General features: G+C 44.7%; 52 protein-coding genes and 1 other RNA gene. 44 read left to right on the forward strand and 9 right to left on the reverse strand.

Annotated elements, in window-relative coordinates; translation table 11 throughout:
* The 3 genes from ACYQ2L_RS12185 to ACYQ2L_RS12195 all read left to right on the forward strand — a co-directional run.
* A partial coding sequence (locus ACYQ2L_RS12185; RefSeq protein WP_460056037.1) for a hypothetical protein occupies positions 1–236 on the forward strand: 236 nt, incomplete at its 5' end.
* A gap of 32 nt (positions 237–268) precedes the next feature.
* Complete coding sequence (locus tag ACYQ2L_RS12190; RefSeq protein WP_460056040.1) at positions 269–589, forward strand: response regulator; 321 nt, start codon at positions 269–271, stop codon at positions 587–589.
* Positions 579–1,601, forward strand: a complete 1,023-nt coding sequence (locus tag ACYQ2L_RS12195) for a helix-turn-helix domain-containing protein (protein WP_460056041.1) — start codon at positions 579–581, stop codon at positions 1,599–1,601. The genes ACYQ2L_RS12190 and ACYQ2L_RS12195 overlap by 11 nt, the downstream gene beginning before the upstream one ends.
* A 117-nt stretch (positions 1,602–1,718) precedes the next feature.
* Here ACYQ2L_RS12195 and ssrA read toward each other — a convergent pair.
* The 4 genes from ssrA to ACYQ2L_RS12215 form a co-directional block, all read right to left on the reverse strand.
* Positions 1,719–2,104, reverse strand: a transfer-messenger RNA (tmRNA) gene (gene ssrA, locus ACYQ2L_RS12200).
* Between the two features lie 36 nt (positions 2,105–2,140).
* The gene (locus ACYQ2L_RS12205; RefSeq protein WP_460056043.1) at positions 2,141–2,920 is read right to left on the reverse strand and encodes an inositol monophosphatase family protein; all 780 of its coding nucleotides are present in this window, start codon (positions 2,918–2,920) and stop codon (positions 2,141–2,143) included.
* Positions 2,920–3,372: an SsrA-binding protein SmpB gene (gene smpB / locus ACYQ2L_RS12210; protein WP_460056046.1), complete on the reverse strand. Its 453-nt coding sequence runs from the start codon at positions 3,370–3,372 to the stop codon at positions 2,920–2,922. The genes ACYQ2L_RS12205 and smpB overlap by 1 nt, the downstream gene beginning before the upstream one ends.
* 2 nt (positions 3,373–3,374) lie before the next feature.
* Positions 3,375–4,928 (reverse strand): SUMF1/EgtB/PvdO family nonheme iron enzyme, encoded by a 1,554-nt coding sequence (locus ACYQ2L_RS12215; protein WP_460056049.1) that lies wholly within the window; start codon positions 4,926–4,928, stop codon positions 3,375–3,377.
* A 67-nt stretch (positions 4,929–4,995) separates the two neighbouring features.
* Between ACYQ2L_RS12215 and lepB the strand changes: the two genes are divergently transcribed.
* From lepB to queA, 7 genes are read left to right on the forward strand one after another with little or no spacing between them, the layout of a single operon-like run.
* Positions 4,996–5,964, forward strand: a complete 969-nt coding sequence (lepB, locus tag ACYQ2L_RS12220) for a signal peptidase I (RefSeq protein ID WP_460056051.1) — start codon at positions 4,996–4,998, stop codon at positions 5,962–5,964.
* Position 5,965: 1 nt separating this feature from the next.
* Entirely contained in the window at positions 5,966–6,577 is a 612-nt protein-coding gene (locus tag ACYQ2L_RS12225; RefSeq protein ID WP_460056053.1) for a S26 family signal peptidase, read from the forward strand.
* Positions 6,578–6,612: 35 nt separating this feature from the next.
* The gene (locus tag ACYQ2L_RS12230; RefSeq protein WP_460056056.1) at positions 6,613–7,356 is read left to right on the forward strand and encodes a YebC/PmpR family DNA-binding transcriptional regulator; all 744 of its coding nucleotides are present in this window, start codon (positions 6,613–6,615) and stop codon (positions 7,354–7,356) included.
* Positions 7,357–7,380: 24 nt separating this feature from the next.
* Positions 7,381–7,890, forward strand: a complete 510-nt coding sequence (gene ruvC / locus ACYQ2L_RS12235) for a crossover junction endodeoxyribonuclease RuvC (protein WP_460056059.1) — start codon at positions 7,381–7,383, stop codon at positions 7,888–7,890.
* A complete protein-coding gene (gene ruvA, locus ACYQ2L_RS12240) occupies positions 7,883–8,494 on the forward strand; it encodes a Holliday junction branch migration protein RuvA (protein WP_460056062.1) in 612 nt (203 codons plus the stop codon). The genes ruvC and ruvA overlap by 8 nt, the downstream gene beginning before the upstream one ends.
* A 1-nt stretch (position 8,495) precedes the next feature.
* A complete protein-coding gene (ruvB, locus tag ACYQ2L_RS12245) occupies positions 8,496–9,512 on the forward strand; it encodes a Holliday junction branch migration DNA helicase RuvB (protein ID WP_460056065.1) in 1,017 nt (338 codons plus the stop codon).
* Positions 9,487–10,533, forward strand: coding sequence for a tRNA preQ1(34) S-adenosylmethionine ribosyltransferase-isomerase QueA (queA, locus tag ACYQ2L_RS12250; RefSeq protein ID WP_460056067.1), 1,047 nt, complete (start codon positions 9,487–9,489; stop codon positions 10,531–10,533). The genes ruvB and queA overlap by 26 nt, the downstream gene beginning before the upstream one ends.
* Here the strand turns inward: queA and ACYQ2L_RS12255 are convergent.
* Both ACYQ2L_RS12255 and tmk read right to left on the reverse strand, forming a co-directional pair.
* Positions 10,511–11,137: a hypothetical protein gene (locus ACYQ2L_RS12255; protein WP_460056069.1), complete on the reverse strand. Its 627-nt coding sequence runs from the start codon at positions 11,135–11,137 to the stop codon at positions 10,511–10,513. The genes queA and ACYQ2L_RS12255 overlap by 23 nt on opposite strands.
* Entirely contained in the window at positions 11,134–11,784 is a 651-nt protein-coding gene (tmk, locus tag ACYQ2L_RS12260) for a dTMP kinase (RefSeq protein WP_460056072.1), read from the reverse strand. The genes ACYQ2L_RS12255 and tmk overlap by 4 nt, the downstream gene beginning before the upstream one ends.
* 61 nt (positions 11,785–11,845) lie before the next feature.
* Between tmk and ACYQ2L_RS12265 the strand changes: the two genes are divergently transcribed.
* The 18 genes from ACYQ2L_RS12265 (at position 11,846) to ACYQ2L_RS12350 (ending at position 37,530) form a co-directional block, all read left to right on the forward strand.
* Positions 11,846–16,201 carry a translocation/assembly module TamB domain-containing protein gene (locus ACYQ2L_RS12265; RefSeq protein ID WP_460056074.1) on the forward strand — a complete coding sequence of 1,452 codons (4,356 nt, stop codon included), beginning with the start codon at positions 11,846–11,848 and terminating at the stop codon, positions 16,199–16,201.
* A gap of 14 nt (positions 16,202–16,215) precedes the next feature.
* Positions 16,216–18,705: an outer membrane protein assembly factor BamA gene (bamA, locus tag ACYQ2L_RS12270; RefSeq protein WP_460056077.1), complete on the forward strand. Its 2,490-nt coding sequence runs from the start codon at positions 16,216–16,218 to the stop codon at positions 18,703–18,705.
* Positions 18,706–18,719: 14 nt separating this feature from the next.
* Positions 18,720–19,250, forward strand: a complete 531-nt coding sequence (locus ACYQ2L_RS12275; RefSeq protein WP_460056080.1) for an OmpH family outer membrane protein — start codon at positions 18,720–18,722, stop codon at positions 19,248–19,250.
* Between the two features lie 2 nt (positions 19,251–19,252).
* Positions 19,253–21,823 carry a DNA mismatch repair protein MutS gene (gene mutS / locus ACYQ2L_RS12280; protein WP_460056083.1) on the forward strand — a complete coding sequence of 857 codons (2,571 nt, stop codon included), beginning with the start codon at positions 19,253–19,255 and terminating at the stop codon, positions 21,821–21,823.
* 273 nt (positions 21,824–22,096) lie between these two features.
* The gene (locus tag ACYQ2L_RS12285; protein ID WP_460056085.1) at positions 22,097–22,492 is read left to right on the forward strand and encodes a ComF family protein; all 396 of its coding nucleotides are present in this window, start codon (positions 22,097–22,099) and stop codon (positions 22,490–22,492) included.
* A gap of 115 nt (positions 22,493–22,607) precedes the next feature.
* Positions 22,608–23,066 (forward strand): LSm family protein, encoded by a 459-nt coding sequence (locus ACYQ2L_RS12290; RefSeq protein ID WP_460056088.1) that lies wholly within the window; start codon positions 22,608–22,610, stop codon positions 23,064–23,066.
* Positions 23,067–23,068: 2 nt separating this feature from the next.
* Positions 23,069–24,721, forward strand: coding sequence for a transcription termination factor NusA (gene nusA, locus ACYQ2L_RS12295; protein WP_460056090.1), 1,653 nt, complete (start codon positions 23,069–23,071; stop codon positions 24,719–24,721).
* Positions 24,722–24,884: 163 nt separating this feature from the next.
* Positions 24,885–27,596: a translation initiation factor IF-2 gene (infB, locus tag ACYQ2L_RS12300; protein ID WP_460056093.1), complete on the forward strand. Its 2,712-nt coding sequence runs from the start codon at positions 24,885–24,887 to the stop codon at positions 27,594–27,596.
* A gap of 3 nt (positions 27,597–27,599) precedes the next feature.
* Positions 27,600–27,935, forward strand: coding sequence for a 30S ribosome-binding factor RbfA (gene rbfA, locus ACYQ2L_RS12305; protein ID WP_460056095.1), 336 nt, complete (start codon positions 27,600–27,602; stop codon positions 27,933–27,935).
* A 7-nt stretch (positions 27,936–27,942) separates the two neighbouring features.
* Complete coding sequence (gene truB / locus ACYQ2L_RS12310; protein ID WP_460056098.1) at positions 27,943–28,875, forward strand: tRNA pseudouridine(55) synthase TruB; 933 nt, start codon at positions 27,943–27,945, stop codon at positions 28,873–28,875.
* Positions 28,875–29,648 carry a hypothetical protein gene (locus ACYQ2L_RS12315; protein WP_460056100.1) on the forward strand — a complete coding sequence of 258 codons (774 nt, stop codon included), beginning with the start codon at positions 28,875–28,877 and terminating at the stop codon, positions 29,646–29,648. Before truB ends, ACYQ2L_RS12315 begins: the two co-directional genes overlap by 1 nt.
* Positions 29,649–29,665: 17 nt before the next feature.
* Positions 29,666–29,935, forward strand: coding sequence for a 30S ribosomal protein S15 (gene rpsO / locus ACYQ2L_RS12320; RefSeq protein WP_460056102.1), 270 nt, complete (start codon positions 29,666–29,668; stop codon positions 29,933–29,935).
* A 73-nt stretch (positions 29,936–30,008) separates the two neighbouring features.
* Positions 30,009–32,144, forward strand: a complete 2,136-nt coding sequence (gene pnp / locus ACYQ2L_RS12325; protein ID WP_460056105.1) for a polyribonucleotide nucleotidyltransferase — start codon at positions 30,009–30,011, stop codon at positions 32,142–32,144.
* 4 nt (positions 32,145–32,148) lie between these two features.
* Entirely contained in the window at positions 32,149–32,598 is a 450-nt protein-coding gene (gene dut / locus ACYQ2L_RS12330) for a dUTP diphosphatase (RefSeq protein WP_460056107.1), read from the forward strand.
* Positions 32,576–33,883, forward strand: a complete 1,308-nt coding sequence (locus ACYQ2L_RS12335; RefSeq protein ID WP_460056110.1) for an LptF/LptG family permease — start codon at positions 32,576–32,578, stop codon at positions 33,881–33,883. The genes dut and ACYQ2L_RS12335 overlap by 23 nt, the downstream gene beginning before the upstream one ends.
* A 2-nt stretch (positions 33,884–33,885) precedes the next feature.
* Entirely contained in the window at positions 33,886–34,962 is a 1,077-nt protein-coding gene (locus ACYQ2L_RS12340) for an LptF/LptG family permease (protein WP_460056114.1), read from the forward strand.
* A gap of 31 nt (positions 34,963–34,993) precedes the next feature.
* Positions 34,994–36,124 carry a tRNA guanosine(34) transglycosylase Tgt gene (gene tgt, locus ACYQ2L_RS12345; RefSeq protein ID WP_460056117.1) on the forward strand — a complete coding sequence of 377 codons (1,131 nt, stop codon included), beginning with the start codon at positions 34,994–34,996 and terminating at the stop codon, positions 36,122–36,124.
* Positions 36,121–37,530, forward strand: a complete 1,410-nt coding sequence (locus ACYQ2L_RS12350) for a HEAT repeat domain-containing protein (RefSeq protein WP_460056119.1) — start codon at positions 36,121–36,123, stop codon at positions 37,528–37,530. The genes tgt and ACYQ2L_RS12350 overlap by 4 nt, the downstream gene beginning before the upstream one ends.
* 67 nt (positions 37,531–37,597) lie before the next feature.
* Here ACYQ2L_RS12350 and greA read toward each other — a convergent pair whose 3' ends face one another.
* Together greA and ACYQ2L_RS12360 are read right to left on the reverse strand one after the other, a co-directional pair.
* On the reverse strand, positions 37,598–40,303 hold the full coding sequence (gene greA, locus ACYQ2L_RS12355; RefSeq protein ID WP_460056121.1) for a transcription elongation factor GreA: 2,706 nt from the start codon (positions 40,301–40,303) through the stop codon (positions 37,598–37,600).
* Between the two features lie 27 nt (positions 40,304–40,330).
* Positions 40,331–41,308, reverse strand: coding sequence for a tetratricopeptide repeat protein (locus tag ACYQ2L_RS12360; RefSeq protein ID WP_460056124.1), 978 nt, complete (start codon positions 41,306–41,308; stop codon positions 40,331–40,333).
* 123 nt (positions 41,309–41,431) lie between these two features.
* Here ACYQ2L_RS12360 and rpe point away from each other — a divergent pair, with 123 nt between their 5' ends.
* The 4 genes from rpe to dtd are packed head-to-tail and all read left to right on the forward strand — an operon-like array spanning position 41,432 to position 44,460.
* The gene (gene rpe, locus ACYQ2L_RS12365) at positions 41,432–42,139 is read left to right on the forward strand and encodes a ribulose-phosphate 3-epimerase (protein ID WP_460056127.1); all 708 of its coding nucleotides are present in this window, start codon (positions 41,432–41,434) and stop codon (positions 42,137–42,139) included.
* Between the two features lie 28 nt (positions 42,140–42,167).
* Positions 42,168–42,887 carry a tetratricopeptide repeat protein gene (locus ACYQ2L_RS12370; RefSeq protein WP_460056130.1) on the forward strand — a complete coding sequence of 240 codons (720 nt, stop codon included), beginning with the start codon at positions 42,168–42,170 and terminating at the stop codon, positions 42,885–42,887.
* The gene (locus ACYQ2L_RS12375; RefSeq protein WP_460056132.1) at positions 42,884–43,987 is read left to right on the forward strand and encodes a tetratricopeptide repeat protein; all 1,104 of its coding nucleotides are present in this window, start codon (positions 42,884–42,886) and stop codon (positions 43,985–43,987) included. Before ACYQ2L_RS12370 ends, ACYQ2L_RS12375 begins: the two co-directional genes overlap by 4 nt.
* A 23-nt stretch (positions 43,988–44,010) precedes the next feature.
* Entirely contained in the window at positions 44,011–44,460 is a 450-nt protein-coding gene (gene dtd / locus ACYQ2L_RS12380) for a D-aminoacyl-tRNA deacylase (RefSeq protein ID WP_460056135.1), read from the forward strand.
* A gap of 47 nt (positions 44,461–44,507) precedes the next feature.
* Here the strand turns inward: dtd and ACYQ2L_RS12385 are convergent, their stop codons facing one another.
* Positions 44,508–45,611 (reverse strand): ribose-phosphate diphosphokinase, encoded by a 1,104-nt coding sequence (locus ACYQ2L_RS12385; protein ID WP_460056138.1) that lies wholly within the window; start codon positions 45,609–45,611, stop codon positions 44,508–44,510.
* Between the two features lie 179 nt (positions 45,612–45,790).
* On the opposite strand from ACYQ2L_RS12385, the gene recA reads away from it, so the two are divergent.
* The 12 genes from recA to ACYQ2L_RS12445 are packed head-to-tail and all read left to right on the forward strand — an operon-like array spanning position 45,791 to position 57,509.
* A complete protein-coding gene (recA, locus tag ACYQ2L_RS12390) occupies positions 45,791–46,936 on the forward strand; it encodes a recombinase RecA (RefSeq protein WP_460056140.1) in 1,146 nt (381 codons plus the stop codon).
* Positions 46,923–47,492, forward strand: coding sequence for a 2-amino-4-hydroxy-6-hydroxymethyldihydropteridine diphosphokinase (gene folK / locus ACYQ2L_RS12395; RefSeq protein ID WP_460056143.1), 570 nt, complete (start codon positions 46,923–46,925; stop codon positions 47,490–47,492). Before recA ends, folK begins: the two co-directional genes overlap by 14 nt.
* The gene (locus ACYQ2L_RS12400) at positions 47,440–48,225 is read left to right on the forward strand and encodes a segregation and condensation protein A (RefSeq protein ID WP_460056145.1); all 786 of its coding nucleotides are present in this window, start codon (positions 47,440–47,442) and stop codon (positions 48,223–48,225) included. Before folK ends, ACYQ2L_RS12400 begins: the two co-directional genes overlap by 53 nt.
* Entirely contained in the window at positions 48,222–48,761 is a 540-nt protein-coding gene (gene scpB / locus ACYQ2L_RS12405; RefSeq protein ID WP_460056148.1) for an SMC-Scp complex subunit ScpB, read from the forward strand. Before ACYQ2L_RS12400 ends, scpB begins: the two co-directional genes overlap by 4 nt.
* Positions 48,754–49,485 carry a pseudouridine synthase gene (locus ACYQ2L_RS12410; protein WP_460056151.1) on the forward strand — a complete coding sequence of 244 codons (732 nt, stop codon included), beginning with the start codon at positions 48,754–48,756 and terminating at the stop codon, positions 49,483–49,485. The genes scpB and ACYQ2L_RS12410 overlap by 8 nt, the downstream gene beginning before the upstream one ends.
* A complete protein-coding gene (gene cmk, locus ACYQ2L_RS12415) occupies positions 49,479–50,120 on the forward strand; it encodes a (d)CMP kinase (RefSeq protein ID WP_460056154.1) in 642 nt (213 codons plus the stop codon). Before ACYQ2L_RS12410 ends, cmk begins: the two co-directional genes overlap by 7 nt.
* 22 nt (positions 50,121–50,142) lie before the next feature.
* Positions 50,143–51,852 carry a 30S ribosomal protein S1 gene (gene rpsA / locus ACYQ2L_RS12420; RefSeq protein ID WP_460056157.1) on the forward strand — a complete coding sequence of 570 codons (1,710 nt, stop codon included), beginning with the start codon at positions 50,143–50,145 and terminating at the stop codon, positions 51,850–51,852.
* A gap of 21 nt (positions 51,853–51,873) precedes the next feature.
* Entirely contained in the window at positions 51,874–53,376 is a 1,503-nt protein-coding gene (locus tag ACYQ2L_RS12425) for a sigma-54-dependent Fis family transcriptional regulator (protein ID WP_460056160.1), read from the forward strand.
* A gap of 13 nt (positions 53,377–53,389) precedes the next feature.
* A complete protein-coding gene (locus tag ACYQ2L_RS12430) occupies positions 53,390–54,100 on the forward strand; it encodes a tetratricopeptide repeat protein (RefSeq protein WP_460056163.1) in 711 nt (236 codons plus the stop codon).
* A 34-nt stretch (positions 54,101–54,134) separates the two neighbouring features.
* Positions 54,135–56,495: a CHASE2 domain-containing protein gene (locus tag ACYQ2L_RS12435; protein ID WP_460056166.1), complete on the forward strand. Its 2,361-nt coding sequence runs from the start codon at positions 54,135–54,137 to the stop codon at positions 56,493–56,495.
* Entirely contained in the window at positions 56,482–57,207 is a 726-nt protein-coding gene (locus ACYQ2L_RS12440) for a hypothetical protein (protein ID WP_460056168.1), read from the forward strand. The genes ACYQ2L_RS12435 and ACYQ2L_RS12440 overlap by 14 nt, the downstream gene beginning before the upstream one ends.
* A gap of 17 nt (positions 57,208–57,224) precedes the next feature.
* Positions 57,225–57,509, forward strand: a complete 285-nt coding sequence (locus tag ACYQ2L_RS12445) for a hypothetical protein (protein WP_460056171.1) — start codon at positions 57,225–57,227, stop codon at positions 57,507–57,509.
* Positions 57,510–57,671 lie beyond the last annotated feature (162 nt).

Genomic DNA, 57,671 nt, shown 5'->3' on the forward strand with positions numbered 1-57,671 from the left:
CGGAACAGGTGTCCGGTTTCCAGCGGAATCACTGTCCGGTTTCCAGCGGAATCACTGTCCGGTTTCCAGCGGAATCACTGTCCGCTTTCCTCCGGAATGGGTGTCCGTTTTGGACCGGTGTACACAAGTACAAGTGTCGGAATCAGATACTTCAGATAGATGTGTTCAACAAAAAGCACAGCATTACCAAAAAAAAGAACCAGGATCTACCCTTATTGCAGATGATGACCGGATAGGCAGAAAAGTACACCGAAAAATGATTGAACATATGTTCCCTTCATGCAGTATTTTTGAGGCTACAGATGGAATAGATGCTGTGTCTTTGTGGCATCAGCATCATCCTGATATAATATTTATGGACTTATCGATGAAAATCATGGGTGGCCTGGAAGCTGCACAGATGATTCGCAGAATAGAAAGCAGTAATATTGATTACGAATCTCGAATGAACTGCCTACTGATTGCATTGACCGGGAAGGAATCTACCAACCTATTACAAGAGTGCAGGAATTCCGGCTTTAATCATGTATTCCAGAAACCAGTGAAATTAACCGATATCACGGGCTATCTAAGTATATATGGCAGGTAATGAAGATTTCCCAGGTTTTACGCTTAAGCCAGAAGAATACAAACTGATTCTGCTTGGTGACCTGCGTACTTTCAGCAGAGCTTTCATAAGGAATTTGTATCTGCTTGAACTCACACTATATTTCGTGGACTCCTTTGAAGAGGCTTCAGGTTTATGCATGGATGATCAAAACATTTGTGTTTTTATAGTGCCTATGCCAATGATTAATTTAATTAATACCATCCATGAAAAGCCAATCATACTGTATTCAGAACAAGAACATTCAGCCTTACACCAGTTTTCATCCAGCAGAAAAGATATCCATGGAGTTTTTTATCATGATTTTGAATTCGGCTCTATTAAGCTGGTTTTTTTGCTTGCATTGAAACTGTGGCACTCAGAATCAAGATTGCGACACATGGAAATCCAGGCCAATAATAATAAATCAAGATGTACATATCAGAATCTTGTACTTGATTCCCTCGATTCGATAGTGATTGTACTGAAGCCTGATTTAAAAGTGATTTCCATGAACAGAGCTGGATATGAGCTCTTAGGTTCCCAGGAAACAACACATGGAAAACCTATATATACCTTATTAAATATGGATATGTATCCAAAGGATCATCCTACCTACATTGCAAAAAATTATCTGTACCGTAACAGCAAAGTGACGACTGTTAATTCTCAGCAATGGTATATTACTTCTATTCCGGTTATGAACATAAGCAATGAAGATCTCCATTTTCTGATCGAGATCTGGGAATTGTATACCGATAGAGCACATTTAATGCAAAAATCTGCTACTGAAACTCATAAAATAAAAAAGAAAAAACCTATTTTTGATTCGCTGACTGACCGTGAATACCAGATTTTACCATATATCGCTCAAGGTATGAAATATTCAGATATTGCAGATGAAGTCAATGTATCAGTAAATACTGTAAAAACTCATATGAGGAATATTTTCCGGAAGCTGGAATGCCAGAACAGGAATCAGCTTCTTAGGTTATTACATAACAGCTCGATATAGCATGAGTATGATCAATTCTTATTATTTTATAAACAACGCGAAGAGGGAACTGCGATCAATACTGCTTTTTTCTCTGATAGCAGCAATATTCCAGAAGCTTATTTAGCAAGGAATAAAAAATGGAGGTGGCGGGAGTCGAACCCGCGTCCTGCAACGGCCGCTAACGACGTCTACAAGCTTAGTTACGCCTTGTTATTCCAGAATCCTTGGCTGCATAACCCGCCAGGTGTTCTGTAGACTGAATAAAAGTCCCATGCACCGATCAGCCACGGCACACAGCAAGCCTTGATTTATTACAAGTATCCGCAGCCTCTAGGCGGCGTCTACGGTACCCGAGCTACTGAGCTTACGCTGCAGCGAGCATTGTGTCGTCATTGCTGAAAGCAACTTCGACGATGTTATCTTGTTTTTTGGCAGATAACTTTTAGTGCCGGTTTAAGGAGTCAGCTCTCCGCTTGCAGCCGATAACGTATACCTGTCACAGTCGAATCCGGTACACCCCCAATACGCATTGGGATATTCAACTTACCTCTGTATGTCTAAACTGTCAAGTCAAACAAGCGCTCATAAAGAGTGCGCGACATGGCAGCTGCATATGAGGGCAGTTTCTCTTCGAGTCCTGAGTGATTGCAGAGAACTGCACCAGCTTCATGTAAAATCGGGTAGAGTGGCGCGACATCCCAGACTTCCAGACCAAAGTCTATCATTATATCACCACGCCCGCTGACAAGCAGCAGATACCCGTACCCGTCTCCCCAGGTTCGGGCAATGACCTGTCCATGCTCAAATAGTTTCGGGTACCAGGGCGGAGCTTCGAATTGCAGCGATGTAAAATCTGAAACATAAATTCGAAGAGGGCTGCGAGGTTCTGCCACCCCAAGAGGACCACCTGTTTCATCACGAGCACCGATTCCTATACATCCTGAAACCAGCTCACCACTGGGGGGATTCACAACAACTCCGATGACTGGCTCACCTTTGTACATCAGGGAAACAAGGGTACAGTAGAGCGGAACTCCATTAATAAATGATTTGGTACCATCGATTGGATCAAGCACCCAGGTGAAATCCCTGTACTCATCGGAACCGAACTCTTCACCATGCACAGCATGATCAGGGTATTCCGACCGGATTAAATCACGCATAAGAAGTTCGGTCTCTCTGTCAGCCTGTGTTACCGGGCTTTCATCTTCCTTCCACTCGACACTGATCTCCTTGCCGAAATACTCAAGCGTTTTTTCAGCAGCAGCCAAAGCCAGCTCTTCAGCAAAACGCCAGAGCGTTTTCCTGTTCTGAATTTCGATATCATCCCATTTCATCAGTATTTCATCTCACGCATCGCATCGCGCTTCTGATCCCTGTCCTTGATCGTGTTACGCTTGTCATGGAGCTTCTTGCCTTTGCAAACCCCGATATCGACTTTGATCAATCCTCCGGAAAGGTAAAGCCCGACTGGTATCAGCGTATATCCTTTTTCTTCCACACGTTTACGCATTTTGTCAATTTCCTGCTTATGTGCAAGAAGTTTTCGAGGTCGATCCGGATCGTGGTTGTTGATATTTCCATGACTGTATTGGGTTACATGCAGGCCAAACAGCATGAGTTCACCCCTGACAACCCGGGCATGAGCATCGGAAAAAGAGAATTTATTGGCTTTAATCGATTTTACTTCAGTGCCTTGCAGCACTATACCGCACTCATAAGTATCCTCAACCAGATATTCATGGAGGGCTCTTTTGTTCTTGATCAACAATTTTCTGTCTGCAGGCATAATTATCTCATTTCCAGCACAATACGGAATCCCAGATAATCTGTTCTCCATTCGGGGGGCTGTATTCCAATCTGCTCGATGCTAACACCCGAACGTCGGTTTGTCCATGATGCGCCACGCACAATTCTTTCTGATTGATCATAATACTCATGCTGCTGATCTGTTCGATATCCAAAATCAATCTGATATCCCTCAGCACTGTAATACCAGGAAGAAGTCCATTCCCAGACATTTCCAACCAGATCGGAGAGCCCGATATTACCAACAGAGTTTCCGCTGACTTCCGGACCGCTACGTCCCTGTGTCCAGAACACAGCATCATCAAGAGGATCACCGTTCCAACGTGCAGCAGCTTCCCATTCTACAGAAGTCACCAGTCTGACAGACATTCTGTCCTGACCTTCGGATGCAAGTCGATTATTCAGGTGCTCAACATAGTCGACAATATCCTTATAGTTGACTCCAGTCCGGGGAACCCGGCCGGAAGCATCTAAACTGACATCCTGACTGTCAATTACTACAGCATACTGATCTCTGGTTATCGGTGTTTCCAGCAGATAAAACTGATCCACATGAACCTGAAATGGAAATCTGCTGGACTGCTCCTGTCCCGTACTTGCACCGTAGAGAAAGCTCGTTTCCGGTACTGCACGGAACACAAAAGGCACAGAATTCAGAATAAACTCAAGCTGCTGAGGATCGGTAAGCGGCTCGAATTCAAGTCCCTCCGGGCCAAAACCATGAGGGGCTGTTCCGGTTATCAAGGAAGTGGCTGCAGCTTCATTCTGATCAATAAAATATCCCCGTTGTCCGAGTTTATTCTGAATAGGGGAAGGGGCGACCATGTCCAACCATAACAAAGCGCTGGCTGAGCTTTCAGCCGCCGCGCTGATCCTCCTTATTCCTCCCAGTAATGAAGACGCAGACACCAATGGTCCTTCTGCCAGAAGCAGGGCATTCAGAAAATCACGTGCCTGCACCGGGTTCTGGATCTGGGCGAAACTGTTCTGTAAAACAGCCTCTGCGGCTGCATTCTCACCAGCCAGTACGAGGTGATGAACTGCCGGTGATAATACTTCCGGAATTCTGAAACGCGCCTGCTCAGGACCCGCCAGACTCCAGTCAGCAAATTCCTTGACGGCACTCCGGCTGTATGCCACGGGATCATCAAGATCAAGATCAGCATGCAGCACAGTTCTGAGCGGAAAGAGTACGGAAGCAAACCTTCGACCATCGATCACAGGGCTGAGGATAACATCAGTATGAAACGGCGCTTCAATTCGAATTTCCACCTCCCCAGCAGGTATAAACAGCTCTGCCGGTGTTTGCACTGCGTATGTACCATCGATATAGACGGCTGCACCATGAGGCGAACTGCTGATTGAGACCTTACTTCCGTATGAGGTAAAACCAGGAACTATAAGACCGGCAAGTAGCAATGTTGATACAAGTACCGCAAGTAATCCCGGTAGATATACATCCGGCCGGAATCCAATTATGACGGGAAGCGTCACCCGGTCAATAGAATCGGGCTCCGTCTGCTCTTTTTTGGACATGTATAGAGAATAGGAAAATTATGCTTTACTTGTCAATCAAATGATCTGTGTGCTACTGTCTCTAATTATGAGCAAGAGCAGTATTGTTGCAAAAACCGAAGATTTTCTCACCTGGCGAAAAAAACGTAAACTCACCCAGAAACAGAAGCATGCCCGTAAACATCCGGTCAGAGACTGGCTGGAGGCATTCCTGCAAGCTGCGCTCATCGTTCTGGTTATAAATCAGTATTTCATACAGGCATACCAGATTCCCTCAGCATCCATGAGAAATACACTGCTTGAAGGCGACCGTATTTTTGTTAACAAGATGATCTTCGGTCCACAGCTGCTTCCAGGATTGGGGAAAATGCCCGGAATAGCTCAACCTCAGCGTGGAGAAGTGATTATTCTGGAAAATCCGGATCAGCATTCCCGTGGGCCAGCATTTACAATCCTGCACAGGATAATCTATATGTTCACACTCTCCATGATAGACATCGACCGAGATGAACGTGGAGAGCCTCGAGCCAGTCTGCTGATCAAACGTGCCATTGGAATGGGAGGAGACCGCATAAAATCTCTGGATGGAAATCTCTATATCAAACCAGCTGGTGCATCACAATGGATAGCGGATACGGAACTGATCTGGAATAATACTGATCATCCGGTTAAACGCCTGGTTCCCGATGATGCGTATGAGTTAATGCCCCAACTTGCTGCCATTATATCCAGATCTGAAGCCGGTTTAGCTATAAGCACAGAAGAGCGACAATTAGTTTCGGACTACTCACGTCTTTTCCCTCCTGATATCTATACCAGAGATCAACTTCGTATGGAGCATCGTTCAGCCATCAACCCAGCCGATTTCAGATATACGACAATGCGGAAAAGAAATGAACTCGGATGGTACCTTCCTCCGGATTCAATTCTTACAGTTGGTGACAATAGAGATAATTCGCTTGACGGCCGCAGTTACGGTTTTGTAAGCAAAAATGATATTCTCGGAAAGGCTCTTTTTATATACTGGCCCCCGCAACGCTGGGGAGGTATTGAATAATATGTTCAGACGCGGAGGCTTTCATGCCTACAGAGAATCATATGTGCGCAAGGCTGCCAGAAAATACAGCATCCCTGTAACTATCATATTGATCAGTACTGTCATATGTCATTTGTTCTTCCTGAGAAGCTTCATTGTACTTGATCAATCAATGAGTCCGGGTATACAGCCCGGAGATATTCTTCTTGTAAGCCTTCAGGTAAAAACCTACAATCATGGAGACCTCACCCTGTATTACCCGCCATACACCAGGCAGCACACAGTATTTACTCTGATCCGAAGAGCACTCAGCTATCTTCCCGGCAGCTTACTGCCCGAGTATCCGAACTATCTGCACCGCCCGGTTATCAGGGAAATTCTGCACAACGACCATTCTGAAACCGATATCTCACAAGTATTTTTCGAGAATGTTCCTGAAGGCTTCCCACTGCATGCATCCGATTTCTCATCAATGGAAGAAAACCAGGTGCTTCTTCTGGCACACAGCGGCTCCGGTCATATTGATTCCCGCCATACGGGAGCAGTCAATACCAATGATCTCACCGGCCGGGCTTTCTTCAGGATATGGCCTCTGCATCGATTTGGTCGATTGACACCGGGAAACGCGCTATGATACCTTTTCAGCACTCAAAAAGATAAGGAGAACGCATGTCCGGCCATAGTAAATGGGCAACAATACGGCACAAAAAAGGTGCCGCTGACGCGAAGCGTGGAAAGATATTCTCTAAATTGATCAAGGAAATTACTGTTGCAGCCCGCCTGGGAGGTGGGGATCAGGATGCAAACCCGAGGTTGCGAACTGCGGTTAACAAAGCCAGAGCAGAGAACATGCCCAAAGATAATGTTGAAAGGGCAATCAAGAAAGGTACTGGGGATCTGGACGGTGTCGACTATACAGAATTGATCTATGAGGGCTACGGTCCAGGCGGAGTTGCGGTTCTCGTGGAATGCCTGACCGATAACAAGAATCGAACCGCAGCTGATGTACGCAGTATCTTCAGCAAGAGCGGCGGGAACCTCGGGGAAAACGGCTGTGTTTCCTACCTCTTCAACAAGAAAGGCATTCTGAGCTACAGCTCTGAATCATACAGCGAGGACCAGATTCTTGAACCGGCACTGGAGGCGGGTGCATTGGATGTCTCGGTAGAAGTGGAAAGTATTGATGTAATCACTGCCCCTGAAGATTTTGACAACGTCCTTGAAACCATGGAGGCGGCAGGATTCGAACACCTCAATGCCGAAGTCAGCCTTGTCGCAGACACAACAATCAGCCTCGAACATGATTCAATACGAAAAGTACTGAAAATGATCGACACCCTGGACGATCATGACGATGTCCAGAATGTTTCAACGAACCTGGACATCCCTGATGATTTCCAGTTTGATGAGTAGCCGCATAAGGAGCCGCACAGCTGTATGAACCATATTCTGGGTATCGACCCTGGCCTGGCAGAGACCGGTATCGGAATAGTAGCTGTTTCCGGCAGCGGGTATTCACATATATATCATGGTGTTATACGTACAACATCGAAAATGAAAACCGGAGAGCGGCTTCACAGGATTTACAGTGAATTGTGTGAAGTCCTCACCAGATTCAAACCCAGAACTGCAGGTATTGAAGATCTTTTTTTTACCAGAAATACCAGCAGCGCTTTACCGGTAGCCCAGGCAAAAGGGGTTGTACTACTGGCCCTACATCAATACAACATAGAAGCTGCAGAATATTCACCACCTGCAGTCAAGCAGGCAATTGTTGGTTATGGAAAAGCAGACAAGCAGCAGGTTCAGAACATGATCAGAATCCTGCTCAAACTGGATGCTGTTCCAAAACCTGATCATGCTGCAGATGCACTGGCAGTTGCGATTTGTCATGCTAATATGAGCGCATTTTCTGAAGCCGTCAGCAGGGGAGGCAAAAATGATTGACTCACTTACCGGTACAGTGGTTTCTACCAATCCCGGAGGACTTCTACTGCGGACAGGCCCGGTCACATGGCAAATCAACGCCAGCAGTAAAACAATACGCGATCTTTCACGGAATCAGGGTTCAGAAATCATAATATTGATTCATATGATAATACGTGAAGATGATATCAAAATGTACGGTTTTGCCGAGCAGAGAGAGAGAACCATATTCCAGTCATTGCTTTCCGTCAGCGGTGTCGGAGCAAAGCAGGCTGTTAAAATTCTCAGTGCTGTCCCTCCCGGAGAACTCGCTGCCAACATTGAGAGCGCAGATGTAGATGCACTTTCACGTCTTCCCGGAATCGGAAAGAAAACTGCCCAGAAAATCATCCTCAGTCTGCAGGGAGAACTGGTTACCGAGACACCCTCAGGACCCGAAAAAGATGCATTAGAAGAACTTACAGAATCGCTGTGCAGCATGGGTTTTGATAAAACGGCAGTCAGAAAAGCCCTTCAGAAGGCTTCGGATAATGAAAACAGCAGTGACAAAACAATTCGCGAAAGAGAACAGGAAATATTCCGTACTGCATTGATGGAACTCTCAGCCATGGAAGCAGGTGGATGATATGGATTCAGAGCTAAGACCTGATTATTCAGAACAGGACGAACAGGAACTGCAACTGCGCCCATCAAGCCTTTCTGATTTCATGGGGCAGGAAAACGTCACCTCAAACCTTTCTGTTTTTATTCAGGCAGCCAGACAGCGTGAGGAAGCACTTGATCATGTATTCCTCAATGGGCCTCCAGGCCTCGGAAAAACCACTCTTGCAGCGATTATGGCCAATGAAATGAACACAGATTTCAAGGTCACCAGTGCACCGGCCCTGGAAAAGCCCAAGGATCTGGCTGGAATACTGACCACCCTTCAACCAAACAGTGTTTTTTTTATTGATGAAATTCATCGCCTCCGACCTGTACTCGAAGAAATGCTGTATACCGCAATGGAAGACTTCGAACTTGATTGGGTAATCGGACAGGGACCATCAGCGCGCTCAGTCAGGATTCCGGTTTCCAGATTCACTCTTGTCGGAGCTACTACAAAAGCAGGTTCGGTATCGGCCCCTATGCATAGCCGTTTTGGCATCTCCGTAAGACTGCAGCTTTATTCACAGGAGGATATCATACGTATCCTCCGCCGCTCGGCGGCTTTGCTGAATATTCAGGTTGACCCTGAGGCATTCCCTCTGCTTGCTCAATGTGCCAGGGGTACCCCTCGCGTAGCTAACAGAATTCTCAGAAGAATGCGTGACTTTGCCGAAATCATCGGGAATGGGACCATAAGCAGAGAAATTGTCTTTCAGGGTATGAAACGACTTGAGATAGATTCTCAGGGTCTCGAGAGTCATGATCGACTCATACTTAAAACAATTATCAAAAATTATAACGGAGGCCCGGTAGGAGCAGAAACCCTCGCCATATCAATCGGTGAATCGGTTGATACGCTTGAAGATTTCTACGAACCATACCTCATACAACGGGGGTTCATCCAGAGAACCCCGCGGGGAAGAACCGTTACAGACCTCGCATACACACATCTACACATAGAGAGAGATACTAATGCTGACCAGAGATTTTTATTTTGACCTGCCTGAAGAACTGATTGCTCAACACCCAAGTCCCGAACGGGGAAAAAGCCGCTTGCTTGTTATTGATGCACCTGATCAGACTGAAGCTCTCAAACTTGAGCATAGCAGGATAGATGATATCTGTAGATATATACCAAAGAATGCAGTTATGGTCGTTAATAACAGCAAGGTACGAAGGGCCAGAATCAAGGCCACGAGCAGGAATGGGGGTCTGGTTGAGGTGCTGCTGCTTCATAAAATCAGCGACCTGGAATGGGAATGCATGCTGAGTAAAAACAAGCGTCGCAAACCCGATGAAATACTGACCCTGGATGGGGGAATACAGATCCGTCTCTGTGAGCGCCTTCCGGATGGAACATGGCGTGCTGAATCCCGAAAAATTATCGATACTGAGTATCTTGAAAATTTCGGACATATTCCGCTTCCTCCCTATATCCGCAGAATGGAAGAGGAGATGGACGCAGAACGCTATCAAACCGTCTTCGCTGCAGCTGAAGGATCAGTAGCCGCACCTACGGCTGGCCTGCACTTCACTGCGGAATTACTGGATGCCATCAGGAAACGTGGGGTAGATATTGTGGAAATCACTCTGCACGTCGGACTTGGCACCTTTCTCCCGGTACGCAGTGAATCAATTCTAGATCATAAAATGCACAGTGAAGAATACAGTATCAGTAAAGATAGTGCTGACAGGATTAATCTTGCACTCAAAGAAAAAAGGCCGGTGCTGGCAGTCGGGACAACGAGTATGAGAACCCTGGAAAGCTCCTGCCGCAATGGAGTTATTCAGGCGGGAAATCAGAGCACTGATATTTTTATCTATCCGGGATATCAATTCAAGGCTGTCAATATGCTGCTAACCAATTTCCACACACCAGAATCCACGCTGCTGATGCTGGTTTCCGCCTTTGCAGATAAAGAAACCATATTCTCTGCGTATAGAGAAGCCGTTGAACAACGCTACCGTTTCTTCTCCTATGGAGATGCTATGCTGATCAATAGGTATTCCAGTCCATAGCTTCAAAGGCGGCACGAACCTCTTCCAGTCGATCAAGGTGGCCGGCTATAATTCTCCCGTAATCCAGTTCTCCGCGGGATATGCGAAAAAAATCATCTTCCCAACGCTGTACTTCTGGAAGATGAATCCAGCGCGGTAGTCCTTCGAGTATATCCACCTGTTCAAGTGCCTCATCCCAGTAGACCAGGGCATATCTGAACAATGTTTCAGCAGTCTCAAGGCTTTCAAGGTTCTGTCGCCTGAATGGAGCATTAAAGAAGTAGGCTTCACGCTTATTAAAGCGATTTCCCCATGCAAGATATTGCTCAATGAGTTTCAGATTGATGTGCAGCGTAAACAGATGTCTATATCGCTCCCATTCAGTCTCATTTGATATTCTGGCCAGGGCATTCAGAGGATTTACAAAATCTGCCCGTAGTGCCTGTTCCAGCCAGTGGATATTCTCGGCAATGCGCTCGGGATACTGATATAAATGCTGATGATACAGCCTGTAGAGCTGTTCCTTGTATATAATTCGATACGCATGAACTGTTCCAGGCACAGCAAGAATGAAAAGCAGAAAGAAGGCTGCAAATCTGCGCTTACTTGAAGAAAAGGCTCTCATTCCACAAGTATCGGCAGAATCCCGAGATGATTACAGATGATTTTGTGAATCTCCGTAACAGACAAGGATGCGTCTATTTCCATCCACTGAGAATGCTCGTTTTTATACTGATTGTAGGAATCGGAGTACGCACGCGCCACTGCAGACTGAAATTCATGATTTTCATATAAATCAAGTTTTTCCCGTGCTTCAAGACGGCTCATGGCTACTGAACTATCAAGCTGTAGATGAAATACCCAGTGAGGCAGGGGGATTCCACTGTTCAGCAGCTTCACCTCTTCAAATCCGACCTCAGGGCCTTGATACGCAAGACTGGAAAAAACATAGCGATCGCATACAACCCATGTGCCAGCTTCCAGGTGCTTCAGGAAACCGTGCCTGGAAGAGCATGCATGTTCGAATCTGTCAGCAGCAAACAACATCGCCATCGACCTTGGCTCCAGCATATCATCCGAATCAAGTATACCTCTGATCAGTCTGCCGATGTTTCCTTCAGTGGGTTCACAGGTAGAATGAACATTTTTTCCAGCTGTTTTCAGGGCTTGTACGAGCAGATCTCTCTGCGTGGTTGTACCGGCGCCGTCTATTCCTTCAAGCACAATGAACTGTTCATAGATATCACCTTCGCAACTGTTGTATCTTTTCATTGGGTCACCTTTTTTCCTTCTTAACACTATGATACATTAGTACAGAGTCGTGAGTAGAGCAATGCAGTCAACCAATCGCGGTACAAAAATCAAACCATCTCTCAGAACTCGGCTTGTCCTGGCTGCAATCTGCCTGATAACACTAATTATCTCAATCCAGGCTGTTCCAGCATTACATAAGCGTCTCGGAATGATTTCTGAAGAGCTTTATGAATCCAGTCTCTCATTTATTGAAAAAACAATTCAGCATCCATTTTCCTATGGTTCTATACAACCGGGGATTATCCGCGGCATTGTGATCAAGGATCTCAGCATATACTCTGACGAAAGTAGAGAAATCCAGCTTATCCACATCGACAAACTACGGATAGGTTTTGATCTCCCGAGTCTTTTTCGGGGTGTATTCACACTGGATAATCTGACGGCAGGCGCAATTACAATCGAGGTTGATCAGAATACGATCGACTCGATTGGAGAACTGTATGTAAATCTTCAATCCCGAATCCCTGAGGAAGAACCAGTCGGGGACAGCCGGTTCAGCATAGCTGCCGGAAGCAGTATATCAATACGAACACTAGAAATGTCGATTGAAACAGATAACTTCAACGGCAGGATAAGCGGGAGACGAATTCTGCTGCGTAATCTGAGCAGCAATCCTGAATTTGTTATCTCGGCTGAAGTCAGCGGTGATCAGAACATAGTTCCCGATCTCGGAAGTATTTCAGGAAGAATAAATGCCAGCGGAAGAATAAGCAATCTATTTACCGATCTTGATGCCAATCTGCATGTAGTGCACCTCGATACCGAGATTTTTTCCATTCACAATCAGGATTTTGGTATTCAGCTCTCTCCGGATGACATTTCAATCAGGAGAAGATCCTTCCGTGATCCGGTGGAGATACAGGCTTACATAGGCTTTAATGATCCTCAGCTCCAGGTCACAATTTCCGCGGAAGAATATCGCTTTGCTCCCCTGGTACATTTCCATGGATCGTATAACTGGCTGAATTTTATCCTTCAGGGAAGCTTTTCCGGAGATGCATCTGCCAGGCTCGATATAGCCAATGACAGGATACATTATGATGTCAACATGCGCACTGATCACAGTGATATTTTCCTTCCTGGACCGCTGTTGAACAATCTCGTGGCAAGCGGCACGGACGCGGACATCATGGTGCAGTTTGCCAATATAGTCAGCCCCTTCGGGACAATACAGTACGAAGGCCGTGCATCACTGTATCCGGAACTTGATTTTTCAGGGCGTCTGCTGTTACGGAATATCAAGTACAATGATCTGGAATTCCAGCGGCTTTCTTTTGCCGTCAGTACAAGAAATCGGCGCATTCAACTGATAGACCCTGCGCCCCAAACCCCTTACGGTAGACTTGGCCGTTTCTCTGTTGAACTGTCACCTGACAGCAACTGGAATTTCCTGGCTCGTGCCGAGCTGTTTCTGGATGAAGATCTACAGCAGCAGATCTCAATGCAGGGCATGATACCATCCAGCGGAGAAATGAGCCGCACTCCGCTCCGTTACAGCATCAAGAATCTGCCTCTTGACCGGGTTCAGCAGGTTCTGGATATACATTCACTGCCTGTTCCGGAATTCATACACAGTGCTCTTGGCCAATACCAGCTGCAAAGCAGCGGCATCGTATTTCTGGAAAATGAAAATTACCGTCTCTTCGCACCAAAAATCAGAATAGAAGATACGAAAAATATTAATTCGTTTGCTGCACTGGAACTGCATGCCAGCAACAGTGATTTTGAAATCCGTAATCTGCATCTTTCCATGGATGATTTTCAAGTAAGAGGAACAGCTGGAATTCAACTTGGAGATCGGGGTGTGGAAATAACCACAGACCTCAATTACAGAGAAACCGAATACAGGCTACGTGCTGATTTCCGGAATAACAGCCTGTACATTCAAGGCAATCATGGCCTGACCGCAGCAATAAGTTTTATGGATCATGGAAGCTATTTTCAGTTAGGCGCAGAGGATTTTCCGATGCCTCAGGCGGATGGAATATCATCAATCAGTCTGTCAGCGCTTGGTTATTATGTGAATCAGCAGGAATATTTTATTCGAACCGACTTGCTGCAAATCAAGGATATTCACAATAGTCCAATCCAGGAATTTTCAACAGGATTTCGACTTACAAACGAGCACCTTCAGATTTCGAGGCTGAATTTCACCAGTGATTTCGGAGATTACAGCGGATCTGCACAGGCTGATTACACATTCGATCCAGACAACAGGGATATCGCATCTGCAATAATAGCTGATATCCGTGCTTCTCTGAGGCATTCGGATGGCAACGAAGCATACGAACTGGATGCAGAGTACAATAGTGGTGATATTTCCGGTAATTATTCCGTACAGCAGTTTCCCTTTCATAAATTTGTTGATGAAGAACTCATTGGAACTGCCTCAGCAAGCGGTTATATTGAAGGCACAATACGTGACCCAATTCTACACATGGATCTCATACTCAACGAACTTCGATACCAATCAGAGCCACTCATTGGATCAGCCTCCTTTTCGGTCAGTCGGGAACAGATAGCAATTAATCAACTGAATATGGAGTTCGAGGGCATTTTTATCGATGCACTTGAAGGCGTCCTGTCTATACCATCAAGAACAATCTCGCTGGAATCCAGAGGGCGCATTACCAACTGGGGTACACAACCGATTTCATTCGAGACAGATGCCGAAGGAAGCTTCAGTGATCTCGGTATTCAGCCGGCTGCACTTTTACACCCGGATTTTTCTATCAGCGGCAGTCTTAACCTGATAACAGAAAATGATCCTGCTGGATCGAGATATCGATTCAGGGCAGGCGGGACGGAGGCAGAACAGTTCATCCTGCAGGCTGGTATAAACGGTGAAGGAATCTACCTGATTGCAGAATCTGACGGCAGCTTTGAGTTTGACCTTTTCAACCCGATCCCTCTGCAGGCACAGGGATTCGGTTCTATAAGCGGGGGCCAACTAAATCTGGATATACCTCAGCTTTTTATTGATTTATCGGATGTGCGACAGCATCTTGAATACCAGGAATTTGCAGTCAGATCCGGTACTATTCAGGGAAGTATCCGTTTGACAGGATCCCCACGGGATCCTGATATGTACGGCACTCTTCAGCTGAATAATCTGACAGGTGTCGTCGACTTATTCCCGGATGAAATTTTTATTCCCAGGGCTAATCTGGTATTTGAGGAGCGCTCTATACGGCTTCCGCCGAGTATTCTTACGCTGGGATCATCAAGAATCGAGGCATCCGGAGGACTGCAGATATCCCGGTTCACAGTTGAGGAATATCAATTCCATTTTCAGTCGCAGCCGGATCAATGGATTCTGGTAGATTATGACTTTGGTCCAATTTCAGTAAGAGGATCAGGCCTGGCCAATATTCTCATCAGTGGGACCCAGAACCAAATCAGTCTGAGCGGCAACATAACAGCAGCTAATACAGCCATCGTTATAGTTCCCGATTTTACTGCATCCGCAGATATTGAAAGTACAACCAACATAATTACCGATCTGACATTTACTACCGCCAGAGGTGTGGAATTCTTCTGGCCAAGCCAACAGGTTCCGATTCTTCGAACTTTTGCCAGAACCGGAGAAAGTATAAGGCTGCAAAGTGAATCAATCGACTCCTTTGTCTCACTCGTAGGCAGCATTAATATTCAAGGTGGGGAGCTCTTCTATTTTCAGAGAAGCTTCTATTTGCGCGAAGGTGCTATTATTTTTGATGAATCAATGGATAGCTTTGATCCGCGACTGTCTATTACCGCTCAGATCAGAGAAGTATCCGATACCGGACCGGTAACTATTTCTCTTGTTGCTGATCAGAACCCCCTGTCTCAATTTGCTCCGCGCTTCACATCGAGCCCGACGATGTCAGAAACAGAGATTCTTACACTCCTGGGGCAGAACGTGATAGGGTACCGGGGAAGCGGACTGGAGACAGATCAGACCACTGCAGGAACTTTTACTTTGAATGTACTGGATACAGTCGGACAGCTTGCGGTATCACGGACGATTGAATCACGGGTCAGGGAGGCTTTACAGCTTGACATGTTCTCTGTTAGAACACCATTATTACAGAACATTGGATCACCGCTTGACACAGCAACGCCTTCTCTTGGACAGTATCTGGACAATACTTCCATATTTTTAGGCAGATACATCGGTAACGATATATTCGGTGAGTTGTTAATTCAATTAAATGCCAGGGATATTTATTCTTCCGAATTACGTACACTTGGTGATATAGACATAGATGCTGAATTGCGTCTCGATTTCAGTACACCGTATTTTGACTTTGAATGGAGTTTCGCTCCCCAGAACTGGGATAAACTGCTTATTCCAGATAACCAGTTCTCATTCAGCTGGGGATTCTCATATTGATTAAGGAGTTTTGCATGCACAAACGCTACGCCTGGATTTTCCTCTTACTGCTGCCTCTGTCGCTTAGCGCACAGAATCAGAACGCTGACTGGTATCAGAACAAGCCTATCGCTGATATTACTTTTTCCGGAATACAACACGTCGATGTAGGTGATCTGAGCGGTATAATCAATGATTATATTGGCAAAGAGTTCACTGACCGGCGTTTCCTGGAACTTCAGCAACGGCTTTATGCTCTTGATTTTTTCACCCAGATAATCCCGAATGCGGTTCGGGCGGACGAGGAAGGCAGCGAAGTAATAATAAATTTCGAGGTTCAGGAACGTCCGATTGTGGATACTGTTGTATTTGAAGGCAACCGACGGCTTCGGGATTCACGCTTGAGTGATGTGATAGTTGTAAGCAGCGGAGATATTATTTCACGCTCCAGAATCCGAATGGATGAAACAGAAATCCGCAGACTCTACAGAGAAAATGGATATACCCAGGCAAGTATCAGCAGCCGGATTGAAGACACCGATGTCCCTGGAAAACAGCGTATAGTATTTGTGGTTGACGAAGGATCTCAAACAACTATCAGGCAGATTCAGTTCGTTGGCAACGCTTTCGCATCAGACGGTGCGCTCAGAGGCGCAATGGAAAGCAAGCAGCAATCACTGTTCAATTCCGGGGTTTTCCAGGAAGCAGTGCTCGAGCAGGACAAACGACGGATTCTGGACTACTACAGGCAGCGCGGATACATTGATGCAGAAATCAGTGAAGTCCAGACCCAGGTTGAAGATACTGATGATACCAGAAATTTCCTGACTATAACCGTGTACCTCGAAGAAGGTGAACAATATAGTTTTGAAGGTATTTCCTTTGTCGGCAATAGTGTTTTTTCCGATACCGAACTTCAGGCGCTTGTACGTCACAGACAAAATACGGTTATAAATCTCCTCAGAATTGAACAGGATTTCGAAAGAATTTCTGATCTATATTACAGCAATGGTTATATCTTCAACAATATATCGGTTGATGAAAGCAGAAATAATGAAAATCTCACTATTCACTACACAGTAACAATTCAGGAGTTTAACCGCGCTCATATTGAAAATATAATCGTCCGTGGAAATACAAAAACGAAAGACCATGTTATTTTCCGTGAACTCCCGTTTGAAAAGGGCGATATTTTCAGCTCAAGTCAGATCCGGACCGGGCTCTTTAATCTCATGAACACCGGCTTTTTCACTGCGGTCGTCCCCGAAACGCCATACGGCAGTGTCGAAGGTCTCATGGATCTGATCATTGATGTCGAGGAAGGTCAGACAGCTGATATCCGGCTTGGTGTTGATATAGGCGGAGGAGGTGACTTCCCTGTTTCCGGACGAATCGCCTGGCAGGACGGTAACTTCAGGGGACTGGGCCAGACAATTGGTGCTGAAGTAGTAGCATCACCGGTTGAGCAGAGCCTTTCCTTCAACTTCAGAGAACCCTGGCTTCTGGGATACCGATGGTCTGCGGGGATGAATCTGACCGTCAAGCGTACCCTGCAGAATAATATACTGCAGACCGATCCTCTGACCGGTGGAATTCTTGGTCAGCTCCCGGGTCAAAAAGAAAATGAAATACCAAATGATTTCAGGATGCAACTGCAGGACTGGGATTTTATTCTCGGAGGGAATACCGGGTATCGATTTATTACTCCAGCAGGGAGACTGAACCTTTCTACCAATCTGAGCACAGGAATTAATCTGACCAGCTATAATGATGAACTGTATTTCCCTCCCCATGGAGGAGCATACGAAAATCTGAAGTCCAGCAACAGCAGCTGGGAACTCATTAATCGCTGGAGACTTGGAACTAATCTCGATAGCAGGGATATTCTGATCAGTCCAAGCAGCGGATATTACCTGGGGCAGAATCTCACCTTTACTGGTGGATTCCTCTTCGGTAACCGACACTTCATATTAAGTGAATCGGCAGCGGAGGGCTATCTGACCTTGTTCGATATTCCAGTAGGTGAAAACTGGAACTGGAAAATGGTACTGAAAGCGAAAGCAGGTTTTTCAGCAATCCTTCCACAGTTCTGGGTACATGGCATGAGCGGTGAAGAAGCGCTTCAGAATGTACCTGACAGCCAGTTACTCGCAGTCAATGGTGTTACAAATGCCAGGGGCTGGTCTTTTCAGCCAGGACTTCATGGTCTCTGGGAGAACACGCTGGAAATCCGAATGCCTATAGCTGAACAACTGCTTTGGTTTGATACTTTTTTCGACGCCACATTTCCATACGCTGAACTAAGCGCAGTGCCGAACACAAGCCCGCAGGATGGCCTCTATGGACTCGGAGCGGGACTCAGGTTTTCCATACCGCAGCTGCCTATAAGTCTTTATTTTGCACGGCTGTTTACTATCGATGAAAATAACAGTATACAATGGGAAACCGGAAACTTCTTTAATCCTGAAAACGAGGCAGGAAAAGGCTTGCGTTTTGTACTTTCATTCAGCTCAAGCTTTTTCTAGGAGAGGAATAAAAAATGAGAATAAAAAGATTTATACTATCAGCATTTGTTCTGCTGCTGTTTGCGGCTGCGCCCGTATTTTCCGAACAGCTGACAACCGTTGCTGTTCTTGACGTCAGCAGAGTCTACAGTTCATTCCTGCGGGAGTCCCAGGCAGTCCGCAATCTTGAACAGGCAGTTGAAGATGCCAGGAACGAAATACATCGCCATGAGACTGAATTGCTGACACTGCGAGAGCGTAGAATCGAAGCAGTAAACAATGAAAACGATCAACTAAGCCTGCAGCTGGACAGCCAGATCCAGCAAAAACAGCAGTTCATTGATGAACTGCGAAGAGTCAGGTCCTCACAGCTTGAGCGCCAGGAGCGGGATCTCATGGCATCCGACGCTTTTCTGCAGGAGATTCAGCAGGCTGTTCGATTTGTGAGTGAATCACAGGGTTATACCATTGTTCTCAATGCCTCAGACCCATATCTGCAATGGTGGGCCAGTGAAGTAGATATTACCGATAATGTAATACAGCGCCTGCGTCAAACCAGGAGATAAGGATGTCAGCTGATACGCCAATGATGCAGCAGTATCGGCATATCAAGGACAAACAGCGTGATGCCATTTTGTTCTTTCGCCTGGGAGATTTTTATGAAATGTTCTTCCAGGATGCGAAGGAGGCATCAGGAATCCTTGGGCTGACGCTTACCCAGCGAAACGGAATACCAATGTGCGGTATTCCGTTTCATGCTGCAGACAGCTATATACCGCGGCTGCTGAAAGCCGGTAAGAAAATAGCTATCTGTGAGCAGACTGAGCCTCCGTCAGCCGGAAAAAAAATTGTTGACCGCAAGGTCATTGAAGTTATATCCCCCGGAACAATTGTGGAAGGAAACTTTCTCGATTCGCGGCGCGATAATTATCTGCTTTCGGTTTGTAGAACTAAATCTGATTTATGTCTGGCATGGCTGGATGTCTCTACTGGCCGCTTCGAAATCCACAGTTATCCTTGGCAGCAGGCTGTCTCTGGCCTTCAACGGGAGATTGCCCGTCTTTCTCCAAAAGAGTTGATAGTCCAGGAAAGCCTGTACGAGTCAGAACTCGGGTCTGTATTGGGAAGTTCCCGTAATCGAACTATTAACCGTTATCCTGACTGGGTCTTTTCCCAGCAGGAAAGCTGGCGCAGACTAACAGAGTACTTCTCTACTGTTCACCTGCGGGGATTTGGCATCGAAAAAGACGAGCCGGCCCTTGCTGCTGCGGGACCGCTTCTTGACTATGCCGTTGAGAATGTAGGGGCAAAACTAGGTCATCTGTCAGGAATTCAAAAAGTTCAGGATAGCGACTATGTTCCCCTGGATGAAGCTACCCAGAAGAACCTCGAGCTCGTAGAAAATCTTGAAGATGGCGGAACAGAATTCACGGTTTTTCAGGTGCTTGATTTTACTCAAACAGCAATGGGGGCCAGAACGCTCTCAAGATGGCTGCTGCAGCCCTTGCGGAAACTCGAAACAATCATAGAAAGACAGGGAACTGTCGGACTGTTATATCATCATCAAATTGAACTTAACGAAATTCGTTCCATCATAGCCTCAGCACGTGATCTGGAAAGACTGGCCGCAAAAATAGGCACAGGAAGAAGTAATCCAAGAGAATACGAGTCGATCGGAGCAAGCCTCAACGTTGTAATAGAACTGCACCGCTATGTTGAAGCCAATCCCGCTCTTAACGATGTATTCCTGCTGGGAGCAGAAGAAAAGCAAGCAGCACAGGATCTCAGCAGACTGTTAAATGAAGCTATTTCAGATAATCCTCCCTTATCACCCCTGGAAGGTGGAATAATCCGTGATGGCTATGATGAAAAAGTAGACAGTCTGAGAAATTTACACCGAAACAGCGATGCGGTACTGCAGCAGTATGTGCAGCAGCTTCAATCAGACACCGGACTGAGCACCCTGAAGGTTAAATACAACCGGGTTCTCGGATATTTTCTGGAACTGGGAAAATCAAAAAGAGACCAAATTCCAGACTATTTCATTCCTCGTCAATCACTGACTCAATGTGACCGGTTTACTACCAAAACTCTGAATGAAATTGAAACCGAACTCAACGATGCTCAGCAGAATCTAATAGACCGTGAGCTGGAAGTCTTTCAGCAGATTCGTACAGATGTCGAATCCCGTATTGCCGAAATACTGAGGATTGCAGGAAAACTCGGTGAACTTGATTCACTGCAATCGCTTGCTCAGGCAGCGACCATTCACGGTTATGTCAAACCCGTCCTCGATACAACCAGGCGGCTGGAAATTGAAAAAGGAAGGCACCCGGTAGTCGAACAGTTCATGCCCGGCGGTGATTTCATTCCTAATTCTGTGGACCTCAGCACACGATCTTTCTCACTTATAACCGGTCCAAATATGGCTGGTAAATCTACATATCTCCGTCAGACAGCTTTGATCGTACTCCTCAGCCAGATCGGCTCATTCGTTCCTGCAGAATCTGCACATATCGGCATCGCCGATAAAATTTACTGCAGAGTAGGTGCCCGGGATAACCTCGCTAGAGGAGAATCAACATTTCTGGTTGAAATGAGTGAAACAGCCCACATACTTCGGACATCCGGACCGAACAGCCTCATAATCATGGATGAGGTCGGCCGTGGGACCAGTTCAACCGATGGACAAGCAATCGCTCACGCCGTCTGTGAATATATTCTTGATACACTTGATTCCAGAACCCTGTTTGCAACGCATTATCACCAGCTCTCCCAGATTGAACACGAGAATTTCCAGAATCAATCATTAGCTGTTCTGGAAAATGGACGGGATATTGTTTTTCTTAGAGAAATTCAACAAGGGCCGAGCAGTCACAGCTATGGCATACAAGCAGCCAGACTTGCAGGCGTTCCGGAACAGATAATTGCACATGCCGAAAAGATACTCGAATTAATTGAGCCTGAACAGGAAATAGCACTACCACAGAATAAACCTGTATCCAGTGTACAAAAGTCTCCTCAGCTCTTTTCTGTAGAAACAGAAATCGCTGATATTCTCAGAAACACCGATCCCGACAGTTTGAGTCCCAAATTGGCTCTTGAGCTGATCTATACCCTCAAAGAACAACTTAATTAAAGGAAAATACAAATTCATGCTGTATAAAAAAGCATGTACAGGTCTCTATTCAACTGGATTTTTCCTTCACATTGCGCCTGGTGTGGCAAAGAAACAGCATCTTCTGAAGCACTCTGCCAATGTTGTTTTGCAAAAATACTCGCAGAATGCAGCAGCAGCCTACACCTTCTTCATACATCTGAACTTGCAGATTTCTCACCTTATTCTTCAGGTAAATACTCCGGCAGACTCAGGCAGGCAATCCTACTATGGAAAAAACAGAATTGCCGGCTTATGTGCGGTCATTTCGCAGAACTCCTGGCTTATACCATACCGGCTGAAGCCTGGGGCTGGCCGATTGTTTATATACCGGGTCATCCCAAAAATATTCGATTTCGTGGCTGGGATCCGATGCAGGTGACAGCAAGTCTACTCGCAGACATAACAGGAGGAGAGTGTCTGCATGCTCTCGTAAGATTCAAAAAATCCAGGATACAGAAAAATCTTGATGTCGATCAACGGAAAAAGAATGCAGAATACATGTTCGGCATATCAGATGTAGATATTCCGGACAGACTCATTCTGATCGATGATATAACAACTACCGGTGCAAGCATAAAACATGCAGCTCAAAAACTGAGCGAGCAGGGAGTCGGGAAGATGTATTGTTTTACGATTGCACAGGATTGACAAAAGACTGCATATTACTTAATCTTGAAACAGACAATTTATTTCAAGGAAAAAAAGAGTCGTTCAGCGGCTCTTTTTTTTTGACCGATTATCGTAAATAATTATTGGAGACCATATGACCCCAAAAGAACAGGAGCTGATCGATCTGCTCTCACCGGTTCTTGAAGGTATGAATCTACAGCTTGTTGACTTATCTTCAGCCATTACAAATGGACGCCGCCATCTCGTAGTTGTTGTTTTCAGCAATGACGGTGTGGGACACGACGAACTCGGAAAAGCTCACAAGACGATACAGGCCAGAATGCAGGCACTTGATCCTCATGGCTATGATCTTAGTATAGAACTCTCTACTCCAGGCATTGACAGGGTGATTAAAAATCAATGGGAGTATAAAATATTCACAGGAAAAGGAATCAGGATTTTGACTGAAGATAATTCCGACTGGATCTATGGAGTTCTGGAAAACACTGATGATTCATCAATAGAAATTTCAGAAACAGATGGGCAGAAGCGATCAATTGCTATTGCATCTATTCGTAAAGCAAAACTTGACTACTTGCAGGACAGGAGGTAATTATGGCAGCAGGATTAGCCGACGCTATACGGCTTATAGTTCAGGACAAAGGCATATCTGAAGAATTGGTTCGCCATATTATCGAAGAGTTCCTCTATGCTGCGTACAAGCGCACTTTTGACACCGTTGAAAATGCTGTAGTAAAATTCTCGGATGACGGTAGCGAGGTTTCATTATTTGCCCAGAAAAAAATCGTCGATGATGTATTTGATCCGGTTACTGAAATTGATATTGAAGACGCATTGAAGTTCAATGAGGATTGTGAGCTTGGCGATGAACTGCTAATCGAAATCAATCCCCAGGAATTTGACCGAAGTGCAATACAAAGTGCAAAACAACGCGCCAGACAAACCATGAGGGACATCCAGAAAGATACTCTTTACTCTGAATTCCATGAGAAAGAGGGTGAGATGATCATCGGATACTATCAGCGTGAACGAAATGGAACCATATTCGTTGATCTTGGTAAAACCGAAGGTATAATGCCGAAGCGCTATCAGAGTCCAAGAGAAGCCTATAGGCAGAATGATCGTATAAAAGCCTTGATCTATGAAGTAGTCAAAGCACCACATGGTCTGCAGATCGTACTTTCGCGCACTCATCCTGAATTTGTTAAAAGAATTTTCGAGCTTGAAGTACCGGAAGTATACGATAAAACAGTCGAAATTATGAAGGTTGTCCGTGAACCAGGATATAGAACCAAAATTGCCGTATACAGCCACAGAGAGGATGTAGATCCAGTAGGCGCCTGTGTTGGTGTTAAAGGTGTCAGGATTCAGGCAATTGTCCGTGAACTTGAAGGTGAAAAAATCGATATTCTGAAATATTCACCTGATCCGAGAGAATATATCCAGAATGCACTATCTCCTGCGGAAGTAGAACAGGTTGTTATTCTGAGTGAATCGAAGCGGCAGGCACTGGCAATTGTGCCGGATAATCAGCTCTCGGTTGCTATCGGAAAACAAGGCTTGAATGTGCGCCTGGCTAACCGGCTTGTCGACTGGAATGTTGATGTAAAAACCCCTGAACAGTTTGCAGAGATGGACATCAGTGCTGATTCCAAACGAGCGGTATCCGAGCTTTTTGGTGATTATGAAGATGAAGAAATCACCCAGATTCGTGAATTGCCCGGTATCGAGCCTCATCTTGTTGATATACTGGAAGAAAATGGACATATCTACATAGAAGATCTCGTCACACTCTCAAGAGAAGATCTTGGAAATATCAAGGGACTTACTGAGGCGAATGTCGATAATCTCATGCATATCGTTGCTGAAAACGTCGAAATCGTTGATGACCGATATGAAGAAGATGAATATGAAGATGACTACGAAGACTCCGAAGATGCAGAGCAGATAGACGAATCAGAAGAATCAGGCGCTGATGATGCTGATTCTAATGAAGATGATGCTGAGGATGAAGAAATCCAGTACGTATCAGAACTCCCCGGACTGACTGACGGAATAGTAGAAGCATTAGCTGCTGCAGAAATTGTCGATATAGTAGACCTGATTGACCTGATTACCACCAGACCTGAGGCTCTTAAAGATATTGAAGGTCTTAATGAAGATGATATTCAGGTACTCAGTGCAATTATCGACGATAGTGTTGAAATTATAGACGAAGAAACTGACGACGAATCAGATGAAGATTGACTCTATCAGGGCATTGAAGAAGCTCATAGAGAATGATAGTATACAAAGGTCAAGCAGCCGTGCAGGTTTCCTGCACGTGCCAAATGGGGCGCATATGATGTAATAGCTCCAGCGTTGACTGTACAGAGAGGAATAAAGGGGTAGTATGTCTACAGACCAGGAAATGGATAAGAAACCGAAGGCCACGTTAATCAAACACAAGAAGGAGCCTTCTGTCCAATCCACAGAGAAAAATGAGCAGCCAAAAAAGAAAAAACGGGTTGTTATTCGCAAAACATCAAAACCTGTCACAAAGCAGGATTCAGTTCAGGAAAAAACTGAAGCTGAACCAGCTGCTGCAACGAAGAGCCAGAAACCCCAGGAATCCAGATCTGTCGATACGGGACATGCGAAGGAAGAAGCTCGGAACACTCCAAAAGCGACTGACAAGGAAAAAACTGATCCTTCAGCAAAAGCTTCAAGCCCCTCGAGCCAGGTGAAATCAAAACCTGAAGCAGAGAAAAAAGAAGCCGAGCCTGCTCAGAAGCCAAAACCCGAGCAAACTGCATCAGAAGAAATAAAGAAAACAACACAACCACAGGACAAACCGAAAGGCTCCAAAGATAAACCCGATTCGGTCTGGACTGCTGACGGCAAGCCTCTGGCAAAAGAGCGGACACCTCAGAAGCGCAGTGGGGTTGAGGTCTATCGACCGAAACGCCCGGCACGTGATACCTCGGCAAGCCGACCTGCAGCACGCTCCACAGGCGACAGCAGTCGGCCTGTAGGGGCAGGACGACCACCAGGGCGTCCTGGCAGCCGTAGCACTGGCGCTCCGGGTGGACCGGGTGCAGTTCCCAGAAATCGCGATTCACGACCGCCTGTCGCACCAGCTGGAGCCGGAAGATTTCCGGGTAGACCAGGTCAGGGTCCTCCTGGAGGACCACGGGGTCCAAGAACCGGTGGCCCAGGTGGAGCACCTCCTTCCGGCACTAACAGACCAGAGTCGGATACCGGAAAAACACAACAGAAACGATTCTTTAAGTCAAAGAAAAAAGAAAACTATCGACGTGAGCGGCATGAAGAAAAAGTAATAAACTACAAGAAAAATAAAGGACCTAAGGTTCAGTCGGTTCCGAAAGAAATCGATATCATGGAAGTAGTTACCGTTTCCGAGCTTGCAAGAAAAATGAACCTCAAGGCTTCAGACCTTATCGGCAAGCTCATGGGCATGGGCATGATGGTCACGATCAATCAGCAGATCGATGCTGAAACAGCAGAAATACTCGCATCAGAATATGGCTGTAAAGTAAAAATAGTTTCGCTTTATGATGAGACTATTATAGAAACTGAAAAAGACACCGAAGATGACCTGCAGAAACGACCTCCGATAATTACGGTTATGGGTCATGTAGACCATGGTAAAACCAAACTTCTTGACGCTATTCGTACCACGAATGTTGCCAGTGGCGAGTTTGGAGGAATTACCCAGCATATCGGTGCCTATCAGGTCCAGACCAAACAGGGCAATATTACCTTTCTTGATACGCCTGGTCACGAAGCATTTACACTTATGCGTGCTCGTGGAGCGCAGGTCACTGACATTGTTATTCTCGTAGTCGCTGCTAACGACGGTGTCATGCCTCAGACACGTGAGGCTATTGATCACGCAAAAGCAGCTGGTGTCCCGATAATTGTTGCAATCAATAAAATTGACCTTCCGGAGGCAAACCCCGACCGCGTCAAACAGCAGTTGTCAGATCTTGATCTGATGCCGGAAGAATGGGGCGGTTCAACACTGTATGCAGAGATATCTGCACTAAAGGGCGAGGGTATTGAAGCTCTTCTGGACACAGTATTCCTGCAGGCAGAAGTCCTTGAACTTAAAGCGAACTTCACCACCAATGCGGAAGGCCATGTTATTGAATCGAAGGTTGATCCAGGCCGGGGTACTGTTTCTACTGTTCTTATAGAACGGGGAACATTATCTATAGGTGACAGTTTTGTTGCCGGTGTGTTTCATGGAAAAGTACGGGCCATGTTTAATGATCTCGGTGAAAAAGTTAAAGAAGCTACGCCTTCAATGCCTGTAGAAATACTGGGATTCACAGGGATACCAAATGCTGGAGATCCCTTCCACGCCACTGACACTGAAAAGTTTGCAAGACAAATCGGTAGCAAGCGGCAGGAGCTTCGCAAGGTTGAAGAGGCCAGGAATGTTAAGAAAGTTACACTGGATAATCTGTATGATTCGATTCAGGAAGGCGAAATTCAGGAGCTGAAGGTTGTCATTAAGGGCGACGTTCACGGCTCGGTCGAGGCATTGAAACAGAGTCTTGAAAAACTCAGCACCAAAGTTATTCGACTTGTAGCAATTCATTCATCTGCTGGAGCTATCAACGAGAAGGACGTCATGCTGGCAGCTGCATCAAATGCAATTGTCATCGGCTTCCATGTACGACCAACGCCGAGAGCAGCACTTCTTGCCGAGCAGGAAAAAGTAGAGATCAAGAAATACAGCATCATTTATGACGCTGTAGAAGATATCAGGTCTGCCATGGAAGGGCTCCTGACACCTGATCTTCTGGAAGAATCAATCGGCTCTATCGAAGTCAGAGAAACCTTCAAGGTACCAAAAATCGGTACTATAGCTGGTTGTTATGTGACAGAAGGCCGCATAACACGCGGTTGCCATTTACGTGTTTTCCGGGATGATGTTGAAATACACAAGGGAAAAATTTCGTCTCTCAAACGTTTCAAGGATGATGTTAAAGCCGTTGAAACCGGATTCGAATGTGGTATAGCAATCGAAAATTACACGGATCTCAAGGTAGGAGATATTCTTGAGCCGTACATTATCAAGGAAGTTGCCAAAAAACTTTCCGATTCGGAATAAGACATGCATCGTAGAGAACGAATTGAACAGCAGATCACTGAAACGATCGGAAAATTGATTGTCAGTAGACAGATCAAGGATCCTCGCGTCGATACACTAGCCTCGGTAAGCCGGGTTAGTGTATCGAAGGATTTTGCTTTTGCCAGAGTTTACATCAGCGGCTTCCTCAAGGAAGAAAGTCTCAAAAAAACAGTAGAGGGACTAAACTCTGCCTCTGGCTTTGTGCAGATGAAACTTGCAAGTGTCCTTAACACCAGAATGACTCCCAGACTCACTTTTTTTGCAGATACATCATTAGCAGAAGGCTTTGAAGTAATGCAGAAGCTGAACGATCAGTGATTAGCACATGCAGGGATTACTTGTTTTACATAAGCCTGTTGGAATTTCATCCTTCAAGGCTTTATCTCCGGTAAAAAAAGCATTAGACAGAAAGACCAAGGTGGGACATACAGGCACCCTTGACCCATTCGCTGAAGGACTCATGCTGGTACTGATCGGCTCTTTCACTCGATTGAATAGTCAAGTCCTTGCTTCCAATAAAACCTATGTAGCAGAAATCTGTCTCGGAAAAGAAACAGATACTCTTGATAATACAGGCAACATTATCAAGAGCATGACTGTGCCGGAACTCACTCCGGAAAAAATCGCACAGACACTCTCAGTGTTTACCGGCATTCAGAATCAAATACCTCCTTTGTATAGCGCTATCCATGTGAATGGAGAGCGTGCATATAATAAAGCAAGAAATGGTGAGCTATTCGATCTTCCTCCAAGAAAGATAGAAATACAGGAAATCAAACTTCTTGATTTTTATGAAAACAGTCTTCGCATTGAAGTAACATGCGGATCGGGCACCTACATAAGATCTCTGGCCCGGGATATTGCTGATAAATTAGGGACCTGCGGTCACCTGACATCTCTGCTTAGATCGCGTGTAGGCGAATTCAATCTTGATGACGCCTTACTGATTGATCCAGACACGAGTGCTGTAGAAAACTCTTCATATGCGGACACAATCAGAAAAAAAATACAGCAGGATGAGCATGCATACTCTATGCTTACGGGAAATCCAGTCATACGCCTGAAACCTGACTACATAGACGCTTTTGCCGACGGGAAACCGGCAAAACATAGCTGGTTTTATGAGAAACTCAAGCCTGCTACCAGTAATTACGGTGTTTTCACCGATGCCCATGTTTTCTGTGGTCAAATAGTAAGCAATGACATAGGTTCTCTCAGTTATCGATTTGTTTCTCCTCATATCCAGGAGAGAAAATAATGATATGCTATACCTGGCCTGAGTTTTTGAATTCCGAGCTTCCTGGACATACCGAAGCAGCAGTGACCATAGGAGTCTTCGATGGTGTACATATCGGACACGCCGAATTATTTACCGCAATACATTCATTCTCCAGGTCACACGGATGTGCATCAATAGTATTTACTTTTACTGATACCCCGAAAAAGATGACAAGGCATATTCACACAAAGAATGTGCAAACACTTCAACAGCGCCTGCATGCCATCAGTCAATACGGAATCGACTATGTTATACTGATTGACTTTACGCCGGAATTCAGTAAAATAAAAGGTGAATTATTTTGGAAAATGCTTACTCAGCAGATAGCGGTCCGCTTCATTGCTGTGGGACATGATTTCAAGATGGGGTACAAAGGAAGTTTTAACGCTGAGAAAATAGTTCATTTTTTTCAGCAGCAACAGCCTTCGCCAGCTGTCCTTATTACCCCGGAAATTCAACATGAGGGAAAACGAATCAGCAGCAGCAGATTGCGCGAAGCTGTAGTCTCCGGAGGACTTCTGGAATATACAAAGCTGACGGGTAGAACATATGAAATAGAGCTGGATTTACTGCAAGGTAATGATGCTGTTCATGTGCTCATCCCACCTGATGGCAGGTATAATGCTACTGCGCTTGATTCAAATAGGAATGTAATTTGGGGGAATAAAACTGTCCTTGTCAAAAATCAAAAGGTTTCAACAGGGAGTAGTAATGACTCTATAATTACACTACAGTTACATCACAAGGAATAATGAAGGAGAAATACTGCATGGCGCTGAATAAAGATGCAAAAGCAGCAATTGTTGAAGAACACGGAGCAAATGCTCAGGACACAGGGAACACCGATGTACAGGTTGCACTGCTAACAGCACGAATTAATGAGCTGACAGAACACCTGAAGATACAGAAGAAGGATCATAGCACCAGAAGAGGTCTTCTGAAACTCGTAGGGAGCCGACGCCGATTACTGAAATATCTACAGAAGAATGATATTAATAGATACCGTGAATTAATTAAGAAACTAGGACTGAGAAAATAGTGAAGAGCGGAGTTCTATGTAACTCCGCTTTCTTGTTTTCGTACAATTCCAGTACGAATAAGGAAAAGAATGTATGTTTGATGTGAAAGAAGTAAGAGTAAAAGTCGGAAAATCAGAGCTGATTTTCGAAACAGGCCGGATGGCGAAACAGGCCAATGGTGCCGTTTTCGCAAAACTGGAAGGAACTGCAGTTATCGCAACTGCCTGTTGTGGTTCCTCTATTAGGGATGATCTTGATTTTGTCCCACTGTCAGTAGAATATAACGAAAAGTATTACGCTGCGGGTAAGATTCCTGGTGGGTTCCTGAAGAGAGAAGGCCGTCCGAAGGACAAGGAAGTTCTTGTCTGCCGTCTGATCGACCGACCTATAAGGCCGCTGTTCTCAAAAGAATTCAAGCGTGATCTCCAGGTAGTTCCAACCGTAATTTCTACTGACCAGATCAATCCACCTGATGTTACCGCAATGTGTGCAGCTTCTGCCGCAGTAACAATTTCCGACATTCCCTTTGATGGACCGGTTGCTGCAGTTCGTGTAGGCCACCTCAACGGCGAGTATCTTATTAATCCTACATACCCGGAAATAGAAGAGGGTGACCTCGATATTATTGTAGCTGGAACCAAAGATGGAATTACTATGGTTGAGGGCGGAGGGCAGGAAGTTTCTGAGGATGTTCTCCTTGAAGCTATCGAACTTGCTCACGAGTCAATTATAAGAATATGCGATGCGCAGCTCGAACTTCGAGAACTCGCAGGTAAGGAAAAACTGCCGCTTGCACCATCGCCGGCACCACTTGCAAATGAACAGGAAATACTTGATTTTGCACGCCCTAAAATGAATGAAGCCTGTTTTGTAATTGGCAAATTTATCAGAGGCGCTGCAGTAAAAGCTGTAAAAACCGAGACTCTCGAACATTTCAGAGAAAGTATTGCCGAAGAAGACGAAAAGAAGTTCTCCGGTATAATGGAAAAACTTGAACAGGAAATCGTCCGCGAAAGCATTCTGAAAAACAAGAAGCGAACCGATGGACGGGGACCGGATGATATTCGCCCGATTACCTGTGAAATTGATGTGCTGCCAAGAACCCATGGTGCAGCCTTGTTCACTCGTGGAGAAACCCAGGCACTTGCTATTACTACACTGGGAACTGTCTATGATGAACAGATCATGGACGATATAGACGGAGATCGACGCGAAAATTTCATGCTGCATTACAATTTTCCTCCTTTTTCAGTAGGGGAAACCGGGCGCATGGGGACAGGCCGTCGTGAAATCGGTCATGGGCACCTTGCCCATAGATCTATCAGTCCTATGCTGCCTGGCAAGGAAGCCTTCCCGTACACAATCCGTGTAGTTTCTGAAGTACTTGAGTCAAACGGCTCCAGTTCAATGGCTACCGTCTGTGGAGGATCACTTGCACTGCTGAATGCCGGTGTACCTATGAAAAGACCTGTTGCTGGTATAGCTATGGGACTAATAACCGATGGAACCGATGCTGTTGTTCTTTCTGACATTCTCGGTGAAGAAGATCATCTCGGAGACATGGATTTCAAGGTATCAGGAACAAGTGTAGGTATAACTGCCTTCCAGATGGATATCAAGGTAAAGCGTATTCAACCAGCTGTAATGCGTACAGCATTGGAACAGGCTAAACGAGGCCGGATGCACATCCTTGGTGTTATGGACAAGGTAATCGAGAAGCCACGTGAGTCCCTGAGCGAATACGCCCCAAGAATTATTAATTTCAGGGTTGATCCGGAAAAAATCGGTCTACTGATCGGTCCCGGAGGTAAAACCATCAAGGGAATCAATGAAAAATTTTCAGTTGAAACCAACATCGAGAATGACGGCCAGATCACCATTTACTGCAGAGACAGCAAGAATGCAGAAATGGCAAAAGCAGCATTCATTGGTCTGATGGAAGAACCAGAAATCGGTAAGAAATACGATGGTGTGGTTCGACGAATCGTTGATTTTGGTGCATTTATTGAATTTCTACCTGGAAAAGAAGGTTTGTGCCATATAAGCAAAATGTCCAGCCAACGAATTAACGATGTTAAGGATGTTCTGGAACTAGGACAGGAAGTCCCGGTCAAGATCATTGAAATTGATAAAATGGGCCGTGTAAACCTGAGTCTGATCTACGAAGGCGCAGATGATGCTCCACCTCAGAGACGGGATAGTGCACCGCCAAGACCTGAACGAAGATAGAATTGTGAATATACGTATCAGCTCTGATCCTAAATATATCGCTGCATATACCCCCGAGTATCACAGCATTTCTGCTGCCGGGGCGGATTTAAGAGCTGATATTCCTGATCAGCTGACACTGCAGCCCCTGCAGCGTCAGTTGATTCCGACGGGAATACGAATAGCCCTTCCGCATTCAGTTGAGGCTCAGGTCAGGCCGCGTTCCGGTCTGGCGGCGAGGAGCGGCATTACTGTTATCAATGCACCAGGAACTATAGATCCCGATTACCGGGGTGAAATTTCAGTGCCCGTTGTAAATCTGAGTTCGGAGGAAGTTATTATCTCTCCCGGTGATAGAATCGCTCAGATGGTTATTGCGCCATTTATTCAGGCAAGTTTTCAGCTCTCAAGAACTGAAGAATTAACAGATACAGATAGAGGATCCGGCGGTTTTGGCTCTACCGGCATTCAATAAACACAGATCTTACTTAACTATTTCGTGGTACATCAGCAAGGAATTCACACTGACTTTCATAGTGTGTTTCCTGTTCTTCTTTGCTATTTTTTTCGTCAACCAGCTTTTATACCTGGCTGAAGAAATCCTGCAGAAAAGAGCGCCACTTGGTGAGGTTCTGTTGCTGATGGTCTATGCAATGCCATCGTTTATTGCCCTGAGTATCCCCTTTGCAACATTGGTAGGAGCACTGCTTACAGTCGGGAAATTCTCTTCAGATAATGAAATTGTTGCATTTCAAGCGTCCGGCATACCGTTAAGTAAGCTCTTTCTCCCGATGATGATACTCGGTATCGTATTCTCAACGGGATCATTTGTAATGAACGACATTCTCCTCCCAATAGGTACAATTAACTACGGCCGACTTTACCGCAGCCTTATATTATCAAACCCTGAGCTGGAACTTCAGCCATACTCGATACAAAGCCACAGAAACAGGGTCATGGTCACCGGCTCAGTTCAGGAAAATATTATAAACAATCTATTGATAATCGATAATGATTCAGAAGGAAACAGACGGATCATTATGGGAAAGTCAGCTGAACTTATTGTTGAGGATGATAAACTGGCAGAGTTGTCCTTTTCTATCAGCGATTTCTTTTCACATAGTTACTCCAATAGATCACCGCAGAGCTGGGACTATGTAACAGGTGAACGAATGCAGTACAGAATCCCCCTTCAGGATCTCACAGATATGGTCATCCGTCCGGGAGCACGGGAGAAGAGTTCTGTTGATGTGTGGAAAGATATCCAGGCAAGAAGAACAGATTTTGAAACCCGCAGTTACAACCATACTTCTTCAATCGAAACTACGATGGCAGAAGCTGCAACTGAATACTGGAATATGGTGAATAATCATAATAGAACCCAGAGCTATTCTTCATCAGAAATACGAAAAGTCAAAGATCTGCAGGCGGATATAAATCAAAAAATTTCCCGACCTGTCAGGGATACTATGCTTCAGATATATGAGATTGAATTTCATAAAAAATTCTCTATACCATTTGCTTCTCTTGCCTTTGTTCTGTTTGCGTTCCCGGTCGGTGTTTTTTCACGCCGATCAGGTAGAACCGTTAACTTTGGCATCGGACTGATAATCTGTGTACTCTATTGGTTTTTCCTGTTAGGTGGTCAGACTCTCGGTACCCAGAATCATGCTATCCCGCCATTTCTTACTATGTGGTTCCCTAATATACTGCTGATAGTAATTGGATCTCTCCTGCTGCTGTTTCGTTCCAGGAGGTGACAATGAGACTCGTCAGTAAAATGTTGTTAAAAAATGTCTTTACGATTTTTGTAATATCTCTCGTTTTCTTCATTGTCATAATTCAGGTCATTGACCTGTTTGCCAACCTCACCCGATACATAAACCAGGATGTGCCGTTTTTTCAGGTCCTGCTGGTTCAGATTTACTTTCTTCCGCAGAGCATAAGCTTCGCACTGCCGATTGCATTACTCTTTGCAATATCATTCACGATGGGCACCCTGTACAGTAATAATGAACTCGTGGCCATACTCGGTGCTGGCATTCCACTTTACAGGCTTGTCAGCCCCATTCTGATACTTGGTGTACTACTGAGTTTTTTCAGTCTCCAGTTTGAAGATTCTATCGTTATACCCGCTACGCGTCAAAAAAATCAGCAGTCACGTGAGTTGCTGGGTATTTCCCAGAGTTTCAGTAATGCAGATATCACCCTCATTGGAGCTCAGGGAAGAGTAGTATATTTCGCGGATTATTATAACGATGCTGCTAAGACATTAACCAATGTACTTATTATTACCCGTCATGAAAATGGTGACTTTGACAGACGAATCGAAGGAAGAACGGCACGATGGAATGGAAATACATGGTCAATTCCTGATGCTACAGTATTTTCATTTGACAGGAACGAGTTTCTGGAAAAACAGCAAGATAGTTCATTCACTTCAGAAATGCTTAACACCAGTCCAGGCTCATTCAGACGGCAGGTTCAAAACTATGATGATCTGACGCGCAGTGAATCAGCTGAGCTTGTACAGAATCTGCAGCAATCCGGACTGCCGTACAGGGCTGCACTGACACAGTACTATGAACGATATGCATTTTCCATAACTCCTTTTATTGTAACATTGATCAGCTGCGCAATCGGCGGCAAGCTGAAAAAAAACATATTGCTGATGAGTCTGCTGATAAGTTTAATCATTTCTGTAACTTACTACGTGATTCAGATGGTTTTATCCTTACTAGCAAGCTTCGGCGGTCTTGATCCTGTTATTGGTGCGTTCAGTGGTGTGACCTTATTCTTCGGAATAGGGATCATTCTCTTATTGAATGCCAAAACCTGATCGATAACATAAAGAGTAGAGGACAACATAGATGATAACTATTACAAGCCAGGACCCCAGAACAAACGCGCGGGCAGGGATACTGCATCTGCCACATTCAGATGTGGAAACACCAGCTTTCATGCCTGTCGGAACCGCGGCAACAATTAAAGGTGTATATCCTGGACAGACTGAAGAACTGGGATACAGACTGATTCTTGCAAATACCTATCATCTTCTCTTGCGGCCAGGAGTTGATACAGTAAAAAAACTCGGTGGCATACGGCAATTCTCCAACTGGAATTACAATATTTTAACTGATTCCGGCGGCTACCAGGTTTTTTCTCTTTCTCAATTGAGAAAAATCAAGGAAGAAGGGGTCTTCTTCAGAAGTCATATAGACGGAAGTAAACACACACTAACGCCTGAATCTGTAGTGCGCGCCCAGGCTGATTTCGGCAGTGACATTCAGATGGCACTCGATGTATGCACACCACCCGAAATTTCTCAGCAAAGCGCTAAGGAAGCTATGGATATGACAAGCAGATGGCTGAAGCGAGCTATTTCAGAATGGAAATCGATTCAGCCTGAATATAGCGGTAAATTATTCGGAATAGTGCAGGGTAATTTTTTCCCTGAATTGAGACGTCAGCATGCTGAAACAGTAAGTGAAATGGGAACTCCTGGAATTGCTGTCGGGGGACTTTCAGTTGGAGAATCATTTCAGAAGTTCGACGATATTCTGGCTCACACAATGCAATTCATACCCGGTGACAGACCGAGATACGTCATGGGTATCGGAACTCCGGACTTTATCCTCTCTGCAGTGGAACATGGAGTTGATATGTTTGACTGTGTCCTGCCAACCAGAATTGCCAGAAATGGTACTATTTTCACCCAGAATGGACTGGTAAGTCTCAAGCGGTCAATTCACAGGGGTTCCGATGAAGCTATAGATATCGCAGGAGGTACAGCTCCTGAACTTCAGCCATATACCCGTGGCTACCTTCACCATCTCTTTAATGCCCGGGAAATGCTTGGACCAATGATTGCGAGCCGCCACAACCTGTATTTTATGTCCCGATTCATGTATGATGTACGCAAGGCAATCAAGAATGGCACTTATCTGGAATTCAAGAAGAAATTTCTTGAAACATTCTACCCGGAGAAAAAAAGCCCATGACCAAAAAATCAGTATACAGAAATAACAGAAATAAAAGACACACTCTTGCAGCACTTATCATTATTTCCATGTACATCGCACATCCGGTAATTTCAGATGAAACCCCGGAAAGCGAAGACGACGTCTCTGAAGAGCTGGTAAGTCAACGACAGGACTGGCAGGAAACACTTGCTTTTGGCATAGACTCCAAAGTTATTGAACTAATCAGCACACTCAAGGAAAGGCGTGAAACCAGCATGCACGCTGATCTGATTGAGCGCTTCCAGCTGAGCAACAATCCCGCTCTCAAACGTGAAGTGTTTGATTTTTTTCGTGAGATGAAATACCCGGGTCTTGAAGATGAGGCTCTCGACATCCTCACTTATTTCTATGAGTTCAGCAACACCCTTATTCGATCTGCAACCCAGTATATAGGGGCCATTGAGGTACAAGCAGCTGATGAAGCTGCTGATCTGCTTCGGGACTTGATTCTCGAAGAAAACACAACCTATTCCAATACGGCAGTAAATACACTTGCTCAAATTGCCAGAGATGACGACGTGCTGTTTTTTATTGATATTCTCAAAGACCAAAACATAATTTCTCAATCAATCAGAGAATCAATACTTCTGGCATTTGGAACTATCAGGAATAAGCTTGCTGTAGAGTACCTCATTGAACTTCTGGAAGATGACGCTGAATCTGCTACTGTACGCCAGTATGCCGCTGATTCATTGGGAAAAATTGGTGATCAATCAGCAATACCCAGCCTTATAGCTACACTTGATTCAGAAGACAACCTGCTTCGAGCATATGCAATATCTGCTTTAGGAAATTTTCCTGAATATGATAATTCTGCAATTCTTCAGCAAGCCTTGCGGGATTCCTACTGGAGAACAAGAGAAGTAGCAATTGACGGCATAGAAAATGCCCGCATAACAACAGCAGTTCCTGCTTTGCGGTACATGGCGAGACAGGATCCTGAAGCAAGAATCCGCAGAAAGGCAGTCTCCACACTAGCAACCCTTGATACTCCTGAAGCATGGGATTTTATACTTACCGAGGCAGACCGGAGTACAACCGCTTTCGATATGCGAACTCACATGCTAAACCTCATAATTGATAAAAATCCTGGAGCAGGTACAGATCTACTGAAAAAAATAATGCAGGAAGAATGGGAAAAAGAGAACTCCAGATTACTCGATGCCATCTGCAGAAAAATGAGCACCAGAGATAATCCTGAGCTTGAACAATTTTATGTCAAGATGCTGGAACACAGCAATTTCATCATACAGATGTATGGAGTGCGTGGAATCGGCCGGAATGCGCTTGCTTCACAAATTGAACGTATCGAAAGCTTTACCGCTTCACATCATCCGGCAGCGCTAAGAAGGGAAGCAGCCAGCAGTCTGGAACAGCTAAGGTAGTAATACCTCTGTCGGCTGTTCCAGACCTTTCTGACTTTGTGGCACAATCGTGCCACAAGTACTTCGTTTACACCTTTGCCTTACTCACGTCTTTGACAAGATATGAGTAATTCCGCTCATTAATTTCAAAATGAAGTTCTTCGCCTTCTGTTTTTCCGTAAAGCTTGCTGCCTAGCGGAGAAAGGTATGATATAACCCCGTTGTCCGGATCAGACTCCCAGGGACCGAGAACCGTATAAATTTCTGTCTCTTCACTTTCAAGATTCTTAAGCTCTACCACCGTACCAAAGGAAATCTTGCTGTCATCAAACTCGCGAGGGGCAACAACTGAGGCTTTTTCGATTTCTTCCTTCAGACGCGCAACGGTACTGTTAAGCATATCCTGACGTTCTTTAGCAGCCTTGTATTCAGCATTTTCCTTGAGGTCACCATATTCCCGGGCAACAGCAATTTCCTTGGAGTTCTGCGGAACCTCAACCTCATGAATGTGCTGCAGGCGTTTCTGCTTGTCTTCAAATGACTGCTGAAGAACCATAAATCCGCCTCGTGTAAATACTTCCTTCTCCTGAGCATCGTCGTAAAATTGCAGATCAGGGAAAGTAGACTGAATTTCATGTCTGATTGAGAGCCGTAGTGACGGATCGAGATCCTTTACATCCACAAGAAGTGTATATATCCGTTCAACTGATTCTTTTTCAGCCTGCATAAGGAAATCGATCAACTTGTTTTCCTTGAACAGAAATGCCTGAATCTGCTTGTTCAAGCGACGGTTTCCGGTAGCATCTTTCTTATTATCAATATCGCGAAAGGTAATATCGAGCAGATGCACCATATTTATCAACAGCTTCTCATATGTAATATCGATTTTCTTGAACCATTCATCGTCAGCACAGTTTTTGACAAGCCAGATAAACGCCTCACGTCTATCACGGTAATTATCAAACACAGAAAAGAACACAGCTTTCAGTTCATTATAATGTTCATGCTTTGACAGCTCGTTGATAATATCCTTGGATACGTAGTGATTGAAAAATCGAACATAATACTGTGGCCATTCTTTCGAATTTTTTCTGAGCAGAGTCAGGAAATCACGCTTCAGATCATTATCCTTGAGGTTTGAAAAAACCTCATCAACATTCTCTATGTGGGAAAAAAGATTATGAAAATCAAGATCTACCCCGGGGTTGAGGAATGAATATCTTTGCGCAATTCTTCGTACTACCAAATGTGAACCGACAACCATTTCGTTGAAATTTACAGGGTTACGAATAAAACTGACAAAGTAATCAAACATTTCCCTGAAATAATCATTATCCAGCCCGAAGCTGTCATCACGTTCAGTATATTTCTGGAATTCAAACAAGGTCTTTACACGATCAAAGAAATCACTTTCAGCCTTGAAACGGTTATATATTTTCTCATCAAGAGTAATAGGATTTTCACGTACCATGTAGTAGTCGAGTTTATCCTGGAGATTACCGAAGGATTCATCAGTTTTAAGCAGTTCACGGGCTTTCGTACTCCAGGAGGTCCATTCACTGGGTGTCAGTATTGCCGGTACAAGTTCAGCTTTTACCATCTTCATATCCGCGGCATTATTCAGGCTCTTGATTACCGTTCTGAGTGCCCACACAGGATTCTTTTTGACCTTCTCCCGAAGCTTTTCCTTGCGGACTGCAGAGCGGAGTACTGCAATATGATCTTTGGGCATAATCTGCAAGGCATTTACTGCCATCTTCAAACTCATTGTATGTTTGCGCTTTTTTGCAAAATCAATAACGATTTCATCATCGTCTATGCTGCGGATTCGTCCAACTCCCCATGTCCTGTGAAAGACGAAATTACCAGCATCAAAAGAAATATGCTTCTCAAAATCCGAAATCGCTTCATGAATATTTCTCCAGCTGGCACCAAGATTGCTGAGCTTGACGTATTCATCGAGATGACTGTGTCCTGCATATTTCTGGGTATAGGCATTTACAATTTCTTTCCGTGCTTCATGATGATCAGAATCGTAAGTGAGAATCTTCTTCAGAAGATCGATGGTTGTATCCCAGTCTTTTTTCTCGATAAAAACGGGGTAGTAATCTTCAAGGAGCTGAACGGCACGCTCTTCACTCAAAGATTTTGCAATCTTTTTCTCAGCGTGATAGAAGAACTCTATTTCAAGCGGACAATACTCAATCAATTTATGCCAGATATCTTTCACATTGCTGAATAGCTTCTTGTTTATATATCTATGCAATGCTTTTTTGTAATAGGCTACCGCTTCATCAAGGTTTCCATCGGACTCATATTTTTCTGCAAGCTCACGGACAATTTGAGCTTCCTCAAAATCAACCTTGATAAGACGTTCGTATACAGGAAATACTTCTTCTGTCTTGTTTTCATGGGAATAGCAGTCCACGAGAGTTCTCAAGGCATATTTGTTCTCTCCGAATTCGAGAATTCGTTCACAAAGGTACTCTACAATCTTCCATTTATGATTGTCAGAGAACAAATTCACCAGCATAATCAGATGCCCGTCGTTCATAGACTGACGCGAAAGCTGAATTATTCCAGATAGATACAGAGCGATAATACTGTTTTTGGTATGCTGAAGATGTTCATCACATAGCGCAAGAATTTCTTCCTGTTCCTCCAGCTGTTCTATTTTTTCAAGTAAATCATCAAGTTCCTTTAGATTTGCTATGGTATAATTATTTAATGCTGCCCTGGTCCATGTCTCTTCTTTAAGAAGCTCAGCTATGGTTCCAATTGTCGATTCTGCCATCATGTTCTCCTGCGAATGCCTTCAAATCTATTCTATATACTTTGCATATACTGATTTATCTAACTGCTGAATTTTCAGCAGCACTTCTTCCAACTTTGCCCTGTCATCTTTAGATCTATTCAGATGATCAACGAGCCAGAAATACCTGTTCAAAAGCCTGGGAATCAGGATTTCTTTTTCGCTGTTCATCTGTGATAATTCACGCTCCAGGCCGTAAACCGACTGCTTGAGTTTTCCATACTCAATTGACCGGAGTTCACGCTTTACCGAAAACACTCCAAAAAGCACACCGTACACAGGCAGCCATTCGGATAAAGCCCGACCGGAATAACCTTCCGCCCTGACTGCTGCAATGAGCCGAATAATCAGCTCTGATTCCAGATTCTCAAGCTGAATAGCCTGAGGATCAATAAAAAAAGCTTCTCGAAACATCACCTTGGCAAATGCAGTTTCGTTTACAAATGCATAGGAATCCGCAAGCTCAGCAAGAATTCCCGGACTATCCGGTTTTACATTGACTGCGCTCTCATACAGTTCAACTGCTTTCTCATAATTTCCCTGTCCCTTGAAACAGCGTCCAAGTTTCTGTCCTATCTCAGCATCCTTTTTTCCGCTTTTTTCATATAAGGGCCAATAGAAATCAGCTGCTGCTCCAAACACACAAAAACGTATGGAATACATACATCGTTCGGGAATCGATCCGATTCGTTCAACAAAGGGCATAAACAGCCGCCACTGATCCAGCAGAAACTCCCCTGAATCATATGGATCGGGTATTGCAGACAAAGCAGCAAACCGGTCTTTCCAGAAATTTGCGACTTTCAGGGCCGCAAGTATTTCATGATGCTCAAAATCTATAGATAGGGCTTCTTCGAGTATAGAGATAGCTGTTTCAATTTCTTTACTGTGCAGAGCTTCATATGTTTGGGAAAGAAGATCTTCAACCCGGTCATCATTTGGCACCATAACATCCTGAGCGATATATTTCGATCGTTTTGAGACCATTATATCATGATAACGAGTTTCGTCAATCTGCCTCCGGTTGTGCACGGCAAGATGCACAATATTATAAGCCCGGTATCAGACCGAAATCAGATAGGAGAGAACTGAGAAAAAAGGATTGTGAACATGCGCATAATTATGTACAGTATCGATATGGGAGTATCCACAATACGTATCGCACCGTCAATACTGTCCGCCGACTTTACCCGAATTGCTCATGCAGTTTCTGTTATAGAGAAAAGCGGAGCAGACTGGATCCATCTCGATGTTATGGATGGTCACTTTGTTCCGAACCTGACATTTGGCTCACAAATGATCAGTCACATCAGAAAAGAAAGCACAATGCCTCTGGATGTTCATCTTATGATCGAAAAACCAGAGCTTTCTGTACCATTGTACATAGACGCTGGTGCTGACCATATCACATTTCATATTGAGGCATGTACCCACGCACACCGTACACTTCAAATAATCAAAAATGCCGGCCTGAAAGCTGGAATCAGCATTGTCCCGTCAAGCCCGGTCAGTCTGATTACCCCCCTGCTTGAAGAAATAGATATTGTTTTACTCATGTCTGTGAATCCAGGCTTTGGCGGACAGACTTTCATTCCTTACACAATGGAAAAAATCCGTCAGCTTTCTGATTTCAGAAAGCTCAATGGAGTAAATTTTGATATTGTTATTGATGGAGGTGTGCATTTGCAGAATTCTGCGAAAATAGCCGCTGCTGGAGCTGACGTACTGGTCAGCGGATCTGCCTTCTTCGCTGCAAGTAATCAAGCTGAATTTGTTGATTCATTGAAAAGCGGAGATAATGGCTTGAGTATTACATGAAGCAGCCGAAAATATAAAAGGGGAAATCGTGTATTTAGTGAACAGACCAGTCAAAACAGTTATTTTTATTATCCTCTTTCAGCTATTGCTGTCTGCATTCCTGGCAGGTAATTCGCAATCCGATACAGATGCACTGCTACAACGGGGAATGGACGCCTTTCAAACCGGCAGATATGAAGTGGCAGAAAATCTTTTTCTGGAAATTATCAGTAATGAGCAGCACCACATGCGATTAGCAGATGCATATTTCTGGACATCAAAAACCTATATGGCTCTCGGAGCATTAGGTTCTGCCTCCAGTTATCTTGAATACTTTATATATAACTTCCCACAGCACCATTACACTGAAGAAGCATATTATCAGCGCGGTCGTATTTTTTACCTCCAGGCGGATTACAACAATGCAATACAGAGCTTCAGTCAATTTGCTGATGAATTTCCGGAGTCAGCCTTCATCCCCAACGCATTCTACTGGAATGCAGAATCATTGTTTCAGATGGGGCAGCTGACTGAAGCCAGAAAAATCTTCCAGATCGTGGTTAAGGATTACCCTACCAGTTACCGGAGTGAAGCAGCTGCGTATCGGCTTTCTGTAATTGACCTGTATGAAAGGGAAGCTATACTTCTGGATCTGCTTGCAGCATCGCACCAGGAACTACTCTATACCATTGACTATTACGAACAGCGAGAACGCCAGTACATAGAAGTAATAGACTCCCAGGCAAGGCAACTGCAAGGGCATCAATGAAATCTTCAGGCCTGAAAAAAGCTAACAGCTTTTACCGCAAGCGGAAGTATTCTCGTACTATCAGTCATCTTGAACCCCAGGTATTTCTGTTCAGGGACAACCCTGAATACTATCAGCTCCTTGGAAGGAGCTGTTTTTTTACCGGTGATTACGGTGGTTCATACAGCTACATAAAGCGCGCCCTTGATCTTGATGAAAACGATATCGAATCACGCCTATTTCTGGCCGCAGTGCACCTCCGTCGGCGGGAGTCTGACAAATCAATTCTGGAATGGCTATCGGTACTTGACCGTGATCCAAAAAATAAATTCGCCAAACGTGGGCTTAATTTTATCCGTAACCTTAATACCAGCGAGCAACTCCAGGAAAAAATTGAAGGAAAACAACTGCTGAAACTGGTCCCTCGCAGAATACGCTTACCATGGATACCCGTTCTTGTAGCAGGTATAATTATTCTTTCAGTTATACTTGCTCTGCATGTAATTCCTCAAATTGATATTGACCTGAGCAGATTTAATCCTTCCAGAGCTCCACGACCTGGAGTTGAGATTATCCAGTTCCCCCAAGGACAGGCTCTGACCTCACTGGAAGGTGAATATGTATATATATTAAGTGAAAACGAGATTCAGAATATTCTCGATCGCATCGCACATTTCTTTAATACAGAACAAGATAATATGGTGCGTAGAGAAATTAATCGAATTCTTCTTTCAACAGCCACACCTCCCGTAAAGGAACGTGTTCAAATCCTCCGTCAGTCCCTTACTGTACCTGACTTCCTTAACATGGATGCAAGTTTTTCATATAGAACCGTTCACCAGGAATTAATGCTGCACAATGGAGTCTATGTCCGATGGAAAGGACGACCTACAAATATAATACGAGCCGAAGACGGTGTACAATTCACACTCCTTGTGGGATACCACACTGGAGAAACACTTGAAGGTTCTGTTCCTGTTATAGTACCTTTTGCTACTCATGTACGATCGGATATGGGAATTGAATTAATCGGCAGGGTTCAGGCAATCCAATCAGATGATCACCCGAGTGGAAGCCCTTTTATATTAGAAGCCAGCTCGGTTAGAATTTTCGAGCTATAGACCTGATCATTACAGGGAGTCTCATGCGCGCAGTAGTACAACGTGTCAGATATGCATCGGTGCAGGTCGATTCCGAAACAACAGGCAGCATAGATCACGGCCTGCTTGTCTACATAGGTATAGCAGATAATGATAACCAAGCTGACATCGATTATATAGTAGAGAAAATCATACACCTTCGTATTTTTCCTGATGACGATGAGAAAATGAATAGATCCCTGCTGGATGTCAACGGAGCAGTACTGCTGGTCTCCCAGTTCACTCTATACGGTGATGCCAGAAAGGGCAGACGCCCAAGCTATCACAGGGCTGCCAGGCCGGATGCTGCCAGAATAACAATAGATAAAATAGAAGAAACATTCCGGCAGCATTCTATACAGACCGAAACAGGAATGTTCCAGGCCCACATGCAGGTTACATCATGCAATGACGGGCCAGTAACAATACTGCTGGATAGCGAAAAAAACTTTTAGGCGACAGATCGGGCCGGCACAGTAAGCCCTGGTTTCAGCTCAATCCTCTAGAACAGCAGTTTCAGAGAAGAAAGATAATTCCACGCATCAAACGGCTCGAAAAACGGGGAAAGTGACTTCTCTTCATGAAGGCGCATAATGATTTCAGCTGAAAGTCGTGCGGACGATACCACATGCAGGAACGGCATCTGCACTCTGAGGCTGTCCTGACACTGCACTGTATCCACGACGACGACCTTATCAAGCAGGCCCTCATTATGCAGTTCAGTCAAACGTTCAACAGCGGGATCAGAAAAAACGGGATGAATAATCGCAATATTGACCTTGCCGACCTTGCGCTTTCTCATCTCCTTGACCAAAGCATAAATAGATCCGCCTGTATCTATCATATCATCAACAATCCAGACTTCCTTGCCGGTAATCTCCGTATCGGAGAGCAGATTGATTGATTCGATCGTATTTGCCTTGCTGTAATTGCGCTGCTTATGAGCGATCATCAAGGGGGTCCCGAATGCCTGAGCATATTTGCGGGCAACGCTTTCACCGCCAGCATCAACTGAACAGAAAATCCAGTTCTTCCTCACATGATTTTTAAGATTTTCCGTGGTTTTTATAAACTGGTCGGAAATATATTCCTTCAACAGCACAATAGTCGGAACATCATCAATGGCACAAAGAGTAGGATCCACTGCCGTCTTTGACTTATCTGAATGCAATTGATATGTGATGATATGATCTATTCCCAGGCTGACCAGGGTTTTGTAGTGCATCCAGAAACCGACCGAATTTCTTCGGGTGGTTCTGTCAGATCGGCTGGAACTGCAGTACGGCTCAAACAACGTGATTCGACCAGCCTGTGAGCGCTTGAGTGCATCCACAGCATGATAGAGCTCCATCTTGGCCTCATCCGTACTTATGTCCGACGAATTTCTTCCTGAAGATGCAAAAAGGAACACATCCTTCCCACGAAGCGACGAATGTACTTCAACCTCCATTTCACCATCAGCGAATTTAAGAGCCCTTATTTTTCCAACAAAATTCCTGTTGTGTCCGTGAGCATAAAAGTCCGGAAAGGTTTCTAATTGATGACATACGCGTTCTGCGTATTCCTGCATTGATCGAGTAGCGACAACTGATAAATCTCCGCGCATATAGAGCATTTTACCGATTTCACAGCTGAGGGTCAAAAGGTATTTCCGTAAATGTAAATCAATAATCCCTGTTCCCGAAGGTTTTTTTTTGTTACTATAAGCTGAAGCAATGCCGAATGCACAATTGTTGATGTATAGTATGATAGAAGATGGCTACCAAGCCGGGTAAAGGTGGATATATGGCAAAAAGAGAAAAAACAACTGTTGATGGATCCCAGTTCAGCAATGAGGACAAAAACAAGGCTCTGGAGGCCGCGAGATTGCAGATTGAAAAGCAATACGGCAAGGGCGCACTCATGCAGCTTAATGATGAAAGCCGCAATGTACAGATCAGCAGCATTGGAAGCGGATCAATTCTTTTAGATGAAGCCCTCGGAATAGGAGGTTATCCTAAAGGACGCGTAGTCGAAATTTACGGCCCTGAATCCTCGGGTAAGACAACACTGGCGCTACATGCGATTGCAGAAGCTCAAAAAACAGGAGGCATTGCAGCCTTCATAGATGCCGAACATGCACTCGATCCGATATATGCCAGGAATCTCGGTGTGAATACCGAGGAACTCTGGGTATCCCAACCGGATAACGGGGAACAGGCACTGGAAATAGCTGAGTCACTGGTTCGATCAGGAGCAGTGGATCTTATTGTAATTGACTCGGTTGCTGCCTTGACACCACAGGCAGAAATAGAAGGAGAAATGGGGGACAGTCACGTCGGTCTTCAGGCCAGACTTATGAGTCAGGCCCTGAGGAAACTGACCGGAACAATAAACCGTTCGGGTACCTGTATTATTTTCATTAACCAGATCCGTATGAAAATTGGTGTTATGTTCGGAAATCCAGAGACGACCACTGGTGGGAAAGCCCTGAAATTCTATTCCTCTGTTCGACTTGAAGTACGGCGAATAGAGACTATTTCCAAGGGAACTGATGATGCCATCGGCAACAAGGTCAGAGTCAAGGTAGTAAAAAACAAGGTTGCTCCGCCATTCAGAAAATGTGAAATGGAAATTATGTTCGGCAAGGGTATCTCTGCATCGGGCAGTCTGCTGGATGCGGCTGTAAAATACGATATAATCAAGAAATCCGGAAGCTGGTATTCATTCGGAGAGGAAAGAATCGGCCAGGGCCGGGATAACGCAAAAGAATTTCTTGAAGCAAATCCCGAGCTGTATTCATCCATAGATATAAAACTGCGTGAAATAATCTTCCCGAAACCGGAAAAAAAAGAGAAAGCAGAAAAACCTGCTGAAGAAAGCAAAAAAACAGGGAAAAGTGTACAGACGGCTGAAACCGAGTTGGTAGTCAGTGACGATGAGCTCTTCTGATCTTACATTATTCAGCTGCAGTGTCGGGGGAAATCTACCGGGCACTGCAGCCGCCTTTAAACAACTCTGCAAAGCCCTCACTGGAAAATTCGGCAGCATTAAATACTCCACGGTTTATTGCACGGAACCACAGGATTACATTGATCAGCCAGAGTTTATGAACTGGTGTTTCAGTGCATATACAAACCTATCTGCCGAGAAACTATGGGAAGAACTATATTTCACAGAAGCAAAGCTTGGGCGAACCCGTCAGGAGATAGAAAAAGGGCCGCGGATTATAGATATAGACCTTCTTCTTTTCGGTGATTCACTGATCAACACTGCTGATCTGACTGTTCCGCACCCCCGTATGAAGCAACGGGCCTTCGTACTTCAACCGCTGATAGAAATACATCCTGATATCTGTGATCCACACAGCGGCACAGCTTTCAGGGAATATCTCTTAAAACTTGATGAACAGGGTATTTACTCCCTTGGTTTCTATCCGTATAATGCGAAATTCAATGGAAGCACACGAAGCCGAATCGATGCATCGTTTCCGACTGCCGGATTTTGAAGGCCCCCTGGATCTACTGCTGTTTCTGATCAAGAAAAATGAAGTGAATATCTATGATATTCCAATATCGGTAATCACCGAGCAGTATATCCAGTTCCTTGAGCTGGCAACCAGAATCGATCTTGAAAACATAACAGAATTCTATGTACTTGCAGCCACGCTTCTTTATATTAAATCCAGAATGCTTCTGCCGATAGATGATGAACTTGACGAGGATTTCGAAGACCCGAGGCGAGAGCTGGTAGAACGACTTATCGAATATCAGAAATTCAAGAAACTGTCACAGCTTATGAGTGTTCAGGAGCAGGAGAATGAATGGGTTATCGAAAGGAAGCGTCGACAGCCAACACTTCCTTTTGACAAGAGCGATGATCTCTGGGAGCCGTTGGATGTCTGGGAACTTCTTCAGAATTTTACTCATGTTATTTCGAACCTGACTCCAGAACGGATTCTTGACCTGTATGAAGAAGTATCGATTAATGAGAAAATAACATTGATATCCGAGATACTGGAAACCAGAACAGAGTTTCTGTTCACTGACCTGTTAATCAGAAAATCATCCATTATGGATGTTGTTTGTGCATTCCTGGCTGTTCTTGAGTCAGTTAAAGCCAGGAAGATCTGTATTTTCCAGAACAAGATGTTCGGAGATATCCAGATCCGTAAACAGGAAGCGGTACAGGAAGAAATTGAAGAATCTAATTACGAAGAGAGTCAGGAAACGGAGGCATGAATCTGAGTACCGAAGCAGCAATTATTGAATCAATTCTGTATCTGGAAGCAGAGCCGGTCAGCATTGAAAAAATGGCACGGATAGGCGGATTATCCAGAGATGTTCTCAGAGCGGCACTGGAACAGCTTCAGGAAAAGTACAGTGATGAACAGTGCGGACTGGAGATTGTACACATAGGTGAGGGTTATACCATTGCTCCAAAACAGCAGTACTGGGATGTTCTTAAAGAGCACTATGGAAAGAAAAATGACAATAAGCTTTCCAGGGCAGCAATGGAAACACTCTCCATAATAGCGTACTCTCAGCCGATTACAAAAGCAGAGATAGAAAACATTCGTGGAGTTTCCTGTGATGGTATGATCAAAATACTTATGCAGAGGAAGCTTGTTCAGGAAACCGGACGAAAGGAAGCTCCTGGCAGACCGGTACTCTACGGAACAACAAAGGACTTTCTGAGGTTATTCCGTATTTCGAGCTTATCGGAATTACCAAAACTGGAAGATATAGACAAGGAACGGTTTGAATTAAATGGATAATAAAAATGTCCGTCTGCAGGTATTCCTGGCGCGAGCGGGAATAGCCTCACGACGAAAATGCGAAGAGATAATTGCCCAGGGCAGGGTAAGTGTGAACGGAACGGTTATAACCCAGATGGGAGTCAAGGTAAGCCCTGAGGATAAGATAATAGTGGACAGCAGGGTAGTAAAGCATGAAGAACGTAAAATCTATCTTGCTGTTCACAAACCACGGGCAATGCTCTGCAGTAATTACGATCCGGATGGCCGTCCACTACTTATGGATCTGCTCAAAGCAAGTTTTCCGGAAAGATTATTCACCGTTGGCCGGCTCGATTATCTCTCAAGCGGTCTGATTCTGGTAACAAATGATGGGGAATTTGCAAAAACGGTCAGCCATCCCTCATCAATGATTGAAAAAGAATATCTTGTAGAGACGAAACGGCCGATTCCGGTTGATTTGCTCGAGCGATGGAAAACCTCCGGGATCCCATATGAGGATACACGTTACCACTTGCAGCGTTACACAATGAAACATGACAGGAGCGTATATCTGGTTCTGAACGAAGGAAAAAACAGGGAAATCAGAAATGTTTTTGCTGCTGCAAACATTTCTGTATCAAGAGTTCATAGAATCAGAATCGGGACAGTACTGTCGAAAGGACTGCAGCCCGGACACTGGAGGAGCCTGAAACCTTCTGAAATCAAGGCCTTGCTGAAAATTTCCAGGGGGAAAACATGGTAGTTGCTATTGACGGCCCTGCAGGTACAGGCAAAAGCACTGTTGCCAAACGCATTTCGCAGTCCACAAAGTTTCAATATGTAAATTCAGGCAGTTTGTACCGTGCGATAACACTGCTTGCTCTTGAAGCCGATTTGAAACCAGATAGCAATAACGAGGAAATAGCAGCAATTGCAACTGCCGCAGATATTGATTACATCGACGGTGAAACCAGAATAGACTCCAAACCGGTTGAAGCCCTTCTAAGAACAGATATTATTGATGCAAACGTCGCGCAGATATCCTCAATCCCGCCGGTACGAAAAGTTGTAAACAAAATTCTGCAGAAAATCGCCGGACATACCGACATAGTTGTGGAAGGCCGTGACATGTGCACAGTCGTCTTCCCGGATGCAGCTATAAAAATCTATCTGGATGCCAGCATAGAGGCCAGAGCGCAAAGGCGTTTTGAACAGGGCACAAGCAGTCTTTCACTTGAAGAGATCACTGCCAGCATTGCCCGAAGAGATACTATCGACCGGTCTAAAAGTGAAGGCGCTCTGAGAAAAGCCGAGGATGCTGTATATTTGGATACCTCGCACTTGACCATAGAAGCAGTTTGTGTAAGAGTATTGGAACTAATCCAAAGACACATATAATTATTAGGAGTTACAGGGATATATGCCAAGTAAAGAGCCGAACGGAGAAACCATGCCTACCACGCAGCAGCAAACACAGGAGGAATTGCAGGAAAAATACCTAAAATCCCTGGATGAGTTGGAAGTAGGGCAGCTGGTAACCGGTCACGTTATTCAAGTTTCTACAGAATTCGTTTTCATAGATATTGGATACAAATCCGAAGGAAAGATTCCAGTCGATGAGTTTGATCCTCTTCCCGAAGTTGGTGAAACAGTCGAAGTTGTTATTACACGAATGCCGGAACTCGGTGTTTCAAAGCGTAAAGCAGAAGAACGCGTCTTCTGGAAGAAAATCAAACAAGCGTTCACCGACCACACTGCTATCGAGGGCAAGGTTGCCCGCAGCGTGAAAGGCGGATTCGAAATCAGAATGCCAGGCGGAATCAAGGGCTTCAACCCTATTTCCAAAATGGATCTTCATCGTATCGATAATCCGGATGAGTATGTTGGAATGAACACCAGCTTCTATGTTGAGCGTCTGTATAGTGATAACAGAGTCAATATTATCCTCTCCCGCAGGGCATGGCTTGAAGAAGAAGTACAGCGAAAGAAAAATGATTTCTTTCTGCATGTACATGTCGGAGACAATGTTCAGGGAGCTGTGAAGTCCTTTACTTCTTTCGGTGCTTTTATTGATCTGGGTGGATTCGATGGACTACTCCACATCAACGATATGAGCTGGGGTCACGTAACACGACCTAAGGATTATGTGAAAAAAGGCCAGACACTCACACTCAAGGTTGTACGTCTTGATCATGAGAATCAGAAAATCAATCTGAGTCTCAAGGACATGACTGAAAATCCCTGGGACTCCTTTGAAGATAGATATAAAGTTGATCAGGTTGTAAAAGGTAAGGTTACCAAGCTTACTGATTTTGGTGCTTTCATTGAAATTGAAGGCGGGATCGAAGGTCTTGCTCATATTTCCGAAATGTCCTGGGTGAAAAGAATCAGCCATCCAAGTGAAATGCTTAAGATCGGTGATGACATTGATGTAATGATCCTCGACTACGACCTCAATGAAGGAAAGGTTTCTCTTGGAATCAAGCAGGCAACTGCAAACCCATGGGACGACATGGCCCAGAAATATACTCCCGGTATGCGTCTCACAAAAACCGTCAAGAAAATTACCAATTCAGGGGCATTTGTTGAACTTGAAGAAGGAATTGACGCTTTTCTGCATGTCGATGATCTTTCATGGACCAAAAAATACAAGAACCCCGGGGCCGTTTTAACTGAAGGCCAGGAAATTGATTGTATGATTACCCAGATTGATCCTGAAACCCATAACATTCGGGTTGGTCTGAAACAGCTTGAAGAAGATCCCTGGAAGAGCCTTAAGACAGCATTTCCTGAAGGAAGCATTATCGATGGTGAAGTAACGAACATTACCGATTTCGGTTTGTTTGTGAGAGTACAAGGTGGAATTGAAGGGCTTATAAATAAGAGTCAGTTGATTGATCCTCGTCAGGGAACCTTCGAAGACGCTCTTGCAAAATACAGTGTTGGTGACAAACTCGAAGCTGTAATTACCGAGCTGAATGCTGGCCGACAAAAACTTTCTCTCTCTATTCGCGAACTGGAAAAGAAGCGACAGCAGAAAGAAATGCAGAAATATATCCATGATGATTCCAACGAAGGAACCGTTACGCTCGGAGATCTTCTGAAGCGCAGCGATTCAGATCCTGAGTAAAATCATCGTTATCGAGGGGTTATGAGCCTTTCTCAAATTGATCAGGGACGTTTTGAAACCTTTGTGGAGATAAACCAGCTGATCAATTCAGACTACAGCAACCCATCCGCCCTGTTGAACCGGATTGTAGAATCCGCAAATCGTCTGGCGGATGGGGAAGCTGCTTCATTACTTCTCATCCATCCAGAAAACGGCAAACTATACTTTGAAGTTGCTCTTGGCTCAAAAGGACCTGAGGTCCAGAGATTCTCTCTGAACCCCGGGGAAGGTATTGCAGGTTGGGTGGCCGAAAACAACCGCAGCCTTATAGTTAATGATGTAGATGACGATCCACGTTTTTTCCGAAATATAAGTAAACAGATTGGATTCAGTACGCAGTCAATTCTGGCTGTGCCCATGCGAATGAAAAACACCTGTGTCGGTGTAGTAGAAATAATTAATAAAAAAGACGGTTCACATTTCAATAACGAAGACCTGTTCTGGGTCGAGACATTTGCAAACCAGGCGGCGCTTGCTATACAGAATTCGAGATCTCTGATTAAAGCCAAAAACCTTGCTGCACAAGGAGCAAATGGAATACTGGGAGCTGGTAAGGAGCTAATCGCAGAAAGCCGCCTCATGCTGCAGAGACTTGAACTGCTGCGGAAAATAGCACCTACAGATTCTTCTGTCCTGATTATTGGAGAAAGCGGTGTAGGTAAAGAACTTATCGCTGAGCAGATTCATCTTCAGAGCAACAGGGCAGAACTTCCTTTTATACGTCTCAATTGTGCGGCCATGCCTGATGCATTAGTAGAAAGCGAATTATTCGGCCATGTCAAAGGTGCATATACAGATGCTCATGCCGATAGAAGAGGTAAATTCGAGCTTGCTGATGGAGGAACCATCTTTCTCGATGAAATAAGTGAAATTCCGCTGTCTGTACAGGCTAAAATGCTGAGAGTTATACAACACAAGGTATTTGAAAAAGTAGGCGGAGTAGAACCAGTACATGTAGATGTCAGAATAATAGCTGCTTCAAACAAGGATCTTGAGTCGGCTGTCCAGAATGGAACATTCAGAGCCGATCTATATTATCGACTGAACGTACTGCCTATAGAAATACCACCTCTCCGGGACAGGAAAGAAGATATTCCTGCTCTGGCAGATTTTTTCCTTGCAAAGTATAATAGGGATATTAAAAAAACTATTACAGGTTTTTCCTCTGAGGCTATGGATGCGATATTATCCTATACCTGGCCAGGAAATGTACGTGAATTGCAGAATGCAATAGAGCGGGCTGTTGTATTGAGTAATTCAACAATAATTCTCCCACAGGACTTGCTTTTATCCAGCTATCCAATGGATAATGGTACGCAATACGGGAACCAAAGCCTGAAACAGGCAGTTAACCTATTCAAGAAACACTTTATTGAGAGTACACTGCGCTCATGCAGCTGGAATCAGACTGCAGCAGCACAGAAACTTGAAATTCAAAGAACATATTTAAGCCGGCTCATGAAGGAGCTGGAAATAACTCGATGACAGGTGGAATATTATGAAGATGAAAAAAGGTCCTTCACTCAGGAAGGCAGCAACCGGTGAGACACGAACATCACGCAATCCAGCCGAAATAGCCATGAATCTTGTAGACAGATTCAAATATGTACTGGTCGGAGCAGTCGCCGTATTACTGCTTTTAATCATAGCTGGTTTCGCATATCAGTCGATACAGCAGAACAGGATTGATGCAGCATCCAGACTGATCGAGCAACTTGAGCAGAGCTATTTTGATTGGCTGCAGGCCAGTGATGACAACAAGGAAAGTGCATTTGATGTTTTTCATGGTCATTATTCAGAAGCCAGGGAATCGTTCAGCAGGACCTATGCTGCAGATCTCTCTGTATTTCTTTATGCACAGATTCGATATACCGAAGAAGAATATCAGGAAGCAGCCGAACTTTTCAGTCAGGCAGCACATAGAATCAACAGCCACCTTGCACCTGTGGCAGCCATGAACAGTGCTGCTGCATATGAGCAGATCAATCAGACTGATGAAGCAATTGAAATGTATAATTATGTAGTTCAGTCCTTCGGATCTGATGCAGCAGAAAGTGCAAGAGCAATGTTTTCACTTGGAAGACTGCATGAAAACACAGATATACAGACTGCACTCATGTGGTATGAAAGAATTAATGAAGATTTCCCGAGAAGTGAGTGGAACCAGCTCGCAAATAATCGTATCATAGCACTAAGATACGCGGACTGATTCAGAGTTCGACAAGATACAGGAGGATGTGCCAATGGCAGTCAAAGGAATTCATCAGAAGATTTTTTCGACCAGATATTTTGCCTTTATAATTGCGGCACTGGTTATGCTACTGGTCATTCTCCTGCAGGTATTTTCTTTTACTGAGAGCATGGAGAGGGTGATAATCGATGTCCGCTTCAGATTACGTGAAGTGTACAGTAGAGAAAGAACCCTTCAGGAAGGTGTGAGCTTCCAGCAGCGGAATTATGACGTGCACCCCGACATCCTGATTGTAGGTATTGATACAAATGCCCTGAATCGATTGGGAAGCTGGCCATTTCCGAGAAGAATCCATGGAAATCTGGTGAACAACTTCGCCAGAATCCAGGATCAGAATGCAAGGGAACGAGCCTTGTTCCTGGATATTTTCTTCAATGAGCCGGCTCAGAATCCTACTGATGATGCCATGCTTGTTCACAGCATGAGACAGAATGACAGGGTTTTCCTTGAATCAATTCTAACCGATGCAATGCCTCGGGAGCAGGATCGTGAGATTGCCTTTGCCAGACAACGGCAGCTGATTGACCGACAGGGGATAATCAGAAACATAGAGGGTGATCATCTGGAGATGCCGCCATTTCTTGGAGTCGACGCACCGCTAATGCCATACGGGGCTTCTGTGAAGGGGTTCGGGCATGCGAATTTTATTGCAGATCCTGATTCAATTTTTCGTAGACAGCCTCTGATAGCCCGTTCGGTGGAACTGATCGCGACATACACGCTTGAGGAACTGGAAGCAGGGCTTACCCGACCCATAGACATCTCAAATTTTGAAAGACTTGCGTGGCACGACAGAGCTGGAAATCAGCATACAGTTGAATATCCGTTGACAGATCAATTTTTAGCCGAACTCAAAATTGATCTGGACAGATATGCTCCTCAGCATGTAGATGCAGATGGCAACAACACCTACCTTATACGACACTATAAAGATCATTTTATCCCTTCCATAACCTTATCTCTGGCTCTGGAGTATTTCAATCTTTCAGTTGAAGATATAGAAGTTGAGCTGGGAAAACAGATAACCCTGCATAATCCACAGGTCTTTAATACCAGCAGCGCAGCGTGGGAACCTTACAATGCGCTCATCAGGCCGCCCGTGTATAGTCGAAATGGTGTACTTACCAGGGAAGCCGAGTACGAGATCCTGGAAAGCATACAAATCCCGATTAACCACCATGGTGAGATGATGGTAAACTTTGCAGGAGGACGCTCAGTACCCGGCAGAGAGACTTTTCCTGTCCGCTCATACGCTGGTTATGCATCTCGTGTTACAAGTCCTGATCCCTATACATGGCCCAGAACAATGGCTGTAGAAAATAAAATTATTATGGTCGGTGCCTTTGCCTCCGGAATGGCCGATGACGAAAAAAACACCCCACTGGGACTGATGTACGGTGTTGAGATGCATGCAAATGCCTTGAACACAATACTTATGAACCGTTTCATTCATTATGCGCCATTCTGGCTGAATTTGACGGCGCTTGCATTTTTTATACTGTTAACAGCATTTATCAGCTCACGTCTGCCAACCTTATGGGCATTGCTATATACCGTCCTCGTGATTTTTGGTTTATTTATTGCAACGACGTTTATTTTCAACCAGAATCACTACATAATTGATTTCGCTGCTCCGGCAATTGGCATTTTTCTGACCTTTATATCGATTGTCGTATACCGTGTCATGACCGAAGAAAAAGACAAGCGCAGGATACGCGATATGTTCGGTAGATATGTAAGTCCACAGGTTGTTAACCAGATCCTGGAAAATCCTCCCGAGCTTGGTGGTGTAGATAAGGAAATCACAGTGATGTTCTCAGATATCCGTGGTTTTACTACCTTATCGGAGTCGATGACACCGCAGGAACTGGTTAACCATCTCAACCTCTACCTGACTGCCATGACAGATATTATTCTGGAATTCAAGGGAACACTGGATAAGTACGTTGGAGACGAGATTATGTGTTTTTGGGGTGCACCCCTGCCTCAGGAAGATCATGCAATTCAGGCCTGCCGATGTGCAGTCAAGCAGATGCATGCACTAAATGAACTTAATGAGGGTTGGCCCGTAGAAAAAAGAATCAGTATCGGAATTGGTATAAATTCGGGAGTCATGACTGTAGGAAATATGGGTTCGCTGGGGCGTATGAACTACACACTTATGGGTGACAATGTCAATCTTGGCGCCCGACTCGAAGGAACCAACAAGCAGTATAAAACAGAAATTATCATCAGCGAATATACCTATGGTCTTGTGAAAGACAAAGTCGTTGCCCGCGAACTCGATAATATCAGGGTTAAAGGAAAGAACAGGCCGGTATTGATTTATGAACTTGTCGATGTACTTGATTAAACTGAAAGTACTTGCGCTGTTATTCGGACTTTGTATAATTTCCTGCGGCCTCCCTCAGAATCAGCCAAGTCTCATACCGCCCAGTCGTATACTGGAAGGGGAGTCACACCAGGATTTAATCTTCACCTATGAACACCAGACGCAGGCGGAGGTAGGCTCATTCGGATACGAGCTGTACTACAAATGGTATCACGAGGACAATAAAAACACTTTCTCAACTGATGTAAGTCATTTTCAGAACAATCCTGTCAGCCGAAGCAATTTGAACGGCAGACATTTTTATTCGGCACGTCAGGTAGATTCACCCAGCCAACAACCAGGTATTACGTGGCAGCTAAATACGCACCGTTATTTCCAGACAGGAATTGACAACGAGTCCCGTATTACCGTTTATAGAGCAGGGAGCCTGGATCAACTAGGTGAAGGTGAACCCTTGAGACTGGGACAACAGCAGAATCTGGCCGGGGTTACGCAGGTAATTCCTCTGAATAGCGACATCAACCGATCAGTTATAGATAGCTATAGAATATCATCCGAAGTAAGGCAGAAAATAGTAAACCATGAGGGAAATGAAATTACACTGCATCTTGGTTTCCTGATCGTTGCCTGGGGTCTGATTCCTCCAATACAGCCGGTTTTCAGTCCACCGGCAGAACCATCTCAGACACCCGAGACTCTGTTTGAGCAAAGCATTCGCATAATAAACCAGTAAAGTACGGGAGAAGAATTATGATGAACCAATATGTAATGGCCACGCTTATTTATCTGGCTATCAGTCTTTTTATTACGGTTGCTGTCTCGATTATCAACCCTAAGCATATGCGCAATCATATAGTACCGGTGTTCCTGATTTCTCTTATCTCGGTTTCTATCGGTGGTACAGTATACACAGCATTTCAACAGTTTTTTGATGCACTATCATCCCTGCAGAACGTTAACATCTATCCGCCATTGATTTCCGGAATCCTGAGTCTCTGGATATTCAATAGAGTACTCACGCACAATGATGACTAAAAAGCATCATAACTCGTTTCAAGATAACAGTTAACGCTAAAATCAAGGTTTCCCGGCAATTCATTTTACTTCTTATAATTAATATTCTGTCTACTAGAATGGCATTCGATTAATATAGAGGAAATTGCAAAATTGTGTGCAATTTCCTCCTCGCATCAGAAA

The sequence above is a fragment of the Spirochaeta dissipatitropha genome, assembly GCF_054657935.1.

Coding starts and splice junctions, on each gene's coding strand:
- rpsA (WP_460056157.1), top strand. CDS start 50,143: ATGCCAAGTAAAGAGCCGAACGGAGAAACCATGCCTACCACGCAGCAG.
- ACYQ2L_RS12425 (WP_460056160.1), top strand. CDS start 51,874: ATGAGCCTTTCTCAAATTGATCAGGGACGTTTTGAAACCTTTGTGGAG.
- ACYQ2L_RS12360 (WP_460056124.1), bottom strand. CDS start 41,308: ATGGTCTCAAAACGATCGAAATATATCGCTCAGGATGTTATGGTGCCA.
- bamA (WP_460056077.1), top strand. CDS start 16,216: ATGCACAAACGCTACGCCTGGATTTTCCTCTTACTGCTGCCTCTGTCG.
- rpe (WP_460056127.1), top strand. CDS start 41,432: ATGCGCATAATTATGTACAGTATCGATATGGGAGTATCCACAATACGT.
- ACYQ2L_RS12215 (WP_460056049.1), bottom strand. CDS start 4,928: ATGTCCAAAAAAGAGCAGACGGAGCCCGATTCTATTGACCGGGTGACG.
- mutS (WP_460056083.1), top strand. CDS start 19,253: ATGTCAGCTGATACGCCAATGATGCAGCAGTATCGGCATATCAAGGAC.
- ACYQ2L_RS12290 (WP_460056088.1), top strand. CDS start 22,608: ATGACCCCAAAAGAACAGGAGCTGATCGATCTGCTCTCACCGGTTCTT.
- ACYQ2L_RS12285 (WP_460056085.1), top strand. CDS start 22,097: ATGTGCGGTCATTTCGCAGAACTCCTGGCTTATACCATACCGGCTGAA.
- ACYQ2L_RS12340 (WP_460056114.1), top strand. CDS start 33,886: ATGAGACTCGTCAGTAAAATGTTGTTAAAAAATGTCTTTACGATTTTT.
- scpB (WP_460056148.1), top strand. CDS start 48,222: ATGAATCTGAGTACCGAAGCAGCAATTATTGAATCAATTCTGTATCTG.
- smpB (WP_460056046.1), bottom strand. CDS start 3,372: ATGCCTGCAGACAGAAAATTGTTGATCAAGAACAAAAGAGCCCTCCAT.
- ACYQ2L_RS12410 (WP_460056151.1), top strand. CDS start 48,754: ATGGATAATAAAAATGTCCGTCTGCAGGTATTCCTGGCGCGAGCGGGA.
- ACYQ2L_RS12265 (WP_460056074.1), top strand. CDS start 11,846: ATGCAGTCAACCAATCGCGGTACAAAAATCAAACCATCTCTCAGAACT.
- greA (WP_460056121.1), bottom strand. CDS start 40,303: ATGGCAGAATCGACAATTGGAACCATAGCTGAGCTTCTTAAAGAAGAG.
- ruvC (WP_460056059.1), top strand. CDS start 7,381: ATGAACCATATTCTGGGTATCGACCCTGGCCTGGCAGAGACCGGTATC.
- ruvB (WP_460056065.1), top strand. CDS start 8,496: ATGGATTCAGAGCTAAGACCTGATTATTCAGAACAGGACGAACAGGAA.
- nusA (WP_460056090.1), top strand. CDS start 23,069: ATGGCAGCAGGATTAGCCGACGCTATACGGCTTATAGTTCAGGACAAA.
- dtd (WP_460056135.1), top strand. CDS start 44,011: ATGCGCGCAGTAGTACAACGTGTCAGATATGCATCGGTGCAGGTCGAT.
- infB (WP_460056093.1), top strand. CDS start 24,885: ATGGATAAGAAACCGAAGGCCACGTTAATCAAACACAAGAAGGAGCCT.
- tgt (WP_460056117.1), top strand. CDS start 34,994: ATGATAACTATTACAAGCCAGGACCCCAGAACAAACGCGCGGGCAGGG.
- folK (WP_460056143.1), top strand. CDS start 46,923: ATGAGCTCTTCTGATCTTACATTATTCAGCTGCAGTGTCGGGGGAAAT.
- lepB (WP_460056051.1), top strand. CDS start 4,996: ATGAGCAAGAGCAGTATTGTTGCAAAAACCGAAGATTTTCTCACCTGG.
- ACYQ2L_RS12440 (WP_460056168.1), top strand. CDS start 56,482: ATGTACTTGATTAAACTGAAAGTACTTGCGCTGTTATTCGGACTTTGT.
- rpsO (WP_460056102.1), top strand. CDS start 29,666: ATGGCGCTGAATAAAGATGCAAAAGCAGCAATTGTTGAAGAACACGGA.
- ACYQ2L_RS12190 (WP_460056040.1), top strand. CDS start 269: ATGTTCCCTTCATGCAGTATTTTTGAGGCTACAGATGGAATAGATGCT.
- ACYQ2L_RS12435 (WP_460056166.1), top strand. CDS start 54,135: ATGGCAGTCAAAGGAATTCATCAGAAGATTTTTTCGACCAGATATTTT.
- ACYQ2L_RS12195 (WP_460056041.1), top strand. CDS start 579: ATGGCAGGTAATGAAGATTTCCCAGGTTTTACGCTTAAGCCAGAAGAA.
- recA (WP_460056140.1), top strand. CDS start 45,791: ATGGCAAAAAGAGAAAAAACAACTGTTGATGGATCCCAGTTCAGCAAT.
- ACYQ2L_RS12315 (WP_460056100.1), top strand. CDS start 28,875: ATGATATGCTATACCTGGCCTGAGTTTTTGAATTCCGAGCTTCCTGGA.
- cmk (WP_460056154.1), top strand. CDS start 49,479: ATGGTAGTTGCTATTGACGGCCCTGCAGGTACAGGCAAAAGCACTGTT.
- ruvA (WP_460056062.1), top strand. CDS start 7,883: ATGATTGACTCACTTACCGGTACAGTGGTTTCTACCAATCCCGGAGGA.
- truB (WP_460056098.1), top strand. CDS start 27,943: ATGCAGGGATTACTTGTTTTACATAAGCCTGTTGGAATTTCATCCTTC.
- ACYQ2L_RS12255 (WP_460056069.1), bottom strand. CDS start 11,137: ATGAGAGCCTTTTCTTCAAGTAAGCGCAGATTTGCAGCCTTCTTTCTG.
- ACYQ2L_RS12205 (WP_460056043.1), bottom strand. CDS start 2,920: ATGAAATGGGATGATATCGAAATTCAGAACAGGAAAACGCTCTGGCGT.
- ACYQ2L_RS12400 (WP_460056145.1), top strand. CDS start 47,440: ATGGAAGCACACGAAGCCGAATCGATGCATCGTTTCCGACTGCCGGAT.
- ACYQ2L_RS12385 (WP_460056138.1), bottom strand. CDS start 45,611: ATGCGCGGAGATTTATCAGTTGTCGCTACTCGATCAATGCAGGAATAC.
- ACYQ2L_RS12445 (WP_460056171.1), top strand. CDS start 57,225: ATGATGAACCAATATGTAATGGCCACGCTTATTTATCTGGCTATCAGT.
- ACYQ2L_RS12275 (WP_460056080.1), top strand. CDS start 18,720: ATGAGAATAAAAAGATTTATACTATCAGCATTTGTTCTGCTGCTGTTT.
- ACYQ2L_RS12430 (WP_460056163.1), top strand. CDS start 53,390: ATGAAGATGAAAAAAGGTCCTTCACTCAGGAAGGCAGCAACCGGTGAG.
- ACYQ2L_RS12230 (WP_460056056.1), top strand. CDS start 6,613: ATGTCCGGCCATAGTAAATGGGCAACAATACGGCACAAAAAAGGTGCC.
- tmk (WP_460056072.1), bottom strand. CDS start 11,784: ATGAAAAGATACAACAGTTGCGAAGGTGATATCTATGAACAGTTCATT.
- pnp (WP_460056105.1), top strand. CDS start 30,009: ATGTTTGATGTGAAAGAAGTAAGAGTAAAAGTCGGAAAATCAGAGCTG.
- rbfA (WP_460056095.1), top strand. CDS start 27,600: ATGCATCGTAGAGAACGAATTGAACAGCAGATCACTGAAACGATCGGA.
- ACYQ2L_RS12225 (WP_460056053.1), top strand. CDS start 5,966: ATGTTCAGACGCGGAGGCTTTCATGCCTACAGAGAATCATATGTGCGC.
- ACYQ2L_RS12350 (WP_460056119.1), top strand. CDS start 36,121: ATGACCAAAAAATCAGTATACAGAAATAACAGAAATAAAAGACACACT.
- ACYQ2L_RS12375 (WP_460056132.1), top strand. CDS start 42,884: ATGAAATCTTCAGGCCTGAAAAAAGCTAACAGCTTTTACCGCAAGCGG.
- queA (WP_460056067.1), top strand. CDS start 9,487: ATGCTGACCAGAGATTTTTATTTTGACCTGCCTGAAGAACTGATTGCT.